55 protein-coding genes (2 of these 55 running past the window's edge) are annotated in these 56,035 nt (G+C 72.0%); 19 read left to right on the top strand and 36 right to left on the bottom strand.

The features are described from left to right. Positions 1-400, top strand: partial view of an AMP-binding protein gene (locus tag SRB17_RS45950; RefSeq protein ID WP_323374894.1) — the final stretch only. The gene continues 629 nt to the left of window position 1, outside the view; the window shows 400 of its 1,029 coding nt (coding positions 630-1,029); its start codon lies off the left edge, out of view; it ends in the stop codon at positions 398-400. A 243-nt stretch (positions 401-643) separates the two neighbouring features. On the opposite strand, the gene SRB17_RS47480 is transcribed toward SRB17_RS45950, so the two are convergent. Next, a complete protein-coding gene (locus SRB17_RS47480; protein ID WP_267133401.1) occupies positions 644-769 on the bottom strand; it encodes a hypothetical protein in 126 nt (41 codons plus the stop codon). Positions 770-816: 47 nt separating this feature from the next. Here SRB17_RS47480 and SRB17_RS45945 point away from each other — a divergent pair, with 47 nt between their 5' ends. From SRB17_RS45945 to SRB17_RS03075, 7 genes are all read left to right on the top strand, one after another. After that, a complete protein-coding gene (locus SRB17_RS45945; RefSeq protein WP_228395823.1) occupies positions 817-1,308 on the top strand; it encodes a hypothetical protein in 492 nt (163 codons plus the stop codon). Continuing rightward, positions 1,305-1,544 carry a hypothetical protein gene (locus SRB17_RS45290; protein WP_194293884.1) on the top strand — a complete coding sequence of 80 codons (240 nt, stop codon included), beginning with the start codon at positions 1,305-1,307 and terminating at the stop codon, positions 1,542-1,544. The genes SRB17_RS45945 and SRB17_RS45290 overlap by 4 nt, the downstream gene beginning before the upstream one ends. A 177-nt stretch (positions 1,545-1,721) precedes the next feature. Next, the gene (locus tag SRB17_RS03095) at positions 1,722-3,365 is read left to right on the top strand and encodes an ABC transporter substrate-binding protein (protein WP_323374893.1); all 1,644 of its coding nucleotides are present in this window, start codon (positions 1,722-1,724) and stop codon (positions 3,363-3,365) included. A 4-nt stretch (positions 3,366-3,369) separates the two neighbouring features. After that, the gene (locus SRB17_RS03090) at positions 3,370-4,326 is read left to right on the top strand and encodes an ABC transporter permease (protein ID WP_153534355.1); all 957 of its coding nucleotides are present in this window, start codon (positions 3,370-3,372) and stop codon (positions 4,324-4,326) included. Beyond that, entirely contained in the window at positions 4,326-6,290 is a 1,965-nt protein-coding gene (locus SRB17_RS03085; RefSeq protein ID WP_153534354.1) for a dipeptide/oligopeptide/nickel ABC transporter permease/ATP-binding protein, read from the top strand. Before SRB17_RS03090 ends, SRB17_RS03085 begins: the two co-directional genes overlap by 1 nt. Then, positions 6,287-7,300, top strand: a complete 1,014-nt coding sequence (locus SRB17_RS03080) for an ABC transporter ATP-binding protein (RefSeq protein WP_323374892.1) — start codon at positions 6,287-6,289, stop codon at positions 7,298-7,300. The genes SRB17_RS03085 and SRB17_RS03080 overlap by 4 nt, the downstream gene beginning before the upstream one ends. 1 nt (position 7,301) lies before the next feature. Next, positions 7,302-8,228 (top strand): dihydrodipicolinate synthase family protein, encoded by a 927-nt coding sequence (locus tag SRB17_RS03075; protein ID WP_153534352.1) that lies wholly within the window; start codon positions 7,302-7,304, stop codon positions 8,226-8,228. A 10-nt stretch (positions 8,229-8,238) separates the two neighbouring features. On the opposite strand, the gene SRB17_RS03070 is transcribed toward SRB17_RS03075, so the two are convergent. The 6 genes from SRB17_RS03070 to leuA form a co-directional block, all read right to left on the bottom strand. Beyond that, on the bottom strand, positions 8,239-9,426 hold the full coding sequence (locus SRB17_RS03070) for a sialidase family protein (RefSeq protein WP_323374891.1): 1,188 nt from the start codon (positions 9,424-9,426) through the stop codon (positions 8,239-8,241). Beyond that, on the bottom strand, positions 9,423-10,088 hold the full coding sequence (locus SRB17_RS03065) for a response regulator transcription factor (RefSeq protein ID WP_153534350.1): 666 nt from the start codon (positions 10,086-10,088) through the stop codon (positions 9,423-9,425). The genes SRB17_RS03070 and SRB17_RS03065 overlap by 4 nt, the downstream gene beginning before the upstream one ends. Next, entirely contained in the window at positions 10,085-11,299 is a 1,215-nt protein-coding gene (locus tag SRB17_RS03060) for a sensor histidine kinase (RefSeq protein WP_416237018.1), read from the bottom strand. Before SRB17_RS03060 ends, SRB17_RS03065 begins: the two co-directional genes overlap by 4 nt. 15 nt (positions 11,300-11,314) lie before the next feature. Beyond that, a complete protein-coding gene (locus tag SRB17_RS03055; RefSeq protein ID WP_153534346.1) occupies positions 11,315-13,393 on the bottom strand; it encodes an MMPL family transporter in 2,079 nt (692 codons plus the stop codon). A 170-nt stretch (positions 13,394-13,563) separates the two neighbouring features. Next, positions 13,564-14,259, bottom strand: a complete 696-nt coding sequence (locus SRB17_RS03050) for a TerB family tellurite resistance protein (protein ID WP_323374890.1) — start codon at positions 14,257-14,259, stop codon at positions 13,564-13,566. Between the two features lie 184 nt (positions 14,260-14,443). Then, complete coding sequence (leuA, locus tag SRB17_RS03045; RefSeq protein WP_153534344.1) at positions 14,444-16,165, bottom strand: 2-isopropylmalate synthase; 1,722 nt, start codon at positions 16,163-16,165, stop codon at positions 14,444-14,446. 361 nt (positions 16,166-16,526) lie between these two features. On the opposite strand from leuA, the gene SRB17_RS03040 reads away from it, so the two are divergent. From SRB17_RS03040 to SRB17_RS03025, 4 genes are read left to right on the top strand one after another with little or no spacing between them, the layout of a single operon-like run. After that, positions 16,527-17,597, top strand: coding sequence for a M4 family metallopeptidase (locus SRB17_RS03040; RefSeq protein WP_153534342.1), 1,071 nt, complete (start codon positions 16,527-16,529; stop codon positions 17,595-17,597). 18 nt (positions 17,598-17,615) lie between these two features. Further along, positions 17,616-17,882 carry a protealysin inhibitor emfourin gene (locus tag SRB17_RS03035; protein WP_153534340.1) on the top strand — a complete coding sequence of 89 codons (267 nt, stop codon included), beginning with the start codon at positions 17,616-17,618 and terminating at the stop codon, positions 17,880-17,882. A 57-nt stretch (positions 17,883-17,939) separates the two neighbouring features. Beyond that, the gene (locus SRB17_RS03030; RefSeq protein ID WP_153534338.1) at positions 17,940-19,253 is read left to right on the top strand and encodes a GH1 family beta-glucosidase; all 1,314 of its coding nucleotides are present in this window, start codon (positions 17,940-17,942) and stop codon (positions 19,251-19,253) included. A 10-nt stretch (positions 19,254-19,263) separates the two neighbouring features. Continuing rightward, on the top strand, positions 19,264-20,517 hold the full coding sequence (locus SRB17_RS03025; protein WP_153534336.1) for an MFS transporter: 1,254 nt from the start codon (positions 19,264-19,266) through the stop codon (positions 20,515-20,517). A gap of 5 nt (positions 20,518-20,522) precedes the next feature. Here the strand turns inward: SRB17_RS03025 and SRB17_RS03020 are convergent, their stop codons facing one another. Then, a complete protein-coding gene (locus tag SRB17_RS03020) occupies positions 20,523-21,377 on the bottom strand; it encodes an NAD-dependent epimerase/dehydratase family protein (protein WP_153534335.1) in 855 nt (284 codons plus the stop codon). Positions 21,378-21,500: 123 nt separating this feature from the next. Between SRB17_RS03020 and SRB17_RS03015 the strand changes: the two genes are divergently transcribed. Then, positions 21,501-22,355: a helix-turn-helix transcriptional regulator gene (locus tag SRB17_RS03015; RefSeq protein WP_323374889.1), complete on the top strand. Its 855-nt coding sequence runs from the start codon at positions 21,501-21,503 to the stop codon at positions 22,353-22,355. Here the strand turns inward: SRB17_RS03015 and era are convergent. After that, positions 22,352-23,305 carry a GTPase Era gene (gene era / locus SRB17_RS03010; protein WP_153534333.1) on the bottom strand — a complete coding sequence of 318 codons (954 nt, stop codon included), beginning with the start codon at positions 23,303-23,305 and terminating at the stop codon, positions 22,352-22,354. The genes SRB17_RS03015 and era overlap by 4 nt on opposite strands. A gap of 151 nt (positions 23,306-23,456) precedes the next feature. Between era and SRB17_RS03005 the strand changes: the two genes are divergently transcribed. Both SRB17_RS03005 and SRB17_RS03000 read left to right on the top strand, forming a co-directional pair. Next, positions 23,457-24,773, top strand: coding sequence for an ammonium transporter (locus tag SRB17_RS03005; RefSeq protein ID WP_323374888.1), 1,317 nt, complete (start codon positions 23,457-23,459; stop codon positions 24,771-24,773). Further along, positions 24,770-25,108: a P-II family nitrogen regulator gene (locus SRB17_RS03000; RefSeq protein WP_069780986.1), complete on the top strand. Its 339-nt coding sequence runs from the start codon at positions 24,770-24,772 to the stop codon at positions 25,106-25,108. The genes SRB17_RS03005 and SRB17_RS03000 overlap by 4 nt, the downstream gene beginning before the upstream one ends. Here the strand turns inward: SRB17_RS03000 and SRB17_RS02995 are convergent. From SRB17_RS02995 to SRB17_RS02975, 5 genes are all read right to left on the bottom strand, one after another. Then, entirely contained in the window at positions 25,002-26,012 is a 1,011-nt protein-coding gene (locus SRB17_RS02995) for a WxL protein peptidoglycan domain-containing protein (RefSeq protein WP_153534328.1), read from the bottom strand. The two genes, SRB17_RS03000 and SRB17_RS02995, sit on opposite strands and share 107 nt — an antisense overlap. A 69-nt stretch (positions 26,013-26,081) precedes the next feature. Next, the gene (locus tag SRB17_RS02990; RefSeq protein ID WP_153534326.1) at positions 26,082-27,419 is read right to left on the bottom strand and encodes a beta-xylosidase; all 1,338 of its coding nucleotides are present in this window, start codon (positions 27,417-27,419) and stop codon (positions 26,082-26,084) included. A gap of 175 nt (positions 27,420-27,594) precedes the next feature. After that, positions 27,595-28,071: a hypothetical protein gene (locus SRB17_RS02985; protein ID WP_153534325.1), complete on the bottom strand. Its 477-nt coding sequence runs from the start codon at positions 28,069-28,071 to the stop codon at positions 27,595-27,597. Between the two features lie 224 nt (positions 28,072-28,295). Then, positions 28,296-28,649: a cytidine deaminase gene (locus SRB17_RS02980; protein ID WP_153534323.1), complete on the bottom strand. Its 354-nt coding sequence runs from the start codon at positions 28,647-28,649 to the stop codon at positions 28,296-28,298. A gap of 28 nt (positions 28,650-28,677) precedes the next feature. Further along, positions 28,678-29,580 (bottom strand): helix-turn-helix transcriptional regulator, encoded by a 903-nt coding sequence (locus SRB17_RS02975; RefSeq protein WP_153534322.1) that lies wholly within the window; start codon positions 29,578-29,580, stop codon positions 28,678-28,680. Positions 29,581-29,680: 100 nt separating this feature from the next. Here SRB17_RS02975 and SRB17_RS02970 point away from each other — a divergent pair, with 100 nt between their 5' ends. Further along, positions 29,681-31,117: an MFS transporter gene (locus SRB17_RS02970; RefSeq protein ID WP_153534320.1), complete on the top strand. Its 1,437-nt coding sequence runs from the start codon at positions 29,681-29,683 to the stop codon at positions 31,115-31,117. Here the strand turns inward: SRB17_RS02970 and SRB17_RS02965 are convergent. From SRB17_RS02965 to SRB17_RS02925, 9 genes are all read right to left on the bottom strand, one after another. Then, a complete protein-coding gene (locus SRB17_RS02965; protein WP_416237017.1) occupies positions 31,102-31,740 on the bottom strand; it encodes a hypothetical protein in 639 nt (212 codons plus the stop codon). The genes SRB17_RS02970 and SRB17_RS02965 overlap by 16 nt on opposite strands. A 73-nt stretch (positions 31,741-31,813) precedes the next feature. Beyond that, complete coding sequence (locus SRB17_RS02960) at positions 31,814-31,966, bottom strand: hypothetical protein (RefSeq protein ID WP_153534317.1); 153 nt, start codon at positions 31,964-31,966, stop codon at positions 31,814-31,816. Between the two features lie 106 nt (positions 31,967-32,072). Further along, positions 32,073-32,432 carry an MmcQ/YjbR family DNA-binding protein gene (locus SRB17_RS02955; protein ID WP_323374887.1) on the bottom strand — a complete coding sequence of 120 codons (360 nt, stop codon included), beginning with the start codon at positions 32,430-32,432 and terminating at the stop codon, positions 32,073-32,075. Beyond that, positions 32,429-33,730: a hemolysin family protein gene (locus SRB17_RS02950; RefSeq protein WP_153534315.1), complete on the bottom strand. Its 1,302-nt coding sequence runs from the start codon at positions 33,728-33,730 to the stop codon at positions 32,429-32,431. The genes SRB17_RS02955 and SRB17_RS02950 overlap by 4 nt, the downstream gene beginning before the upstream one ends. Before the next feature lie 9 nt (positions 33,731-33,739). After that, positions 33,740-34,237 (bottom strand): rRNA maturation RNase YbeY, encoded by a 498-nt coding sequence (gene ybeY / locus SRB17_RS02945; RefSeq protein ID WP_076091713.1) that lies wholly within the window; start codon positions 34,235-34,237, stop codon positions 33,740-33,742. A gap of 12 nt (positions 34,238-34,249) precedes the next feature. Next, positions 34,250-35,332: a PhoH family protein gene (locus SRB17_RS02940; protein ID WP_153534313.1), complete on the bottom strand. Its 1,083-nt coding sequence runs from the start codon at positions 35,330-35,332 to the stop codon at positions 34,250-34,252. Between the two features lie 216 nt (positions 35,333-35,548). Beyond that, positions 35,549-36,706, bottom strand: coding sequence for a carbohydrate kinase family protein (locus SRB17_RS02935; RefSeq protein ID WP_416237016.1), 1,158 nt, complete (start codon positions 36,704-36,706; stop codon positions 35,549-35,551). 64 nt (positions 36,707-36,770) lie between these two features. Next, positions 36,771-38,057, bottom strand: coding sequence for a glucarate dehydratase family protein (locus SRB17_RS02930; RefSeq protein ID WP_323374886.1), 1,287 nt, complete (start codon positions 38,055-38,057; stop codon positions 36,771-36,773). Further along, entirely contained in the window at positions 38,054-39,010 is a 957-nt protein-coding gene (locus SRB17_RS02925) for a 5-dehydro-4-deoxyglucarate dehydratase (RefSeq protein WP_153534309.1), read from the bottom strand. Before SRB17_RS02925 ends, SRB17_RS02930 begins: the two co-directional genes overlap by 4 nt. A gap of 214 nt (positions 39,011-39,224) precedes the next feature. Here SRB17_RS02925 and SRB17_RS02920 point away from each other — a divergent pair, with 214 nt between their 5' ends. Then, positions 39,225-40,451: an MFS transporter gene (locus tag SRB17_RS02920; protein ID WP_323374885.1), complete on the top strand. Its 1,227-nt coding sequence runs from the start codon at positions 39,225-39,227 to the stop codon at positions 40,449-40,451. On the opposite strand, the gene SRB17_RS02915 is transcribed toward SRB17_RS02920, so the two are convergent. The 10 genes from SRB17_RS02915 to hrcA form a co-directional block, all read right to left on the bottom strand. Then, positions 40,403-41,407 carry an adenosine deaminase gene (locus SRB17_RS02915; protein ID WP_153534305.1) on the bottom strand — a complete coding sequence of 335 codons (1,005 nt, stop codon included), beginning with the start codon at positions 41,405-41,407 and terminating at the stop codon, positions 40,403-40,405. The genes SRB17_RS02920 and SRB17_RS02915 overlap by 49 nt on opposite strands. Before the next feature lie 20 nt (positions 41,408-41,427). Then, positions 41,428-42,333: a ribonuclease Z gene (locus SRB17_RS02910; protein ID WP_323374884.1), complete on the bottom strand. Its 906-nt coding sequence runs from the start codon at positions 42,331-42,333 to the stop codon at positions 41,428-41,430. A 6-nt stretch (positions 42,334-42,339) separates the two neighbouring features. Beyond that, entirely contained in the window at positions 42,340-42,693 is a 354-nt protein-coding gene (locus tag SRB17_RS02905; protein WP_153534303.1) for a histidine triad nucleotide-binding protein, read from the bottom strand. A gap of 49 nt (positions 42,694-42,742) precedes the next feature. Next, positions 42,743-45,961, bottom strand: a complete 3,219-nt coding sequence (locus SRB17_RS02900; protein WP_323374883.1) for a S41 family peptidase — start codon at positions 45,959-45,961, stop codon at positions 42,743-42,745. A gap of 50 nt (positions 45,962-46,011) precedes the next feature. Beyond that, positions 46,012-46,530 (bottom strand): hypothetical protein, encoded by a 519-nt coding sequence (locus SRB17_RS02895; RefSeq protein ID WP_153534301.1) that lies wholly within the window; start codon positions 46,528-46,530, stop codon positions 46,012-46,014. A gap of 494 nt (positions 46,531-47,024) precedes the next feature. Beyond that, positions 47,025-47,417, bottom strand: coding sequence for a VOC family protein (locus tag SRB17_RS02890; RefSeq protein WP_323374882.1), 393 nt, complete (start codon positions 47,415-47,417; stop codon positions 47,025-47,027). Positions 47,418-47,434: 17 nt separating this feature from the next. Further along, positions 47,435-48,181 carry a 16S rRNA (uracil(1498)-N(3))-methyltransferase gene (locus SRB17_RS02885; RefSeq protein ID WP_153534299.1) on the bottom strand — a complete coding sequence of 249 codons (747 nt, stop codon included), beginning with the start codon at positions 48,179-48,181 and terminating at the stop codon, positions 47,435-47,437. Beyond that, on the bottom strand, positions 48,178-49,254 hold the full coding sequence (locus SRB17_RS02880; protein WP_153534297.1) for a nitronate monooxygenase: 1,077 nt from the start codon (positions 49,252-49,254) through the stop codon (positions 48,178-48,180). The genes SRB17_RS02885 and SRB17_RS02880 overlap by 4 nt, the downstream gene beginning before the upstream one ends. A 111-nt stretch (positions 49,255-49,365) precedes the next feature. Continuing rightward, complete coding sequence (gene dnaJ, locus SRB17_RS02875; protein WP_323374881.1) at positions 49,366-50,502, bottom strand: molecular chaperone DnaJ; 1,137 nt, start codon at positions 50,500-50,502, stop codon at positions 49,366-49,368. Then, a complete protein-coding gene (gene hrcA, locus SRB17_RS02870) occupies positions 50,503-51,519 on the bottom strand; it encodes a heat-inducible transcriptional repressor HrcA (protein ID WP_153534295.1) in 1,017 nt (338 codons plus the stop codon). It lies immediately after the preceding gene. 171 nt (positions 51,520-51,690) lie between these two features. Here hrcA and SRB17_RS02865 point away from each other — a divergent pair, with 171 nt between their 5' ends. Both SRB17_RS02865 and SRB17_RS02860 read left to right on the top strand, forming a co-directional pair. Continuing rightward, complete coding sequence (locus tag SRB17_RS02865) at positions 51,691-52,413, top strand: MBL fold metallo-hydrolase (protein ID WP_153534293.1); 723 nt, start codon at positions 51,691-51,693, stop codon at positions 52,411-52,413. Positions 52,414-52,447: 34 nt separating this feature from the next. Then, complete coding sequence (locus SRB17_RS02860) at positions 52,448-53,266, top strand: DUF3097 domain-containing protein (RefSeq protein WP_153534291.1); 819 nt, start codon at positions 52,448-52,450, stop codon at positions 53,264-53,266. On the opposite strand, the gene SRB17_RS02855 is transcribed toward SRB17_RS02860, so the two are convergent. The 3 genes from SRB17_RS02855 to SRB17_RS02845 all read right to left on the bottom strand — a co-directional run. Continuing rightward, positions 53,244-53,822: a Uma2 family endonuclease gene (locus SRB17_RS02855; protein WP_153534289.1), complete on the bottom strand. Its 579-nt coding sequence runs from the start codon at positions 53,820-53,822 to the stop codon at positions 53,244-53,246. The genes SRB17_RS02860 and SRB17_RS02855 overlap by 23 nt on opposite strands. Positions 53,823-53,921: 99 nt before the next feature. Next, complete coding sequence (hemW, locus tag SRB17_RS02850) at positions 53,922-55,154, bottom strand: radical SAM family heme chaperone HemW (RefSeq protein ID WP_153534287.1); 1,233 nt, start codon at positions 55,152-55,154, stop codon at positions 53,922-53,924. A 27-nt stretch (positions 55,155-55,181) separates the two neighbouring features. Further along, positions 55,182-56,035, bottom strand: partial view of a SpoIIE family protein phosphatase gene (locus SRB17_RS02845; protein ID WP_194293926.1) — the end only. 976 nt of this gene lie beyond the right edge of the window; only the last 854 of its 1,830 coding nucleotides appear in the window; its start codon lies beyond the right edge, outside the window — the gene reads right to left on this strand; the stop codon is at positions 55,182-55,184.

Below are 56,035 nucleotides of genomic sequence, written 5' to 3'. Positions count from 1 at the left end.
ACGCCGCCAGCCACCAGCCGCGCGCCGCCAGCCACCAGCCGCGCGCCGCCGCCACCCCCGACCGCGCCCCACCCACCAGCCGCGATCCGCCCCCACCCACCAACCGGCCGCCGCTCAGCCCACCCGGCACGCCGCCACCCCCGACCGCGCCCCACCCACCAGCCGCAACCCGCCCCCACCCACCAACCGGCCGCCGCTCAGCCCACCCGGCACGCCGCCACCACCCCCGACCCCGCCCCCACCCACCAGCCGCAACCCGCCAACCCCACCCGGCGTGCAGGCGAGGCGCTGGGGCGTGCCTTCGCCGGCGGTGCGGACGCAGCCCGGCTCAGGGCCCGACCCCGGTAAGGCGGCCACTTTCTCCGGGCTGCCCGCTCGCTTCTCGCCCGTGCTGGAGTGAGCCGAGTCAAGGGTGGCCCGGAGGGCCATCGCCGAAGGCGACGCGCAGCGCCCTTTACTCGGCTCGCGGAAGCACGACACTGAGGGAGAAGCGGGCGGCCCCACGGCAACTGATCAGCTGGCCGGTGTCGGGAGTGCGTCAGGTACCCAACGCGCCGACCTGTCGGCCGAGTTGCGTGGCAGGATCGGCGTACGTGAGTGATCGCACCGCGTTCTGGACCATCGCCCGTGCAGCCGCGCCGCTCTACGCGACCACCCTGGCCGCGTCGGCCGGCTCGCTCGTCGACACCGCGCTGCTCGGCCGGTACGCCACCGTGTCACTCGCCGCCTTCGCGGTGACCGTGGCGGTGTTCAGTCCGGCGACGGCCACCGTGGCGGGCGCCCTGCGCGGTGTGATGCCGTTCGTCGCGCCGCACCGTGACGATCCCGGGCAGTTGGCTGCCGCTGGTGCGTGCCGGCATGTGGCTGGCGTTCACGGTGGGCGGGCTGTGCGCGGCCGCGGTGGCGGCGGTGCCGCTGATCGGTGGGGTGTGGGGCGTCCCACCGCGCATGCTGGACCAACTCGGCGTGTTCCCCTGGCTGTTGGCGGCGAGTGTGCTGCTGATCGCGGTCGGCCAGTCGGCCACCTCCGTGCTGGTGGCCCTCGGGCACTCCGCCCAGGTGATGAGGTCCGGGATGCTCGGCACCGCCGTGTCGGTCACGCTGTCGGTGCTGCTGGTCGGCGAGCCTGGGACACTGCCGAGCCACGGCCTGACCGGCGCGGGTGTCGCCATACTCACCTCCACCCTGACGCGCTGCGCCGCCGCACGGTGCTCGCCGGCCGCCGCATCCGTCCCGGGCGACCCGATCCACGCCAGGTACTGCGGCTCGCCCGAGTGGGGCTGCCGCTCGCCGGGACGGTGCTGGTGAAGTTCACCGTGCTGGGCGTGCTGACCTTCGCCGCCGCCCGGCTCGGTGCCGACGGCGCGGCCGCGCACAACGTCGGCGAGTCCCTGGTCAACGTCGTCTTCACCGCGGCGGTTGCGGTGGGCCAGCGCTCCCAGGGCCCCAACGCTCCCGAGACCCCTATGCCCCCAAGCCCCCGGACCCACATCGCCCCCAAAGACCCGCACTGCCGTCAACTCGCCGCTGACGCCCCCATTTGAGCCACGCCATTGGTGCCGACCTCTGGCGGCTAGCCCATTCGTGTGCGCCGTCTTGACCACCCCCACGCCCCCTCCTATGGTCGCGCTACCGACCGGACGTAGGACGTAGGACGTCGTATCTCCCCACTCCCCTCCTGCCACCCCTCCTCCCCTCCCCCAACGACTGCTGGAGGACCCGTGCGCGACGACGTGACCGACGTGAATCCCGACGTACCGGCACCGCGCCGCCGGTCGTTCCTGAAGTACACGGGGGCACTGGGCGCGGCCGCCGTACTGCCGCCCGTGCTGGCGGGCTGCTCCGCAGGGCCTCAGTCCACGAACGACACCGGGGGTGGTGGCAGCGGCAAGGACCGGACGCTGACCGCCGTCATCGGCTACGGAAACGACGGCAGCTGGGATCCGACACAGACGGCGTCGGCGTTCTGCATGGCCGCCAACAACCATGTCTACGAGGGGCTGCTGGACACCGACCCGATCACCCGGGTGCCGTATCCGGCGCTCGCCACCGAGGTGCCGAAGGACCGGAACGCCACCACCTGGCGGTTCACCCTGCGGTCGGGGGCGACCTTTCACGACGGCAAGCCCGTCACCGCCGACGACGTCGTGTTCGTCTTCGACCGGATCCTCGACCCGGGCACACAGACGCTCGCCAAGGGGTTCTTCGCCGGCTGGCTCAGCGGCGCCAGGAAGGTCGACCCGCGCACCGTCGAGCTCACGCTCAAGTTCCCCTTCCCCGACGGTCTTTCCCGGCTCACCCTCGCCAAGATCATGCCGAAGCACGTCTTCTCCAGGCCCGGCGCCTGGGACGACGCCATCAAGGGGCTGGCCGTCGGCTCGGGGCCGTACCGGCAGACCGCGCACCACCCGAAGTCCAACACCACCTTCGAGGCCTTCGCCGCCTACAACGGGCCCCGCCCGCCCGCCTTCAAACGCATGAACTGGCTGACCATCGTGGACGCCGCTCCGCGCGTCGCGAAGATCTCGGGCAGCGACGCCGGGGCGCAGATCGCCGACAACATCCCGTACGCCAACATCGCCCGGCTGGAACAAGGGGGCCTGAAGGTCGCGGGCGGCGCCGGGATGAACAACCTGTTCCTGATGTTCAACACCCAGCACAAGCCCTTCGACGACGTGCGGGTGCGGCAGGCGCTGCACTACGCCATCGACACCGAGAAAATGGTGCAGGTCGCCCTCAAGGGGCACGGGAAGCCCGCCTCGTCGTTCCTGAACGAGGGGAACCCGGCCTACCGGCGGGCCAAGACCGTCTACGACTACGACCCGCAGAAGGCCAAGGCCCTCCTCAAAGCCGCCGGCGTCAGCAACCTCAAGGTCAACATCCTCGCGGTGAACGTCAGTTGGATCGTGGACTGTCTGCCGACCATCAAGGCGTCGTGGGACGCGATCGGGGTGGAGACTTCCCTGGCGCCGCAGGAGACCACCGCCGTGTTCACCAAGATGGACCAGAAGCAGGACTACCAGGTCGTCGCCGCGGCCTCCAATCCCAATCAGTTCGGGCTCGATGCCGACCTGATCATGCATTACAACTACGGGCCGCAGAATCTGTGGATGGGGTACACCCGGTGGGCCGGCGACCCCGTCGCCCAGCAGCTGTTCAAGGACATGGACCGGGCCACCCGGGAGCCGGACCCACAGAAGAAGAAGGCGATCATCCAGGACTACATCGACGTCGTCGCCGAGCAGGCCGTGCTGTACCCGGTCGTTCACAACGAGCTGATGACCGCCTGGGATGCCCGGAAGCTCACGGGCATAAGGGCGCAGCCCTACCCGGGCATCAATCTCCTCCAGGCCAAGTGGGTCTGAGGGCATGACAGCCGTCGTACGGATCCTGCTCCGCCGTATCGCGCTGCTCGTGCCGCTGATGCTCGGGATCGTGCTGTTCGTGTTCCTGGTGATGCGGTTCTCGGACGTCGATCCGGCGTCCGCGTTCTTCCAGGGGGCGAATCCGACTCCGCAGCAGCTGCACGACTTCCGGGAACGGAACGGGCTGCTCGACCCGCTCCCGGTGCGGTACGTCCACTTCGTCGGCGCCCTGCTCCACGGCGACCTCGGCACCAGCGCCCTGACCCGGGCGCCGGTGGTCGACCAGGTCACCACCGCGCTGCCGCTCACCCTCCAGCTGACCTTCCTCGGCCTCGCCGTCGCGGTGGTGCTGGCGTTGGTGGGCGGGGTGACGGCCGCCGTGTACCGGGACCGGATCCCGGACCAGTTCATCCGGGTCGTGTCGCTGGTCGGGGTGGCCGCGCCCGGCTTCTGGCTGGCGCTGCTGATGATCCAGTACCTGGCGGTGGACCGGGGCTGGTTCCCGACCGGCGGTTACATCAACCCGGCCGACTCGGTCACCGGCTGGCTGAAGACCATGGCGCTGCCCGCCTTCGCCCTCTCGCTGCCGGTGGCCGCGCAGCTGACGAGGATCGTCCGCACCTCGGTCGTGGAGGAGCTGGACAAGGACTATGTGCGGACGGCGATCGGGAGCGGGTTGCCGCCCTGGGTCGTCGTCGGGCGGAATGTGCTCAGGAACGCCCTGGTCAATCCGCTGACCGTGCTCGGGCTTCGGGTCGGCTATCTCCTCGGCGGTGCGGTCGTCATCGAGACGATCTTCTCGCTGCCCGGCATGGGCAAGCTGATGATCGACGCCGTGCAGAACGGCGACCCGGCGGTGGTGCAGGGGGTGGTGCTGACGACCGCCACCGGGTTCGTCGTCGTCAATCTCGTTATCGACATCCTGTATCTGCTGGTCAACCCACGTCTGAGGGCGGGCTGATGGTCACGCGCGCGACTCTTGCCGAGCGGCTCTCCCGGCCCGGCGGCGTACGGCTGCGGGGCCGGCGTCGGCTGCCCCTGCTGTCGAAGGTCGCCGTCTGTTTCCTGGCCTTCGTCATCCTCGTCGCCGTACTGGCCCCGCTCCTCGCACCCGACGATCCCCTCGACCAGCAGGACCCGGTCGGCGGCAGCGGCCATCCGTCCGCCGCGCACTGGCTGGGGCAGGACAGCCTCGGCCGGGACATCCTGAGCCGGCTGATGTACGGCGCCCGGTGGTCGCTGGCGATCGGGCTGGGGGCCACGGCGCTCGCGCTGGTCGTGGGTGCCGTCATCGGGGCGGTCGCGGCCACCTCCCGCAAGGGCGTCGACGAGACGCTGATGCGCTGCCTCGACGTGGTGATGGCGTTCCCGGGGATCGCGCTCGCGGCCGTGCTGGTCGCGGTGTTCGGCGGCGGGATCGGCGTGCTGATCTGCGCCATCGCCTTCCTGTTCACGCCGCCCGTGGCGCGGGTGGTACGGGCCAATGTCCTCGATCAGTACGGCGAGGACTACGTCACGGCGGAACGGGTGATCGGCGCCCGTACGCCCCATGTCGTGGTGCGGCACGTGGCCGTCAACTGCGCCGCCCCGGTGCTGGTGTTCTGCACGGTGCAGGTCGCCGAGGCGATCGTGTTCGAGGCGTCGCTGTCCTTCATCGGCGCCGGGGTGCGGCCGCCGGACCCGTCCTGGGGCAGTGTCATCGCCGACGGCAAGAACATGGTGCTGACCGGCGGCTGGTGGGCGACCGTCTTCCCCGGGCTGCTGATCCTGCTGACCGTGCTGTCGCTGAACATCCTCTCCGAGGGCGTGTCCGACGCCTGGGCGGCACCCGCGGCACGCGAGGTCGAGACACCGGAGGACCGGCTGGAGGCGCCGGATCCGGGCAGCGGTGAGGTGCTGCAGCTGCCCGGGCTGACCGAGGCCGCGCGGCGGCTGCGGTCCCGGGCCCGGCCGCTGCCCGACCGGAGCGGGCAGCCGGTGCTCGCCGTGGAGAACCTGACCATCGGCTTCCCGGACCGGCACCGGGGCGTGGACATCGTCGCCGGGGTCAGCTTCGAGGTGTACCCGGGTGAGGTGCTCGGTCTGGTGGGCGAGTCGGGCTGCGGGAAGTCGCTGACCGCGCTCACCGTCATGGGGCTCCAGCCGAGGCAGGCGCGCATCGGCGGGCAGGTGCGGTTCCGGCAGCGGGACCTGCTCGCCGAGCCGATGCGGGTACGGCGGCGGCTGCTCGGGCACGAGATGGCGATGGTCTACCAGGACGCCCTGTCCTCGCTGAACCCGGCGATGACCATCCGCGCCCAGCTGAAACAGCTCGTCCGACGCGGGGGCAGCCGCGGTCCGCGCGAGCTCATGGAGCTGGTCGGGCTGGACCCCGAGCGCACCCTGCGCAGCTATCCGCACGAGCTGTCCGGCGGGCAGCGGCAGCGTGTGCTCATCGCCATGGCCCTCTCGCGCGACCCGCGGCTGATCGTCGCGGACGAGCCGACGACCGCCCTGGACGTCACCGTGCAGGCCCAGGTGATGGAGCTGCTGCTCAGGCTGCGCGAGGAGCTGGGGTTCGCGCTGATCCTGGTCTCGCACGATCTGGCGCTGGTCGCCGACATCACCGACCGGGTGGTGGTGATGTACGGCGGGCAGATCGTGGAGAGCGGGGTGACCGCCGACCTGGTGGCGGCGCCGGCCCACCACTACACGCGCGGCCTGCTCGGCAGCGTGCTCTCGCTGGAGTCGGCCGAGGAACGGATGACGCAGATCAAGGGGGTCGTACCGGCCCCGGCCGACTTCCCGGCGGGCTGCCGCTTCGCCGACCGCTGCCCGCTGGCGAGCGAGGTGTGCCATGCGCACGCCCCCGTCCTCGCCGGTACGGCCACCCACGCGGCCGCCTGCCATCATCCGGCCGTGCCCGTGGGGGAGGTTCTCCAGTGAACGCCGTCGTCGAGGTCCGGGACGCCCATGTCGTGCACAAGGCCCGCAGCGGCGGGTTGTTCCGCCGTGACCGGGTGTACGCCCTGACCGGTGCCGATCTCACCGTGGCCGCCGGGGAGACGGTGGGCGTGGTCGGCGAGTCGGGGTGCGGGAAGTCGACACTGGCGCGGGTGCTGGTGGGCATCCAGCGGCCGGTGTCGGGCTCGGTGGCGTTCCGGGGCCGTGACCTGTGGACGATGCCGCCCGCCGAGCGCCGGGCCACGGTCGGCGCGGGCGTCGGGCTGGTCTTCCAGGACCCGTCGACCGCGCTCAACCGGCGGCTGACCGTACGACGGATCCTGCGTGACCCGCTGGATGTGCACCAGCGTGGCGCCCGGGCCGAACGGGAGGAGCGGGTAAGGGAGTTGATGAGTCTGGTCGGGCTTCCCCGGGCGCTGGCCGACGCCCTGCCCGGGCAGCTCTCCGGCGGGCAGCGGCAGCGCGTCGCCATCGCCCGCGCGCTCGCGCTGGATCCGGCGCTGGTCGTCGCCGACGAGCCGACCAGCGCCCTGGACGTGTCGGTCCGCGCCCAGATCCTGAACCTCCTGCTGGACCTGAAGGAACGCCTCGCCCTGGCCCTGGTGTTCGTCTCGCACGACATCCAGACGGTACGGCGGATGAGCGACCGGGTGATCACCATGTACCTGGGCCGGATCGTGGAGGAGACCCCGGCCGACCGGGTCACCGACGCTGCCCGGCACCCGTACACCCGCGCCCTGTTCTCCGCCACGCCCGGCCTGCTGGACCCGATCGACCCGATCCCGCTGACCGGGCCGGTGCCCTCGGCGACCCGGCCGCCGAGCGGCTGTCCGTTCCGCACCCGCTGCTGGAAGGCGGACGGGTTGTGTGCCGAGGTGATGCCGGACTTCTCGGCCGCGTCGCGGCCCGGACACCGCTACCGGTGCCACCATCCTGTTGAGGAGGAGGAATCGACCCGAGACCTAGCAGACCTAGCACGCCAGGAGCCCTGACATGCCCTTCCCCACCCCGCTCACCGGTGTCGTCCCGCCCGTCTGTACGCCCCTGACACCGGAGCGCGAGGTGGATGTGCGCTCGCTGCTCCGACTGGTCGACCATCTGACGGAGGGCGGGGTGCACGGGCTGTTCCTGCTCGGGTCCACGTCCGAGGCGGCGTTCCTCACGGACCGGCAGCGCAGGCAGGTCGTGGAGGCGGTCGCCGCCCATGTGGGCGGCCGGCTGCCGATCCTCGCCGGCGCCATCGACATGACCACGCCACGCGTCCTGGACCATGTCACGGCGGTGACGGCGGCCGGAGCGGACGCGGTGGTCGTCACCGCTCCCTTCTACGCCCGCACCCACCGCGCCGAGATCGTCCACCACTACCGCCGGATCGCCGCCGCGTCCGAGGTGCCGGTCATCGCCTACGACATCCCCGTCGCCGTGCACACCAAGCTCCCCGCCGACGTGGTGCTGGGGCTCGCCGCCGACCGGGTGCTGGCCGGGGTCAAGGACTCCAGCGGGGACCTGGCCGCCTTCCGCGAGATCGTCACCGGCGCCCGCGTGCACCCCGGGTTCAGCGTGCTGACCGGCTCCGAGCTGATCGTCGACTCCGCGCTGGCACTGGGCGCCGACGGGGCGGTGCCGGGGCTGGCCAACGTCGACCCGCACGGGTACGTCCGGCTGTACCGGATGTGCCGCGCCGGCGACTGGGAGGGGGCGCGGGTGGAGCAGGAACGGCTGTGCGCGCTGTTCGGGATGGTCACGGTCGGGGATCCGGCGCGGATGGGGGGCAGCTCGTCGGCACTGGGCGCGTTCAAGGCTGCGCTGCATGTGCGGGGCGTCATCGACTGTGCCGTCACGGCGGAGCCGCAGGTGCCACTGTCGGGGGAAGAGACGGAGAGGGTGGGGAAGTTCTTGGCGGCGGCGGGGTTGTTGTAGCCCCGCGCCCCTATCGGGGCACGGCTAGTCTCCGGAACTCCACGGTGTCGTAGCTGTGTGCCGCGCCCGTCTCGAACAGGACGCCGACCGTGCTGGGGCCCAGCTGGACCAGGTCCGAGTAGGCGGCCGGGCGGTCCGAGAGGGTGATGAGCCTGGTGAAGGTGTGGCCGCAGTCCGGGCTGGACCAGAGTGCCAGGGCGCGGCGGGCGGTCGGTACGGACGGGGCGGAGAACAGCAACGGGGCTTTGCGGCCGTGGAGTTGGAGGACACTGCCCTGGACGACCGGGACGGCGTCGAGGGTGGGCTGGACGGCGTAGGGGCGGACGAGGGTGGTGCCGCCGTCGTCGGAGTAGGTGTCGAGGCGGTTGCCGGGGGCGGTGCCGTACTGGTCGCGGGCGTTGAAGTAGAGGCGGCCGTCGGGGAGTTGGGCGGCGGTCGTCTCGTTGACGTTGGTCACGCCGTCGTCGGCCCGGGTCACGAAGCCGAGCCGCCAGGTGCGGCCGCCGTCGTCGCTGTAGAGCGCGTGCCCGCCGTCGTACCGGGACCCGGGGCGCGAGGACGTGGCGGGCGAGGCGACGGAGTGGTTGGCGGGGACGAGCAGCCGGCCGGCGTGCGGGCCCCGGGTCAGGGCGACGGCGTGGCCGGGGCCGGTGGCGTACCAGCCCCAGCCGGGCCGCTTCACCTGTGCCGTGATGTCCTGCGGAGGTGTGAAGTGCCGGCCGTCGTCCCGGCTGCGCTGCACGAACACCCGGCGCTCCCCCGCACCGCGCCGGATCTGCTCCTCCGTCGCCTTCCCGCTGTTGGCGCAGGTCACCAGGACGACGGCACCGGTGCGCGGGTCCACGACCGGTGCCGGGTTGCCCCGGGTGTCCCCGTGTCCGGCGGTCACGACGGTCAGCGGGCCCCAGGTGCAGCCGCCGTCGGTGGAGCGGCGCAGGACGACGTCGATGTCACCGGTGTCGCCGACGCCGTTCCGCCGCCCCTCGGCGAAGGCCAGCAAGGTGCCGCGCCGGGTCTTCACGACCGCGGGGATGCGGTAGGCGGCGTAGCCGCCCCGGCCGGTGACGTACGGCACCGACGAGACGCAGCGGGCGACCGCCCGCGCCGACGCCGGTGCGGCGTGGGCGGGCAGGCGGGCGGTGAGTGTGGTGAGGAGCGCGAGGGCGGCGGTGAGCAGGGTGCGGCTCTTCGGTGTCACCCGCCCATGCTGCCAGGGATCACCAGCCCCGACTCGTAGCCGACGATCACCAGCTGGGCGCGGTCGCGGGCGCCGAGCTTGCCCATGATCCGGCTGACATGGGTCTTGGCGGTGAGCGGGCTGAGGCCCAACACCTCGGCGATCTCGGCGTTGTTGAGGCCGCGCGCGACCAGGGCGAGCACCTCACGCTCCCGGTCCGACAGGCACTCGGGGCCGCCGGTCACGGGCGCCGACGGGCTGCGCAGGAACCGCTCGATCAGGCGTGCCGTGGGACCCGGGGAGAGCAGTGCCTCGCCCGCCGCGACCGTGCGGATCGCGTCCAGGAGGTCGGCCGGACGGGTGTCCTTCACCAGGAAGCCGGAGGCGCCGGCCCGCAGCGCCTCCACCACGTGCTCGTCGGTGTCGTAGGTGGTGAGCACCAGGACCCTGACCCCGGCGAGGTCCTCGTCGGCGGCGATCAGCCGAGTCGCCTCGATGCCGTCCAGGCCGGGCATGCGGATGTCCATCAGGACGACGTCGGCGCGCTCGGCGCGGGCCAGGTCGACGGCCTCGCGGCCGGTGCCGGCCTGCCCGACGACCTCCATGTCCGGCGCCGACTCCACGAGCATCGCGAACGCGGCCCGCACCAGGGTCTGGTCGTCGGCGAGCAGTACCCGGATCATCTCTGCTCCCCCGGCTTCTCCCCGAGCGGCAGTACGGCGCTCACCTCGAAACCGGGTCCGTCGTCGCGCGGTCCGGCGTCGACCGTGCCGCCGACGCTGCGGGCCCGCTCCCGCATCCCGACGAGCCCGAAGCCGGGCGGGCCGTCACCGGGGCCGCCCACCCCGTCGTCGGTGACCCGGACGCGCAGGCCGTCCACCTCCTCGTGCACGCCCACCCGCACGGTCAGGTCGGCCCGGCCGCCGTGCCGTACCGCGTTGGTGAGTGCCTCCTGCACGATCCGGTAGGCGGCGGCGCCGACGGCCGGCGGCACCCCGTCGGCCCGCACGGCCAGCTCCACCCGGGCGCCCGCCGACTTCGCCAGTTCGGCGAGGCCCGCGAGGCCGGGCAGCGGGCCGCGGGCGTCCGGGGTGCCGGGGTCGCGCAGCACCTCCAGGGTCGTACGGAGTTCACCGCGGGCCGTGCGGCAGGTCTCGGCGATGTCGTCGAGGGCCTGCGCGACGGCCGTGCGGTCCAGGCGATCGGGGTCGGCCGCCAGGACGTGCGCGGCGACCGAGGTCTGCACGCCGATGAGGGTGATGGTGTGGGCGAGCAGGTCGTGCAGGTCGCGGGCGATGCGCAGGCGCTCCTCGGCGACCCGGCGCCGGGCCTCCTCCTCACGGGTGCGTTCGGCGCGTTCGGCGCGTTCCACGGCGGCGGCGGCGTTCTCCCGGTGGACGCGGATGTAGCCGCCGAGGACGAGCATGGAGACGATCCAGCCGGTGATCTGGAAGCTCACCTGGACCCCGGCCATGCCGTGGCGGATCTTCAGGAGCAGCATCAGCGAGACGACGGCGGCGCCGATGAGGGCCGTGCGCCGGGGGCCGTGGGTCACCGCGACCGTGTAGAGGACGACCATCGAGGCGGCGGTGGGCGCCGAGTGGTTGTAGTCCAGCTGGTGGTAGGTCGCGATCATGACGATCATGACCGCCAGCACGGTCAGCGGGGCCCGCCGGCGCCACAGCAGCGGCACGTGCAGCCCGAGCAGCAGGGCCCAGCCGAGCGCGTCCGGGTGCCGGCCGCTGCCGATGGTGACGGCGATGACGGAGGCGAGCGCGGCGAGCGCGGCGGCCAGGAGCGCGTCCTGCCGCAGGGGATCCAGGGACGCGAGGGTCCGGCCGGGCCGGGACGCGGTGATGGTTGCCTGCACGGGGTTCGTGACGGTTGCCTGCACGGGATTCATCTTCCGCTACGCGCTCACCGGCTCCGGCGTGCGGTCGGCGTCCGGTGCCGGGCGGGACAGCCGGCCCGGCCACCACACCCTGCGCCCGAGCGCGACGCTCGCGCTGGTCACCAGGTAGGTGCGGACGAGGAAGGTGTCCAGCAGGACGCCGACGGCGATGACGAAGCCCAGCTCGACCAGGGACACCAGGCCCATGTTCGTCAGCACGGCGAAGGTGGCCGCGAGGACCAGCCCGGCGGAGGCGATGACCCCGCCGGTGGTGCGCAGCGCGGTAAGGGCGGCTGCGACGGGTTCGGCACCTTGCAAGGCCTCCTCCCGCATCCGGTGCATCAGGAAGATGCCGTAGTCGACACCGAGGGCGACCAGGAAGACGAAGGACAGCAGGCCGAGGCCGGGATCGGTGCCGGGGAAGCCGAACAGCGGACCGAAGACGAGCCCGCCGAGGCCGAGGGCCGCGCCCCACACGGCGACCACGGCGGCGACGAGGAGCAGCGGGGCGGCCAGGGAGCGCAGCAGGACGATGAGGATCAGCAGCACGGACAGGAGCACGATCGGGACGACCACCAGGCGGTCGCGGGCGCTGGTGTCCTTCAGGTCGAGCTGCTGGGCGCTGGGCCCGCCGACGTGGGAGCCGGGCAGCCGGTGCCGGAGCGCCTCGATGGTGGCGGTCTCGGCGGCGGTCTGGGGCGGCGCGGACGCGGTCACGGTGATCTCGGTCCAGCCTCCGCCGGTACGGCCCTCCCGTGCATCGGCCACTCCCCGGGTGCCCTTGACCACGGCGAGGGTCGCGTCGGCACGCCCGGCCGGGGTCATGATCTCGATGGGCTGCGCGGACCGCTCCGGGTAGGCCTTGGCCACCGTCTCCATGGCGGTCACGGACTCGGGCCGGTCCACGAAGGTGTCCAGTTGCTTGATCGCGCCGGGCAGGTTGAGGGTGCCCAGCGCGAGCGCGCCGAGCAGGACGGCGCCGGAGGCGAGGACGGTCAGCGGGCGCCGCCCGGCCGAGGTGCCCATCGCGGCGAACAGGGACCGGCGGACCTTGGGCGTGCTGCCGTAGGCGGGGACGAGCGGCCAGAAGACCCGGCGGCCCAGCAGCACCAGGAGGCCCGGCAGCAGGGTCAGCATCGCGGCGAGCGCACACAGCACACCGACCGTGCCGAGGGGGCCCATGCCCCGGCTGGAGTTGAGGTCGGCGGCGAGCAGACAGAGCAGTCCGACGGCCACCGTGCCGGAGGAGGCGAGGACGGCGGGCCCGCAGCCGCGCAGGGCGGCGCGCATCGCGTCGTACGGGCGCTCGTGGCGCCGTAGCTCCTCGCGGTAGCGGGAGACGAGGAGCAGGGCGTAGTCGGTGCCGGCGCCGAAGACGAGGATGGTCATGATGCCGGCGCCCTGGCCGGAGACGGTGGTGCCGAAGGCCTGGTTGAGGCCGTAGGCGGCGGCGCGGGCGAGGAAGTCGCCGACGCCGGCGACGACGAGCGGGACCAGCCACAGCAGGGGGCTGCGGTAGATGAGGATGAGCAGGATCGCGACGACGGCGACGGTGGTGTAGAGCAGGGGCCCGCCGAGCGAGGCGTAGACGCCGGAGGCGTCGGTGGCGAGGGCGGCGGGCCCGCCGACCCGCACGCTCAACCCGCCATGGCCATGGGCGACTTGGCGGACGTCGTCGACGAAGGTGTTCCGCTTCTTCTCGTCGGTGCCGGGCTCGTTGCTGGTGACCGGGTACATGAGGGTGGTGCCGTCGGCGGACGGGATGCCGTGCGGGGTGCCCTGGGCCGGCCGGTGCCGCCGGCCGATCTCGGCGACCTGGGCCTGTGCCGTGGTCCGGTCGGCGGCGGTGAGACCGGTCGCCCGGTGGTAGACGAGGACGAGCTCGGTGGTCTCGCCGCCGGGCAGCCGGTCCTGCAGCTTGGCGACCTGGGTGGAGTCGGCGGACGCCGGCAGATAGTCGGTGGCCCGGTCGTGCTGGACGTCGCCCAGCTTGGCGGCGAACGGGGCGACGACGGCCAGCAGCACCGCCCACAGCCCGACCACCAGCCAGGGCAGCCCCCGGCTCCTCCGTGTTTTCGCGCCCCCCACGGATTCCATGGATCGGGCCTCCCCTCCGCTGCGGATGTCTGGATACGGCTTCCAGACTTCCGGCGAAGGGGACGCCGTTCGTCGGGCCCGGGAGCGAGTTCGCCGGTACTGCACAGGGTGACGGGACGGCCCGATTACTCCCAGGGGAGTACACACCCGCGCCTACGAGGTGGCCCCCCTCAGGACGGTGTCCGCGCCGCCGCCAGCAGGCGGGTCACGTCGTCGGCGCAGATGGTCAGGGCCGCGCCCACCGTGGTGAGGGCGTCGCGTTCGGCGGGGGTGTAGGGGCCGTCGGCCAGGGCGATGCGGGCGGCCTGGAGGAGGAGGGACTCGCGGCCGGCCGGGGCGAGGTGCGGGGCGAGCGGGTCCAGTGCCTCGTGGAGCTCTATCGTCAGGCTGGTGCCGCATTCGGCGCCGAGGACCCGGCCGGTGTCGGCGGCGAGGGCGTCGACCAGGGCGGCCAGCTGTTCCTCGGTGCAGCCGTCGAAGCCGGCGGCGCGCACGGCGGCGGCGGCCGTCTCCAGGGCCGTACGGGAGGACGTGCCGCCCGCGGCGAGGACGGCGAGGGCGACGGTGTGCACGGCGTCGCGGAGCATCGCGGAGAAGCGGCGGGTGGTGGGGTGGTCGAGGACGTCGGTGCCGTAGTGGTGGCGGCAGGCGGCACACTCCACGACCGGGCCCGCGGTGCCGCGCGGCAGCAGGGGAACGCCGAGCAGGGTGAGCCTGCGGCGCCCGGTGAGCCGTTGGTAGTTGCGGTCGCCGCCGCAGCCGGGGCAGTAGAACTCGCCGTCCCCGACGGGTGTCCACGCGGTGCGGACGCGCAGGATGTGCGCAGCCCTGGTGGCACGGCCGTCTCGTCCCCGTACTGGCAGCACGTCGCACCTCCGTAACGACGCCGCAACATCGCGGCGCTGGCGTGATGTTAGCCACATCACCAAGGCTGAGTCAGTACCCCGTAAGAGACCTTTCTGTGACCTGGCCGGCCCCATGGCCGAGAACAGCCGTGGCCCCGGCCGCCGTATACAGCGGCCGGGGCCACGAAACTCCCGGTCAGAAGGGTCAGCGAGCCGCGCGGTTGACCGCCGAGACGACCGCCTTCAGCGACGCACGCGTCGTGTTCGCGTCGATGCCGATTCCCCACAGAACCTTGCCGTCGATCGCGCATTCGATGTAGGAGGCGGCCTGCGCGGAGGCGCCCTCGCTCATCGTGTGCTCCTGGTAGTCCAGCAGGCGTACGTCGATGCCGATGGACTCCAGGGCGTCGAAGAAGGCCGAGATCGGACCGTTGCCGGTACCGGTCAGGACGGTGTCCTCGCCGTCGACCGTCGCCTCGACGGTCAGGGTGTCCACGCCGTCCGTGTCCGTCGTCGACTGCCCCGTCCTGACCTGGATGCGGCCCCAGGGGTTCTCCGGGTTCGGCAGGTACTCGTCCTGGAAGACCGCCCAGATCTCCTTCGGCGTGATCTCGCCGCCCTCGGCGTCCGTCTTCGCCTGGATCAGCCTGGAGAACTCGATCTGCATCCGGCGCGGCAGGTCCAGCTTGTGGTCGTTCTTCAGGACGTAGGAGATACCGCCCTTGCCGGACTGCGAGTTGACGCGGATGACGGCCTCGTAGGAGCGGCCGACGTCCTTCGGGTCGATGGGCAGGTACGGCACCGCCCACTCGATGTCGTCGACCGTGACCCCGCGAGCCGCCGCGTCGGCCTCCATCGCGTCGAAGCCCTTCTTGATGGCGTCCTGGTGGGAGCCGGAGAAGGACGTGTAGACCAGGTCGCCCACGTACGGGTGGCGCGGGTGGACCTCCATCTGGTTGCAGTACTCCCACGTACGACGGATCTCGTCGATGTCGGAGAAGTCGATCTGCGGGTCGACGCCCTGGGAGAACAGGTTCATGCCCAGGGTGACCAGGTCGACGTTGCCGGTGCGCTCGCCCTGCCCGAACAGACAGCCCTCGACGCGGTCGGCGCCGGCCATCAGCGCCAGCTCGGCCGCCGCCACGGCCGTACCGCGGTCGTTGTGCGGGTGGATGGACAGGCAGACGTGCTCGCGGCGCGACAGGTTGCGGTGCATCCACTCGAAGCGGTCCGCGTGCGTGGACGGGGTCGAACGCTCCACGGTGGCGGGCAGGTTGAGGATGATCTCGCGGCCCGGGCCGGGCTGCCAGACGTCCATGACCGCCTCGCAGACCTCCAGGGCGAAGTCCAGCTCGGTGTCGGTGAAGATCTCGGGGCTGTACTGGTAGCCGAACTCCGTCTCCGGGCCCAGCAGCTTCTCGGCGTACTCCATCACCAGGCGGGTGCCGTCGACGGCGATCTGCTTGATGTCGTCCTTGGAGCCGCGGAAGACGACCCGGCGGAAGACCGGGGCGGTGGCGTTGTACAGGTGGACGGTGGCCCGCTTGGCGCCCTTCAGGGACTCCACGGTCCGCTCGATCAGGTCCTCGCGGGCCTGGGTCAGTACGGAGATCGTGACGTCGTCGGGGATCGCGCCCTCTTCCTCGATGATCGAGCGCACGAAGTCGAAGTCGGTCTGGCCGGAGGCGGGGAAGCCGACCTCGATCTCCTTGTAGCCCATCTTGACCAGCTGGTCGAACATCCGGCGCTTGCGCTCGGGCGACATCGGGTCGATCAGGGCCTGGTTGCCGTCGCGCAGGTCGGTGGAGAGCCAGCGCGGGGCGACGGTGATCCGCTGGTCCGGCCAGGTGCGGTCCGGGATGTCCACCTGCTCGTAGCGGCCGTACTTGTGGATCGGCATGGAAGTGGGCTGCTGGCGGTTGGCCATGATGGCGTGGGCTCCTCAGGGTGTCCGGATGGTCGAGGGATCCGGATGTCCGGGGTGGACGGCCGACGACGCAACGCCAGAGCTCCGCGGGGAGGGAGTCGGCCTTGTGACTACAGGCCCTCGCCGCGGCAGCTAAGAAGAAGCAGCCCGAAACGCATGATGCGTGGCAGCCTATCCGAGCCGCCCCGGACTCGGGGACGTGTATCAGTATGCGGGACCGCCACCCCAAAAGGGACAAACAGTGCGCAGCACCACATTGCCCTAGCACATCGTCACGGAGCGTCGCCCTCCTGTCCCGGTATTTCACCAATCACGGTGGCCTCTAGTGACATCAGTGTCACGGAGTGCAATGGTGCGGGGCATGACGACCAACGGGGGCTTCGAGCCCGTCTTCTGCACGATCGTGCCGCCGCACGTCCTCGACAAGCTCGCGCAGGCCGAGGACTCCGCGCTCTCCGGGCCGGCCCGGAGGTCCCTGGAGCACGACGCCTACCAGCGCACCAAGCGCCGCCTGACCACGGTCATCGGTGCGCCCTCCGTCGCCGCGCCCAAGGACACCGCCGCCGACCAGCCGCACCGCACGATCTACGACGCCCACCACACCCAGGACCTGCCCGGCACCCAGGTCCGCGCGGAGGGTGCCGACGCGGTCCCGGACGCCACCGTCAACCGCGCCTACGCGGGCCTCGGCGCCACCTTCGAGCTGTATCTGAAGGCGTACGGCCGGCACTCCATCGACGGCAACGGGCTGCCGCTGGACGCCAGCGTCCACTACGACCAGAACTACGACAACGCGTTCTGGAACGGCGAGCAGATGGTGTTCGGCGACGGCGACGGCGAGATCTTCCTCGACTTCACCATCCCGGTCGACGTCATCGGCCACGAGCTGACCCACGGCGTCACCCAGCACACCGCGAACCTGGAGTACTTCGGTCAGTCCGGCGCGCTCAACGAGTCGGTCTCGGATGTCTTCGGCTCGCTGATCAAGCAGTACACCCTCGGCCAGACCGCCGCCGAGGCCGACTGGCTGATCGGCGCGGGCCTGCTCGCCCCGCACGTCCACGGCACCGCGCTGCGCTCGATGAAGGCCCCGGGCACCGCGTACGACGACCCGAACCTGGGCAAGGACCCGCAGCCGGCGAGCATGGACCACTATGTCCGCACCGGCCGCGACAACGGCGGCGTGCACATCAACTCGGGCATCCCCAACCACGCCTTCTACCTGGTCGCCACGGCCATCGGCGGCAACGCCTGGGAGAAGGCCGGGCAGATCTGGTACGACGTGCTCACCGGCGGCGAGCTCAAGACGGACGCGCAGTTCACCGACTTCGCCACGCTGACGGTGAAGGCCGCCCGGGAGCGGTACGGCGCCGGGGACGAGCTCCAGGCCGCGCAGAAGGCGTGGGAACAGGTCGGGGTGCGGACGCTGTAGCGCTGCGACACTGAGCCCATGCGTATTCGAGTACGGCGCACGGGCGGTTTCGCGGGCATCGAACGCCGGGCCGAGGTGGACACCTCGGGCCGGCCCGACGCTCTCGCGTGGCACGCCCTGGCCGAGCGCGTCCTCGCGTCCGGCCGGAGCACCCCACCCGCCGGCGTCCCGGACGGCTTCCGGTACGAGATCACCGTGGACGGCCGCACGGTGTACGCGGCGGATCCCCGACTCACCGAGGAACAGCGGGAGTTGATCACGAAGGTGCTGAAGGAAGGTGCGTGACAACGGGTTTCCGCCGGGGCGTTGACTTACGTTACCGGGGGTAAGGATGATCCGGCCATGGCGACTGACGCAGGCAATCCGATACCTCGGTTCCCGGCCGGCTTCCTGTGGGGTGTGTCGACCTCCGCCCATCAGATCGAGGGGGCGGCGGACGAGCGCGAGGCGTCCGTGTGGGACGTGTTCACCGCCGAGCCGGGGCGGGTGAAGGACGGGTCGACGGCGGCGGTGGCCTGTGACCACTACCACCGCCATCAGGAGGACGTGGACCTCCTCGCCGGCCTCGGCGTGGACGCGTACCGGTTCTCCGTCTCCTGGCCCCGGGTGAACTCCCCCGGGGGCCTTGACTTCTACGACCGCCTCGTGGACGAGCTGTGCGCGGCGGGCGTACGGCCCGTACCCACCCTCTTCCACTGGGACCTGCCCGCCTCCCTGGACTGGCTCCGGCGGGACACGGCGGACCGGTTCGCCGAGTACGTCTCCGTCGTGGCCGAACGGCTCGGCGACCGCGTAACCAAGTGGATCACCCTCAACGAGCCCGCCGAGCACACCCTCCTCGGCCACGCCCTCGGCGCCCACGCCCCGGGCGAACAGCTCCTCTTCGACGCGCTCCCGGTCGCCCACCACCAGCTCCTCGCCCACGGCCTCGCGGTACGGGCCCTGCGCGCGGCCGGGGCGGCGGACATCGGCATCGCCAACTCCCACGGCCCCACCTGGCCCGCCTCCGCCGAACCGGCCGACGTGGAGGCGGCCGGCTTCTACGACGTCCTGCTCAACCGCCTCTTCGCCGAGCCGGTCATCCTCGGCCAGTACCCCGAGGGAATGGCCGAGTTGATGCCCGGAGACGTCGCGGCCGACCTCGAGATCATCGGCGAACCGGTCGACTGGTACGGGATCAACTACTACGCGCCGACGCGGGTGGGTGCCCCGAGCGGCACCGACAGCGAGTACGGCGGACTGGCGCTGCCCGCCGAACTCCCCTTCTCGGTACGGGAGATCGAGGGCCGGCCGGTGACCGACTTCGGCTGGCCGGTCGTCCCGGAGGGCCTCACCGAGCTGCTGTGCGGCTTCCGCGAGACCTACGGCGACAAGCTCCCGCCGGTCGTCATCACCGAGAACGGCTGCTCCTACGACGGCCTCGACGACCAGGACCGCATCGCCTACCTGGACGCCCACGTCCGCGCCCTGCACGCCGCCATGGAGGCCGGCGTGGACGTGCGCGGGTACTTCGTGTGGTCCCTGATGGACAACTTCGAGTGGGCCGAGGGGTATCAGCGGCGCTTCGGGCTCGTGCACATGGACTACGACACGCTGAAGCGCACTCCCAAGGCCTCCTACCACTGGTTCCGGGACATGCTCCGGGCCCAGAGATGACGGCACACGGATGACCACGGTCCGCGTCTCGGGCGCGCTCGCCGAGCCAGTCGAACCGGTCGGCCGGGGCTGGACGGCGGCCCTCTCGCTGGCCAACGGGGCGATCTGGGTCGGCTGGTTCGGCCCGCTGCAGATCCTGCTCGCCTCCCAGGCGGGGGACTTCGCGCCCGGCTCCGGGATGTCCAAGGAGACGATGCTGGCCTGGGTGACCGGCGCCGGCGCGGTGGTCTCCCTGCTCGCCAACCCGCTCTTCGGCGCCCTGTCCGACCGTACGACGGCCCGCCCCGGCCGCCGTACGCCGTGGATCGTCGCCGGGGCGGCGGGCGGCGCGCTGTCCCTGCTGCTGCTCGCGAGGGCGGGCGGGATGTGGACCATGGCGGTGGGCTGGTGCCTGGTGCAGCTCACGCTGAACGCGGCGTTCGCGGCGGTGACCGCGGCCGTGCCGGACCGGGTGCCCCGGCTCCAACGGGGTGCGGTGGGCGGCTGGCTGGGCGCGGCGCAGATCCTGGGCGTGGTCGGCGGCACGGGGCTCGCGACCGTGGCGGGCGGAGTGGGGGCCGGGTATGCGGCGTGCGCGGTGTTCACGGCGGTGGGGGTGCTGCCGTACGTGCTGCGGTATCCGGATCTGCAGCTGACGGCCGACGACCGGCCGCCGTGGTCCTGGCGCGGCTTCCTCGCGGGCTTCTGGCTGAGCCCGAGCCGATATCCCGACCTGGGCTGGGCCTGGCTGACCCGGTTCCTGATCAACCTCAGCAACTCGCTGGTGCTGTTGTACCTCCTCTACTACCTGCGGGACCGTCTGCACTACGCCGACCCCGGCCAGGGCGTGCTCATCCTGACGGCCGTCAACAGTCTGACGCTGATGGCGACGGTCGTGGCGGGCGGCGTCTGGTCGGACCGGACGGGCCGGCGCAAGCCGTTCGTCGTCTGGTCGGGCGTGCTGATGGCGGTGGCCACGGCGGCCCTGGCCGGCTGGCAGACCTGGCCCGGCGCGATCGTGGCGGCGGCCGTCCTCGGCGTCGGCTTCGGCGTGTTCACCTCTGTCGACTTCGCGCTGATGACGGACGTCCTGCCGAGGGCGCTGGACCGGGGCAAGGACCTCGGCGTGATCAACGTGGCCAACGCCCTGCCCCAGGTGGCGGCCCCCGCGCTGGCGGCCCCGATCGTGACCTACCTGGGCGGCTACACGGTGCTGTACCTGGTCGCGGCGGTGATCGGGCTGGCGGGAGCGGTGCTGGTGGGGCGGATCAGGGGCGTGGACTAGGCGGCTCAGAGAACTCCGGCGTCACGGGCCGACCAGACTGTGGGGTGGAGGGGCCGGTAACCGAGGTCCCGGCGGATCCGCTCGGTGGACATGATGCCCAGCCACGGGTCGGGGTCGGTCCGGGTGTGCATGTCGGCGGGCGGCTCGGCGCCGTTGAGCCGGTGCAGGTCGACCGCCGTGACCGGGGCGTCGTCGGCGATGTTGTAGACCGGGCCGCTCACCGCCGGTGCGTACAGCAGGCGCAGCAGGCCCTGGGCGACGTCGGCGTGGTGGCCCATGTGCAGCCGCTGGGTGGACGCCCAGTGCGCGGCCCAGCGCAGGGACTGGGCGAGGTGCGGGTCGCCGTCGCCGTAGACGAAGGGCAGCCGGCCGACCCGCACCTCCATGCCCTCCAGCGCGAGCAGTTCCCGTTCGGCCGCCGCCTTGGACTCGGGGTAGGCGCCCCACATCGCGCCGCCGGGCCGGGTCTCGTCGTCCTCGGTCAGCGGGCGGCCCCGCCCGACGCCGTACACGAGTCCGGTGCTGACCTGCACGAAGCGTCGTACGCCCGAGGCGAGCGCGGCGCGGCCCAGGGCCACGGCCGCGTCCCGGTTGACGGCCCACGCCTCCTCGTCCGGCACCCCGCGGAAGGACGCCGCGATGTTCACGACCGCGTCCACTCCGGTGAGCGCCTTGCCGAGCGTCTCGTCGTCCCGCAGATCGCCGACGGCGACCTGGGCGCCCAGGTCCGCGAAGGCATCGCCGCGCGCCGCGTCCCGCACCAGGACCCGTACCTGCTCGCCCGGCTGTCGCTGCGCCAGCAGCCTGGGTACGAAGCGCCGGCCGACCTGTCCCGTCGTGCCCGTCACCAGTGTCAGCATGTTCTGCTCCTCTCGGTCCGGTGCCACCACTGTCGGACGGGGCCGCGAGGTGCGGGAGAGACCTCCCGATCAGGGGATCGGCACTCCCTGGATAACCCCTGCCTTCTGCTCCACCCTGAAGAGGTGAACCGAGCCGAACTCGCCGACTTCCTGCGCCGTGGCCGTGCCCGGCTGGACCCGACCGACGTGGGGCTCGCGCCCGGCGCCCGCCGCCGTACCCCGGGCCTGCGGCGGGAGGAGGTGGCGTCGCTGGCCGGCATGTCGGTCGACTACTACACCCGGCTGGAACAGTGCCGGGGCCCGCGCCCGTCCCGCCAGATGCTCACGGCACTGGCCCGGGCGCTGCGTCTGACCGACGACGAGCGGGACCACCTCTTCCATCTGTCGGGCGAGGAGCCGCCGCGCCGCGACAGGGTGTCGGCCCATGTCTGTCCCGGGCTGCTGCTGGTCCTGGACCGGCTGTACGACGCGCCGGCGCTGGTGGTGACGGACTGCGGCGAGGTGCTGGCGCAGAACGCGCTGTCGCGGGCGCTGTCAGGAGACGTGCTGGCCCGCCCGGCGCGAGAGCGCAATCTGGTCCGGCGCTACTTCCTGGACCCGGCGGCGCGCGAGATCTTCCCGCCGGAGGACCGGCCGGAACACGCGCGCCAGCACGTGGCGAACCTGCGCGCGGTGGCCGCCGCCCGCCCCGACGACCCCGAGCCGACCGCCCTGGTCGCCGAACTCCGCGCCGCCAGCGAGGAGTTCAGCTGCCTGTGGGAGACCCACGAGGTGGCGGTACGCCGCAGCTCGACCAAACGCTTCCGGCACCCGGTGGTGGGCCTCCTGGAACTCGACTGCGAGGTCCTGCTGTCCGCCGACCACCGCCACCACCTCGTCCTCCACACGGCCCGCCCGGGCACGGAGTCGTACGAGCGGCTGCAGTTGCTCAGGGTGGTGGGGTTGCAGGACATGGCCCCACAGGGCGCTGTCGGTTAGAAGCCGAGCTTCCTCAGCTGCTTGGGATCCCGCTGCCAGTCCTTCGCCACCTTGACATGCAGATCCAGGAAGACCGGCGTCCCCAGCAGTGCCTCGATGTGCTTGCGGGACTTGATGCCGACCTCCTTCAGGCGCTTGCCCTTGGGGCCGATGATGATGCCCTTCTGGCTGGGGCGCTCGATGTAGACGTTGGCGTGGATGTCCAGCAGGGGACGGTCCGCGGGGCGGTCCTCGCGCGGGAGCATCTCCTCCACGACCACGGCGATGGAGTGCGGCAGTTCGTCCCGCACGCCCTCCAGCGCGGCCTCGCGGATCAGTTCCGCGATCATGACCTGCTCGGGCTCGTCCGTGAGGTCACCCTCGGGGTAGAGCGCCGGGCCCTCGGGCAGCAGCGGGATCAGCAGGTCGGCCAGGAGGTCCACCTGCTTGGCGCCCACCGCCGACACCGGCACGATCTCCGCCCACTCGATGCCCAGGTCCTTGCCGAGCTGGTCGATGGCGATCAGCTGCTCGGCGAGGGTCTTGGAGTCGACCAGGTCGGTCTTGGTGACGATGGCGACCTTCGGGGTCTTCCGGATCCCGGCCAGCTCCTTGGCGATGAAGCGGTCACCGGGACCGATCTTCTCGTTCGCCGGCAGACAGAAGCCGATCACGTCGACCTCGGCCCACGTCGTCCGTACGACGTCGTTGAGCCGCTCGCCGAGCAGCGTGCGCGGCTTGTGGAGCCCCGGGGTGTCCACCAGGATCAGCTGGGCGTCCGGACGGTGCACGATCCCGCGCACCGTATGCCGCGTCGTCTGCGGCTGGTTGGCGGTGATCGCCACCTTCTGCCCGACCAGAGCGTTCGTGAGGGTGGACTTGCCCGCGTTGGGACGGCCCACGAAGCAGGCGAAGCCGGCGCGGTGGACGGTCTCGGCCGGCTCTTCGGATGACGGGGTACGAACGCTCATGCCGTTCATTGTCCCTGATCCTCGAGCCCCGCCGTACCGTGAGGTTTCGGTAACCCTCAGGCAATGAAACGTCACGGAAACACACCTGTACGCATCCGGAAACGCTCACCGGTGACCCTCTGACGAGCCCGCCCACCCGTTGGAGACGCCCGTGACCTTCGCCGCCGCGCACGTGAACACCGGCGACACCGCCTGGCTGCTCGCCGCGACCGCCCTCGTCCTGCTGATGACGCCGGGTCTGGCCCTGTTCTACGGCGGCATGGTCCGCACGAAGAGCGTCCTCAACATGCTGATGATGAGCTTCGTGTCGATCGCCCTGGTCACGGTGGTGTGGCTGGCGGCCGGCTACTCCCTCGCCTTCGGCGACGACGCGTTCGGCGGGCTCATCGGCGGACTCGACCAGGCCGGAATGGCGCACCTCGGCCCCGGCAGCGTGCACGGCACGGTCCCCACCCTCCTCTTCGCCACCTTCCAGCTCACCTTCGCGATCATCACGGCCGCGCTGATCAGCGGTGCGGTCGCCGACCGGACGAACTTCTCGGCGTGGCTGGTCTTCGTCCCCGTCTGGACCCTCCTCGTATACGTTCCGATCACGCACTGGGTGTGGGGACCGGGCGGCTGGATCGCGAACGCGCTCGGCGCGCTCGACTTCGCGGGCGGTCTGCCCGTCGAGATCACCTCCGGCGCCTCCGGTCTCGCCCTGTGCCTGGTCCTCGGGCCCCGGCTCGGCTTCAAGAAGGACGCCATGCGGCCGCACAACCTGCCCATGGTGATCCTCGGCGCCGGTCTGCTCTGGTTCGGCTGGTTCGGCTTCAACGCGGGCAGCGCGCTCGGCGCGAACGGCCTCGCCGCGGCCGCCTTCCTCAACACCCTGGCCGCCGGCTGCACCGGCCTGCTGGGCTGGCTGTTCGTCGAGCAGAAGCGGGACGGCCACCCCACCACCCTGGGCGCCGCCTCCGGCGCGGTCGCCGGCCTGGTCGCGATCACCCCGTCCTGCGGCACGGTGTCCCTGCTCGGCGCACTGGTCGTCGGCCTCGCCGCCGGTGTCGTCTGCTCCTACGCGGTGAGCTGGAAGTTCAGGCTGAACTACGACGACTCCCTGGACGTCGTCGGCGTCCACCTGGTCGGCGGCGTCATCGGCACCCTGCTGATCGGCCTGTTCGCCGAGAAGGCGATGACCGGCGGCACCGAGGGCCTTTTCTACGGCGGCGGGCTCGCCCCGCTCGGCAAGCAGGCGCTCGCCGTGGTGGTCGTGGCCGTGTACGCCTTCGCGGTGACGTACGGCCTCGGCAAGCTGCTCGACAAGGCGCTGGGCTTCCGCGCGAGCGAGGAGCAGGAGCACACCGGCCTGGACCTTACGGTGCACGCCGAGACGGCTTACGATCACGGGGTCCTGGGCCACGGCGCCCCGGTCTCCCACTCCGTCCTCACCGGCATCAGCACGCAGAAGGTCGACACCCAGGCATGAAGCTCATCACCGCGATCGTCAAGCCGTACCGTCTGGACGAGGTCAAGACCGCCCTGCAGGAGCTGGGTGTGCACGGTCTGACCGTGACCGAGGCGAGCGGCTACGGCCGGCAGCGCGGCCACACCGAGGTGTACCGGGGCGCCGAGTACCGGGTCGACCTGGTGCCGAAGGTGCGCATCGAGGTCGTCGTGGAGGACGCGGACGCCGAACCCGTGATCGATGCGATCGTCAGGGCCGCACAGACGGGAAAGATCGGGGACGGGAAGGTGTGGGCCGTACCCGTGGAGACGGTCGTCCGCGTGCGGACCGGCGAACGCGGCCCCGACGCGCTCTGACCAGCAGCATCCCGGCCGCCAGGCCCGCGGCGAACACCAGCGCCGCGACCAGCCAGGGCAGTGCGAGGAAGGCGGCGCTCGCCGACTGCCGGGTGCCGGGCGCGCTCGCACTCAACGTCACGTCCGTCCGGTCGAGTTGGGGCGCTCCGCGCCAGGTCTCGGTGAGCCGTACCGACTGCCCCGGCAGCAGCTCGGACGGCACCCGGGTCAGCTCGCGGTCGAGCAGTGTACGGCCGAACAGCCCGCGTGCCTTCAGCTCCACCTTGGGATCGAGAGTGACGTTCCCGGTGTTGCGCAGGGTGTAGGAGACGGTCGCCGTGCCGGTGCCGAACCCCGGGATCGGGGGCTGGTGGTGGCTGATGTGCAGCTGTCCGACGGAGAGCGCGGGCAGCGTGGGCCCGCTGACCCGGAGGTAGACACGGGCGCCGACGGCCCGCTGCACGCCGAGGGCCAAGGAGCCGCCGCCGGGATCGACACGTTCGTCCAGGGCGACGATCGCACCGGGGTGGTCGCCGGGTTCGGCCCCGTCGGGCACGCGCAGGGTGAAGGGCACGGTGACGGTCTTGTGGCCGGGCACGGTGATCCGGGACTTCGCGAGCCGCGCCCAGGCACCCACCCCGAGCATCCGCTCCTTCAGCGTGCGTACGGCGAAACCGCCGTCCCGGGCGGTGTTGTAGGCGTCGGCCGCGTAGAGGCGGAAGGTGAGCGGCCCGCCCGTCCTGTTCTGGACGGCGACCTTGTCGGTGAGGGTCTGGCCGGGGTCGGCGGAGAGGTAGAAGTAGGGCCGCGCGGCGATCTTCGAGGCGACCGGGTAGACGGACCAGCTGCCGTTGTCGGCGGCGTGGGCGGGTGTGGCCTGCCATGCCAGCAACAGGCCCAGGAGGAGGACGTACAGCTTGCGCATGGGTGCGGACCCCCACGGACGGGCACGGATGGGAGACGGGGGAACGGGCGGGTGCGGACGCCCGCACGCTCAGGTGAGCGTCAGCGTGAGCACGCCGGAGTACGCGCCCGGAGGCGTGAACGCCGGCACGTCCAGGGAGAGCCCGGCGTCGACGGTGAACTCGCCGCCGGTGAGCGTGCCGTCGGAGGTGGACGCCAGGGTCGCGCCCGAGGAGCTCACGGCGCCCGCCGAGCCGGCCTTGCAGGTGCTGGGGCTGCCCGCCTTGGTCGCGCACGCGGGTGTCCAGCTCAGCTTCCCGGCGCCGATCGTGCCGCCGGGACCGGTGAAGTCGGTGACCTTGCCGGTCAGGGACCAGCCCGCGGGCCCGCCGCGGAAGTCCTGGACGGTCACCGTCTGCAGCTTGCCCGTCGAGGCCCCGCCCTTGCCGAAGTCGACCGCCGACAGCGCGACGGAGTCCCCGGCCTGGGACATGGACAGCGTGCCCGCCTTGACCGTGGTGGTCAGCTTCTGGCTGCCGGGCGGGGCGGGGGTGTTGTCGTCGACGGCGTAGGCCGCGGGCCCGGCGCCCTTGTCCGCACTCCAGGAACCGTCTTCGTAGGCCACGATCCCGGTCGTCGTCTTGTCATTGACGACCAGCGAACCGCTGAAGGAACCCTGGGCGTTCGCGGTCACGGTGGCCGTGTCGGCCGTCTGCCGGTCCCCGGAGCGCCCGGCCAGGGTGACGGTGGCGCCCGGCGTGAAGTTCGTCCCGTTCACCGTGACACTGGCGCCGGGGTCACCGGAGGCCGAACTCAGCGAGATGGCCCGGGTGTTGGCCGGAGTGCCGTCGGTCGCGGTGACGGTCTGCGACACCGGGGCGGGCGGGTTGGTGACCGTGCACGGGGTGTCCAGCTCGAGGATGTAGCTGGTGTGGATGTTGTAGTCGCCGGGCGAGAGGGTGATCTGCCCGGCCTTGGTGACGGTGAACGTGCCGGTCATGGAGAAGGACGGGAACGCGGCCTTCCCCGGCACCGGCGGGTTCTTCTTCGGCCCGGCGACGGTCACGTCCCCCGTCTGGGCGCCACCGAGGGTGACCTTCCCGGTCGGGGTCATGATGTCGGCGGGCAGGGCGAGGTCGGTGGGGTTGCTCGCGGCGGCCGTCACCACGGTGTAGGTCACGGTGACGGTGTCGCCGACCTTGGGATCGGCGTTGTCCACCGACACGTTGGCGGTCGTGGTGCCGTCGATCGGCGGGATGCCCGCGACGGCGGGCGGGATGCAGTGCGTGGCGAAGTCCACGTTCGTGCCGGCGGCACCGGCCGGACAGGCCAGCGGGCCGCCCGCGGCGACCGCGAGCGCGGTCGCCCCGAACAGGGACGCCCAGCGCCACCGTCGGGATCTTCGTGGTCTTGGGGGTGTGGAACCCATGGGGCCCCCTCCTGAGGGTTGCGGGCGCAGCGGATCGTCTGCGCCGACAGGGGGCATTGATGTGGAGCGGAAGTGAGAAGTCAATGGAGATGCCGCAGAAACCTGACGGATCATCAGTTCTCGTCGGTTTCTGCGGCATCCGGAACAGATCGCTCAGTTCGGCAGGCCGGCGGGATCAGTCGAAGACGAAGGGGCCGGGCGACTGCGGGCCGTTCGCCGTGCAGGTCACGGTGACCCCGAAGATCACCATCTTCAGCGAGCCGCCGTAGGCGTCCAGGCTGTCACCGGAGGCGACGGTGCCGGGGAGCGGGCCGACGCTGACGGAGTCGCCGGTGTTCATGGCGGGGTTCTTGGTCCCGCTGAACACCACCGATCCGCCACCGGCCTTGGCCAGGGTGAGGGTGGAGGAGATGGAGTCCTGCGCGACCGCGACCGGCGCGGTGATCGCGGAGGAGGTGAGGGTGATGGTGGCCGAGGTACCGCTCTGGGTGGCGGTGAGCGTGGCCGCGCCGCCGCCGAAGACGCCGCAGCTCGCGGTGATGGTCGCCGACTGTGGGGTGACGGCGGCCGCGGAGGGTGCGAAGGCGAGACCGGTGACCGCGAGGGCCCCGGCGGCCAGTGCCGCACCCGTGGTCGTGCGCTTGCCTCTCATGGGGATCCGCTTCCCTTCCCTGTGGGGAGTGCGATGTGGGGGGACACCGACGGGCGGGTGCGGATCTGACGACCCGTCGGAAAGGTACGGCTTTATTGATGCGCGAGTGCAAGACGGCGACAAGGTTGAAATCCGGCCGACCTTTCGGTCGGTGCGCTCTCGGCCGAGCGAGACGGGTGGGCGGGTGGCAAACGGGGGCCCAGGGGGCGGGGCCCCCTGGTACGTCAGCCTGCGGAGACGGTCACCCGCACAGCACCGTCGGCCCCGGCCAGCAACACCGGCGTCCCCGCACCCCCGAGGTCGGCAACAGCAGCCAGGTCCTCGGCCGCCACAGACTCCGCCTCCGTCACAAGCGCCGCCGCCTCCAACGACGTAGCCCCCGAGGCCACCGCCATGGCCACGGCAGTACGGAGCGCGCTCAGCTTCAGCGAGGGCAGCGCGACCGACCCGGCGGCATACGTGCGCCCGGTCTCGTCCCGTACGGCCGCCCCCTCCGGCACACCGTTACGGACCCGCACGGAACGGGCCAGGGTCACGATCTTGCGGTCCTCGGGGTCAAGCGCGTTGCTCTCGGTCATGCCCCGAGCATACGAAGCCCGAGCCCCGTCACCCCGCCACGGGGTACATCGCGCCCCGCCGCCCCTCCGGAGAGGCCAGCCACTCCAGCTTCGCCGCGGTGTTCGCCTCCTCCAGCGGAGTGTGCAGCACGATCATCAGATCGGGCCGGGCCGGCACCTTCATCACGGTCGACTCCACCACCAGCAGCCCGGCCAGCGGATGCTCCAGCTCCTTGCGGATCTGCCCCTGGTCCTCGATGTCCCGCTCGGCCCACATCTCCCGGAACTCGGCACTGGCCTCGCTCACCTCGTCGAGCACCGCACGGAAGCCCTCGTCGTCCGGCCGTGCCGCACACGCCGCGCGGAACTGTGCCACGACCGTCCGCGCGTTCTGCTCCCAGCTGTGGCTGCGCGCGCGGTACAGCGGGTCGGCGAAGAAGTCGACGAGACAGTTCTGCGTGTTGTCCGGCCGCATGCCGAGCACGATCGCGGCCGCGTCGTTGTACATCACGCAGTTGTAGTACGCATCCATGATGTGCGCCGGATACGGCATCCAGGTGTCGATCAGCCGCCGCAGCCCGTCGCAGTTCGCCCGCTTCCGCTCGGGCGCCACTTCGGGCGCCGGCGGGTTCATCCCGGCCAGCAGGTACAGATGCCGGCGCTCGGCGTCGCTCAGCCGCAGCACGCGGGCGACGGCGTCGAGCACCTGCGGGGAGACGGAGATCTCCCGCCCCTGCTCCAGCCACTGGTACCAGGAGGCGCCCACACCGGCGAGCACCGCGACCTCCTCCCGGCGCAGTCCGGGCGTACGGCGCCGGCCGCCGCCGACGGGCAGCCCGGCCTCCTCGGGGCTGACCCGGGCCCGTCGGCTGATCAGGAACTCGCGCAGCTCCTCGCGCCGGTGACTCCTCGTCGCCTCAACAGCAGGCACGTACCGTTCCTCCCCCGTCATGATGGGCCCCGTCGTGATGGGCCCCGTCGTGTCTGGTGGTGCCACCACCACCATAAGTTCCGACTCCCCACCGGTGTTCCGCGCGCCCGAAGCTCAGGACATGGCGATCGACACCACCACCCAGTCCACCCCCACCGCGGGCTCGACACTCGACACCTCCCGGCCGCCCCGGTTGTCGACGCGTGACAAGCTCGTCCTGTTCGTCCTGTGCGCCGCCCAGTTCATGGTCGCGCTGGACTTCTCCGTCCTGAACGTGGCCCTGCCGGCACTCGGCACCGACCTCGGCATGAGCCGCTCGGCCCTGCAGTGGGCGGTCACCGCGTTCGCGCTCCCGTCCGGCGGCTTCCTGCTCCTCTTCGGCCGTATCGGCGACCTGTACGGCCGCCGCAGACTGTTCCTGACCGGCCTGGCCCTGTTCGGCGCGGCCTCGCTGCTGGCGACCCTGGCCTGGGACCCGGCGTCCTTCCTCACCGGACGCGCGCTGCAGGGCCTCGGCGCGGCGGCGATCGTCCCGACGGGCATGTCCCTGCTGACCACCACCTTCCCGGAGGGCCCGGCCCGCGACCGCGCCCTCGGCATCTCCGGCACGCTGCTATCACTGGGCTTCACCGTCGGCATGATCGCGGGCGGCGTGCTGACGGACGCGCTCGGCTGGCGCTCCACGATGGCCCTGCTGTCGGTGTTCGCGCTGATCGTGCTGCCGCTGGCGCCGGGCCTGCTGCCGGAGTCGCGCACCCCGGAGCGGCCGCGCCTGGACGTGCCCGGCGCGCTCACCGTCACCGCAGGTCTGCTGTCCCTGATCTACGCCCTGTCCACGGCCGCCGACCACGGCTTCGGCCGCCCCGACGTCGTCACGGGGCTGATCGCCGGCGTGCTCCTGCTGGCCACGTTCACGGTCGTCGAGTCCCGTACGGCCGCCCCGCTCGTCTCCCTGCCGATGCTGCGCCGCCGCACGGTGGCCTGGGGGAACGTGGGCGGTCTGGTCACCTTCTCGATGATGTCCACCGTCATCTTCGTCCTGACCCTGTACCTCCAGGAGATACTGCACCTGTCGGCCTTCGAGACGGGCCTGGTCTTCGGCGTCCAGGGCGTGCTGTCGGCCGTCGCCGGCACCCTCGCCCCGAAGGTCATCGGCCGCTTCGGCGCCCGCCGCACCCTGGTCGGCTCGCTGACCGGCCAGGGCGCGCTGATCGCGACGCTGCTCCTGCTGAACGCCCACACCTGGTCGGTCTGGCTCGCCACGGCCGCCGTGTCCCTGGCCAGCATGTTCCACCTGGGCGCGATCATCTCGTACGGCCTGACCGTCACCTCCGGCGTCCCGGACGAGGAGCAGGGCCTGGCCACCGGCCTGGTGACCTCCACCCAGCAGGTCGGCATCACGGTCGGCATCCCGCTGCTGGGCGTCCTGGCCACCACGTCCCACGACCTGCTGACCGGCGTCCACACGGTCCTCGTCCTGGACGCGGCGATCGTCCTGGCCGCCGCCGTACTGGTCGGCCTGGGCCTGCGCCAGGGCCGGCGTCAGTCCAGGGTCTGAACGATCTCGCTCCGCGCGGCCGTGTGCACCACACGGCCGCGCGCGCCGTTGACCAGGGGAAGGCAGGGGGCGACATGCCCGCACTCGACATCGGCGACGATCGGCGCCCCGAGCGGGCCGAGCGCGTCGAGCACGGCCTCGTGCTGGGTGAGGGTGCGGCCTGCGGGGGCGCGGGTGCGGCCGACCAGGACGGCGGCGGCGCGGTCGAAGAAGCCGGCGAGGCGCATGCCGTGCAGATGACGGCAGATGGTGTACGCGTTGTCCTCGCACGCCTCGACGTAGACGAGCAGCGGCTCGTCCCCGGCGAACCGCGAGGTGTCGAGGTACGGCGTCCCCGCGAGAGGGGCGAGGGTCTCGACGCACCCTCCGATCAGCCGACCCTCGACGTCGACGTCACCGTCCCCGTCGAGCCGGGTCCAGGCGCCCTCGGCGTCCAGAGTGAGGTCGCGGATCTCCGGGTGGCGCCGCCAGTCGTCGTGCCCCCGGACCGGTATCGCCCGGGCGGCGGCTGCGAGAACGGCTCCCCCTGCGGCGCGGCCACGTTGTTCAGCCCGGACTTGAGGCCATCGGGCGCCCGATACGGGGTGTCCGCCAACTTCCCCGATCTGGTGGGGTCTTGGCACCCCGCACGAGGTCGGTTCGGGCTGGACCGCAACCTTCGGGTTGGAAGCCCTCTCTTTCAGGTGGGGAGCGGAGTCACGAGGTTGTTGCCGTGCACGCGACCCGCATCGCCGCGTCGGTCAGCTCAACCACACAGGCGATGGTCCGGGCGCTCATGTGCCCGGAACTGTCCATGCACCGGCCGACGACCCCCTCGTACCCCCGCGCCTCGATCTCCCGCAGCGACATCGAGCCGCCCCTGCAGCTCCTTGCCACTCCAGCGGAGGGAGAGGTCACACCGCCACGCTCACGGGGGCGCAGGGGCGACCCCTCACCACCCGCCCCGGCAACGGAATTACGCCCGGTCCAGCCGCAGCCGCTCCGCCCGGGGCAGGCCGGCGGCGACGAGGTCGTACGAGTCCTCGATCAGCTCTTTCACCAGCCGGTCCGGCAGCTGGCCGTCGACGGTCACGGTGTTCCAGTGCCGCTTGTTCATGTGGTACCCGGGGATGATCAGCCCCTCGTGCTCCTCGCGCAGCCTGACCGCGTCCTCCGGGTCGCACTTGAGGTTGACCGTGAGAGGCCGCGCGCCCAGGTTCGTCAGGGCGAACATCTTGCCCAGCACCTTGAAGACCGAGGTCTCCGGGTTGAACGGGAAGTCCTCCACCGCCGCGTTGAAGGACAGGCAGAAGGCGCGCAGCTTCTCGGGCGTCACTCGGGTTTCGCCTCCTCGGCGGCCGGCACGGGTACGGGTTCCACCAGGACCGTGACGATCTTGTTCCGGCGTCCGGCCGCGGCCTCGGCGGTCAGTTTCAGCCGGCGCTCGTCGGGCAGCTCGACCTCGGCGGACGCGCCCGCGATGGGGACGCGGCCGAGGGCCTTGGCGAGCAGTCCGCCGACGGTCTCCACGTCCTCGTCGTCGTACTCCTCCAGGCCGTACAGCTCGCCGAGGTCGGTGATGTCCAGGCGGGCGGTGACCCGGAAGCGGTCGTCGCCGAGGTCCTCGACCGGGGGGAGTTCACGGTCGTACTCGTCGGTGATCTCGCCGACGATCTCCTCGAGGATGTCCTCGATGGTGACGATGCCGGCGGTGCCGCCGTACTCGTCGATGACGACGGCGACGTGGTTGCGTTCCTTCTGCATCTCGCGCAGCAGGTCACCGGCGTTCTTGGTGTCCGGCACGAAGGCGGCCGGCCGCATGGCGGTGGAGACCAGGTCGCCCTCCGCCTCCCGGCTGATGTGCGTCTTGCGGACCAGGTCCTTCAGATACACGATCCCGACGATGTCGTCCTCGCTCTCACCGGTGACCGGGATCCGGGAGAACCCGGAGCGCAGGGCGAGGGTGAGGGCCTGCCGGATGGTCTTGAAGCGCTCGATGGTGACCAGGTCGGTGCGCGGCACCATGACCTCGCGGACGAGGGTGTCGCCCAGCTCGAAGACCGAGTGCACCATGCGGCGCTCCTCGTCCTCGATCAGTGACTCCTTCTCGGCGAGGTCGACCAGCGCGCGCAGCTCCGCCTCGGAGGCGAACGGGCCGCGGCGGAAGCCCTTGCCGGGGGTGAGGGCGTTACCGATGAGGATGAGCAGGGACGGGATCGGTCCCATGATCCGGGCCAGCGGCAGCAGCACGTACGCCGCCGCGGTCGCGGTGTTCAGCGGATGCTGGCGGCCGATGGTGCGCGGCGAGACACCCACGGCGACGTACGACACCAGGACCATGACGCCGATGGCGATCAGCAGGGCCTGCCAGGTGGCGGTGAACTCCTCCAGGCAGGCGTAGGTCACGAGGGCCGCGGCCGCCATCTCGCAGGCGACGCGGACCAGCAGGGCCACGTTCAGATAGCGGGTGGGGTCGGCGGCGATCTGGGCGAGCCTGGCGCTGCCGCGGCGGCCGGACTTGACGGCCTCCTCGGCGCGGAAGCTGGACATCCGGGCGATGCCCGCCTCCGCGCAGGCGGCGAGCCAGGCGACGACGACCAGCGCGATCGCGCCGATCACGATCTGCGGAGACATGCGGGCCGCTTACGAGACGGTCGGCGCCGGGGACGGCCCGGTCAGCCCGCGCTCGGCCCGCCAGCCGTCCACGATGGCGGCCTGGAGCCCGAACATCTCGGCCTTCTCGTCGGGCTCCTCGTGGTCGTATCCCAGCAGGTGCAGCACCCCATGGACGGTGAGCAGCTGAAGCTCCTCGTCCATGGAGTGCTGCGTCGGGGCTTCGGTCCCCTGCTTGGCGGCGACCTCCGGGCACAGCACGATGTCGCCGAGCAGCCCCTGCGGCGGCTCGTCGTCGTCCTTGGACGGCGGCCTGAGCTCGTCCATCGGGAACGACATGACATCGGTCGGCCCGGGCAGGTCCATCCACTGGATGTGCAGCTGCTCCATGGCGTCGGCGTCCACGACGATCACCGAGAGCTCGGAGAGCGGGTGGATGCGCATCCGCGCGAGTGCGTAGCGGGCGATGTCGAGGATCGCCTGCTCGTCGACCTCGGTTCCGGACTCGTTGTTGACGTCGATCGACATGGTCGTGCTGGTCTACTTCCCCTTGGAGCCCTTGGCGCCGGACTTGCCCCGGCCGCCCTTGTGGGTGCCGTTCTCGGTGCCGTACTTGCTGTCGTATAGCTCGTACGCGTCGACGATACGGCCCACCAGCTTGTGCCGTACGACATCGTGGGACGACAACCGGGAGAAGTGGACGTCCTCGACGCCCTCCAGGATCTCCTGCACCTGCCGCAGACCGCTCTTGGTGCCGTTCGGCAGGTCGACCTGGGTCACGTCACCGGTGATGACGATCTTCGAGTCGAAGCCGAGGCGGGTGAGGAACATCTTCATCTGCTCGGGGCTCGTGTTCTGGGCCTCGTCCAGGATGATGAAGGCGTCGTTGAGGGTCCGGCCACGCATGTACGCGAGCGGCGCGACCTCGATCGTCCCCGCCGCCATGAGCCGCGGGATGGAATCGGGGTCGAGCATGTCGTGCAGCGCGTCGTACAGCGGGCGCAGGTAGGGGTCGATCTTCTCGTACAGCGTGCCCGGCAGGAATCCGAGCCGCTCCCCCGCCTCCACGGCCGGCCGGGTCAGGATGATCCGGTTGACCTGCTTGGACTGCAGGGCCTGTACGGCCTTGGCCATGGCCAGGTAGGTCTTGCCGGTACCGGCCGGTCCGATGCCGAACACGATGGTGTGCTTGTCGATCGCGTCGACGTACCGCTTCTGGTTGAGGGTCTTGGGGCGGATGGTCCGGCCCCGCGAGGACAGGATGTTCTGCGTCAGTACCTGCGCCGGGGTCTCAGGCCCGTCGCTCGTCCCGTTCTCGCTCGCCTTGAGCATGGCGATCGAGCGTTCCACTGCGTCCTCCGTCATCGGCTGCCCGGTGCGGAGCACCAGCATCATCTCGTCGAACACGCGCGAAATGAGGGCGACGTCGGCAGGGTCGCCGACCGCGCTGATCTCATTGCCCCGGACGTGTATGTCGGCCCCCGGGAAGGCCCTCTCGATCACACGCAGGAGGGAGTCGCCGGAACCCAGCACGGTCACCATGGGGTGCTGGGCGGGGACGGTGAACTGCGCTCTCGCCTGCTCCTGCGCGGGGGTGGTGTGAGCTGTGGGTGTCTGTGTCATGGGCCGGCGCTGAAGGCCTGCGCTTCCTCCTCGTCACGGCCGCGTAGCTGAGGGCGGCCTCGCGATTCCAGGGTACGACGGTGCACAGACAAGCCCGTAGGGCTTTTCGAACGGGTGACTTCTCGGCCGACCGAGCGGCGACCCCCCGAGGGCCACCTCTCAGCCGCCCGAGACGGGTGGGCGAACGGGGGTCCAGGGGGCGAAGCCCCCTGGACGTCAGCTGGACCGACGGAACCCGATGGTCGGCACGGCACGGCGCAAGGGCCACGGCCGGTCCAGCTCCTCCGGCACCAGCCCCTCGAGAAACGCATACCTCTGCAACGCCGCCGGATCCTGCCCGGGAAGGGCCTGAACGCGACGCCACCACGCCCCGATCTCCGACCACCCCGGCGCCGACAGGGACCCCCCGAACTCCTGCACCGACAGCGCCGCCGTGAGCCCGGCGAAGGCCAGCCGGTCCGCCAGCGGCCACCCCGCCAGCGACCCCGTCACGAACCCGGCGACGAAGACGTCCCCCGCCCCCGTCGGATCCAGCGCCTCCACGGCGATCGCCGGCACCTCCGCCGCCTCCCCCGTCCGCCGGTCCACGGCGTACGCCCCCTCCGGCCCCAGCGTCACCACGGCCACCGGCACGTACTCGGTCAACGCATGCGCGGCGAGCCGCGGACAGTCGGCCCCGGTGTACCGCTTCGCCTCCTCCGCGTTCGGCAGAAACGCCTCGCAGTGCTCCAGATCGGCGAGCCCGGCCAGATCCCACGCCCCCGTGTCGTCCCACCCCACGTCGGCGAAGATCCGCGTCCCCGCCCGCGCGGCCTGCGCGATCCACGGCGCGTGCGTACCGGGCGTCAGAGAGGCCACGGCCGCACGCGCGCGTGGCGGGCACTGCGCGGCCCCCTCCTGGATGAGCACGGCCTCCGGCGGCGGCTCGTGCCCGTGGGACACCATCGTCCGCTCACCCTCGTACGCCATCGACACCGTCACCGGCGAGTGCCAGCCGGGCACGGTCCGCGACCGCGACAGATCGATGCCCTCGCCCCGGTCGAGCGCGTCCCAGCAGTACTCGCCGTAGTGGTCGTCCCCGAAGGCAGCCGCCAGGGAGGTCCGCAGCCCGAGCCGGGCCAGCGCCGTGGCCATGTTGGCGACCCCGCCGGGGCTGGAGCCCATGCCCCGGGCCCAGGACTCGGTGCCACGCACGGGTGCCGAATCCAGCCCGGTGAAGATGATGTCGAGGAAGACCGTGCCCGTCAGATAGACGTCCCAGGGCGGGTCCCCGGGCCGGCGCAGCGCGGCGAGCGGGTCGACCTGGGCCTGACAGCGCGCGGCGGGGGTGAGGTGTTCCGGTTCCTCTCCGAGGATCGTGTGCGACGGGGTCACGGTGCGCTCCCTGGCGTGGTGCGGATCTGGCCAGTGTGCACCAATCACCCCGCCGCACAGGGCGTTACCAGCGGGGCATCACCGGCTGCCGCCAGCCCGGTTCGGCCACCCGCATCGCGGCCGCGTCGTCACGGTCGCGCAGCGAACCGTCGTCGTCCCACCGCCGGTGCAGCCGGGCCAGTTCGTCCCGGTCGAGCTCGACCCCGAGGCCGGGGGCGTCCGAGACCTCGGCCTTCCCGCCCCGGAACTCCAGCCGCTCGGTGAGGACGTCCTCGGACTGCCAGGGATAGTGGGAGTCGCACGCGTAGTGAAGCCCGGGGACCGTGGCCGCGACCTGGGTCATCGCCGCCAGGCTGATGCCCAGATGCGTGTTGGAGTGCATCGACACCCCGACCCCGAAGGCGGCGCAGACCGCGGCGAGCCGCTGGGTGTTGCGCAGCCCGCCCCAGTAGTGGTGGTCGGAGAGCACGACCTGCACGGCGTCACGCGTGAACGCCTCCTTGATCTCCCCGAAGGTGGTCACGCACATGTTGGTCGCGAGCGGCACCTCCGTCCCCGCCGACACCTCGGCCATGGCCGCCGTACTCAGCGTCGGGTCCTCCAGGTACTCCAGGACGTCCCCGAGTTCCTTCGCCACCTTCAGCGAGGTCTCGACCGACCAGGCGCCGTTGGGGTCCAGGCGCAACGGATGCCCGGGGAAGGCCTCGGCGAGGGCCCGTACGGCCGCGATCTCCTCCTCGGGCGGGAAGACACCGCCCTTGAGCTTGAACGACGTGAAGCCGTGCCGCTCCTTGAACTTCCGCGCCTGTTCCACGACTCCGGCCGGATCGAGGGCGGCGCCCCAGTCGTCCTCCTCGCAGACCACACCCTCCGGGTGGCCGGCCCACTTGTAGAACAGGTAGGCGCTGTACTCGACGGCGTCCCGCACCTTGCCGCCGAGCAGCGCGTGCACGGGCAGCCCGAGCGCCTTGCCCTGGGCGTCCAGGCAGGCGACCTCGAAGGCGGACAGCACCGACAGCCGGAGCTTGTCGGCGCTCTGCACCCCGCGCAGCCCGCCGGCGTCGACCTGTCCCTCGACCCGGGACGCGTCCACGCCGAGGTCGATCGCGAACAGTCCGTTCACGTCCATGACCGAGCGACCGGTGAGCCGTTCGGCCAGCGGGCGGGCGAGTTCCAGGTACTTGGTGTCGCCGTAGGTCTCGCCGAGCCCGGTGATCCCGTCGGCGGTGACGATCTCCACGATCAGCCGCGGGGTGTACGGCTGGTGCACGCCCTGGGTGTTGAGCAGCGGCGGGTCGGCGACCAGGATCGGCGTCAGCCGCACCTCGGCGATGGTCAGGTCACGGGTCACAGGGAGGCTCCTACGAGGTCGAGTCCGGCGGTGAGCAGGGCCTTGAGGTCGGTGAGGTCGGCGGGCCCGGGGCCGGTGAGCGGGGCGCGCACGGGGCCGACGCGCTGTCCGCGCAGCCGGGCCGCCGCCTTCACCAGGGACACGGCGTATCCGGGGGCGCGGTCACGGAGTTCCACGAACGGCACGTAGAAGTCCCGCAGCAGCTTGTCGACGGTCCCGTTGTCGGCGTCCCGCAGGGCGGCGAAGAAGGCGCCGGCGATCTCGGGGGCGAAGGCATGCACGGCGGAGGAGTAGGCGGGGACGCCGACGGTGGCGTAGGCGCGGGCCTGGATCTCGGCGGTGGCGGCGCCGTTGAAGAAGAGGAAGCCGTCGGGGGCGGCGAGGGTGAGGCGCTGGAGCCGGTCGAGGTCGCTGTGGCCGTCCTTGAGCCCGATGACGTTCGGGATGCGCGCGATGCGCCGCAAGGAGTCCGCCGTATAGGCGACTTGGCCGCGCTGGTAGGCGATCAGCGGCAGCCGGGTGCGCTCGGCGAGCCGCTCCAGCTGGGCGGCGAGGCCGTCCTGCGGGGCGTCGACCAGGTAGTGCGGCAGCACGAGCAGGGCGTCGGCACCGGCCTCCTCGGCGATCCGCGCGAACCGGGCGGCCTGCGCCCAGCCGTACCCGGTCCCGGCCACGACCGGCACGCGTCCGGCCGCCTCCTCGACCGTGACCCGGACGACCGTCCGGTACTCCTCCTCGTCCAGCGAGAAGAACTCCCCGGTGCCGCAGGCCGGGAAGACGGCGCCGGGCCCGGCGGCGAGCCGGCCGGCGACATGGGTGCGGAAGCCGTCGGGATCGAGGGAGCCGTCGTCATGGAACGCGGTGAGCGGGAAGGACAGCACCCCGCGCGCCATCCCCTCCCGCAGCCGCCGCGCCACTGCCTCGGGACTCGGATCGCCGCCCACCTTGACCATCTCCCCTTATGAATGACGTCCACATATGAGAACGAGCCTAGCGGCTCCTACCCGACCCCATCCCACACAAACCGAAAAGTGACGCAGATCGCACCCGCCGCCCTTCTTCCCGGAACCGCGTGCTTGGTACAACTTTTTCGCGGGTTCCTGTCCGTCGACAGGCGTCGCCCTTCCCCTTCTGCAATCCCTTCCTTTCGCCTGCCCTGGAACGCCCGTGTCCGCGCCCCGCCCCCTGCCCTGGCCCCTCGTCGCCCTCTTCACGGCCGGGTATCTCGCGCCCTATCTGCTGCCGACCACCGTCGGGCGGCTCGATTCCGCGCTTCCGCTCAACCCCACCCAGGCCGGGGCGATCGGCAGTGCGCTGCTGCTGAGTTCGGCGGCGGCCGGCTTCCTGCTGGCCTCCCGGGTCGACCGCATCGGCCCCCGCACGCTCGCCCGGCTCGGCCTCGCGCTCGCCGTCCTCGGCTACGGCGGCGCCGCCCTCACCGCCTTCGTGCCGGCCGTCGTCGCGGGCGCGGTCGTCGGCGGATTCGGCTCCGGCACGGTCACGGCGGTCGCCGCGAGCGGCATCGCGGCACACCGCGATCCGCACCGGGTCACCACACTGGGTCTGCTCGGCGTCTCCGCCCTGGCCGGCGCCCTGTACCTGACGATCCCCCACCTCGGCCCCGGCCACGGCCTGCCGCTGGCCGCCATCGCGCTCACGGCACTCGCCGTCCTCCCGGTCACCGGCCGCCTGTCCGGTCGTACCGCACCGGCCCGTACGACCGTCGCGCACGGCCGGCTCCCCCGCCCCCGCACCGGGCTGCTGCTGGCCGCCGCCATGCCCTGCTGGTCGCTCGCCCAGAACTCCCTCTGGGGCGTCAGCGGCCGGATCGGACTCGCCCAGGCCCACCTCACCGAGGTCACCGTCGGCGCGGTGTTCGCGGTCGCGCTCGGCGCCGGACTCGTCGGGGTCGTCGGCGCGGGCGCGCTCGGCCCCCGGCTGGGCCGGGCGGTGCCCATCGGCGCCGGTACGGCACTGATCGCGGGCTGCATCGCGCTCAGCGCGTCCGCGACCGATCTGACGGCCTTCGCAGCGGGCGAGATCTCCTGGAACCTGCTCTACCCGGTCGTCCTGTCATACGTCATCGGCCTCGCCGCCTCCCTCGACCCGCGCGGCCGCTGGGCGGTCCTGGTCGGCTCGGCGGCCTCACTGGGTACGGCGGCGGGACCGCTCACGGGGAACATGCTGGCGGCGGGCGCGGGCTTCCCGGTGATGGGACGGGTGCTCGGCGCCGGGCTGCTGCTGATCGCCGTACCGATGACGGCGGTGGCGCTGCGGGCGGGCAGGCGGCCCCTGCCGGTCGTGGAAGTCCCGGTGGAGTCGCCCGCCGTACCCGCGCAGCGTGCCTACGACACGGCGTCCCCGAACTCGTACGCGTCGACCTCGGCGATGTAGCGGGCCCGCCGTTCCTCGTCGTCCTCCAGGAAGGAGGCGAGGAAGGAGTTGCGGGCCAGCTCGCGCAGCCGGTCTTCACCGAGCCCCAGGGTCCGCTGAACGGCGTCGAAGTTGTCGCCGGCGTACCCGCCGAAGTACGCCGGGTCGTCGGAGTTGACCGTGCACAGCAGGCCGGCGTCCAGCATGGCCGGCAGCGGGTGGTCGGCCAGCGTGTCGACGGTGCGCAGGCGGACGTTGGACAGCGGGCACAGGGTGAGCGGGATCCGCTCCCGCACCAGCCGCTCGACCAGTGCCGGATCCTCCATGCAGCGCAGCCCGTGGTCGACGCGCTCGACGCCGAGCACGTCCAGGGCCTCGGTGATGTACTCCGGCGGCCCCTCCTCACCGGCGTGCGCGACGCGCCGCAGGCCGAGCCCGGCGGCGGCCTCGTACACCTCCCGGAACTTCACCGGCGGATGCCCGACCTCGGCGGAGTCCAGGCCGACGCCGGTGATCCGGTCCAGGTACGGCCGGGCTGCCTGGAGGATCTCCAGGGCCGACTCGGCGGACTCGTCCCGCAGGAAACACAGGATCAGCCCGGTGGAGACGCCGTGGTTCCGCTCGCTGCTACCCAGCGCCCGCCACAGCCCCTCCACGACCGTGCCCAGGGGAACGCCCCGCACCACATGGGCCTGCGGATCGAAGAAGATCTCCGCGTGCCGCACGCCCTGCGCGGCGGCCCGGGCGAGGTAGGCGTTCGCCAGGTCGGCGAAGTCCTGCTCGGTGCGCAGGACGGCCATCAGCTCGTAGTACAGGTTCAGGAAGGACTGGAGGTCCTCGAACCGGTAGGCCTTGCGGAGCTCGTCCGTGTCCGCGTACGGCAGGGTCACGCCGTTGCGGGCGGCCAGCTCGAACGCCAGCTCCGGCTCCAGGGTGCCTTCGATGTGGAGGTGCAGTTCTGCTTTCGGGAGGGGCATCAGAGCATCGTACGGATCTTTTACCGCCGTTTCGGAACCGGCACCCGCAGCAGGTCGTGCGCCACGGTCAGCTCGCCCTCGAAACCGGCGGCCCGCGCCTGCCGCTCGAACTCCTCGGGTTCGGTGTAGCGCTGGCTGAAGTGGGTGAGGACGAGATGCCGTACGCCCGCCTCCCGGGCGACGGCGGCGGCCTGCCCTGCGGTCAGGTGCCCGTGCTCCACGGCCAGTTCGACGTCCTCGTCCAGGAACGTCGACTCGATGACGAGCAGGTCGCAGCCCTCCGCGAGGGCGTGCACGCCGTCGCACAGCCGGGTGTCCATGACGAACGCGAACCGCTGGCCGCGCCGCACCTCGCTGACGTCCTCCAGCGTGACCTCCCCCAGCCGTCCCTCGCGCTGCAGCCGGCCGACGTCCGGGCCCTTGATCCCGTGCGCGGCGAGCCGGTCGGGCAGCATGCGGCGGCCGTCGGGTTCGATCAGCCGGTAGCCGTAGGACTCGACCGGGTGCGACAGCCTGCGGGCCTCCAGGGTGTACGACGGGGTCACCGCGAGGATGCCGTCGGCGGCCACCGGCGCCTCGGTGACGCCGACGGTCTCCCGGTAGGCCGTGGCATACCGCAGCCGGTCGAAGAAGCGTTGCCCGGAGCGCGGGTAGTGCGCGGTGATCTCGTGCGGCACCTGGTCGAGGTTGATCCGCTGGATGACGCCGGCCAGGCCGAGGGAGTGGTCGCCGTGGAAGTGGGTGACGCAGATCCGGTTCAGGTCGTGGGCGGCGACCCCGGCGCGCACCATCTGCCGCTGTGTGCCCTCGCCGGGGTCGAACAGGATGCCCTCGCCGTCCCACCTCAGCAGATAGCCGTTGTGGTTGCGGTGCCGGGTCGGAACCTGGCTGGCGGTGCCGAGGACCACCAGTTCACGTACGGACACGGTGTCTTACCCGGGGGGCCACTGCATGCCACGGCCGCCGAGGACGTGCGCGTGGGCGTGCCAGACGGTCTGGCCCGCGCCGCTGCCGGTGTTGAAGACCGTGCGGTAGCTTTCGAGCTTTTCCTCGTCGGCCACGGCCTGGGTCTCGGCGAGGACGTCGGCGGCGAGTTGCGGCGCTTCGGCGCCGAGGACGGCGGCGTTCTTGTAGTGGGCCTTGGGGATCACCAGGATGTGGGTCGGGGCCTGGGGGTTTATGTCCCGGAAGGCGACGGTGGTGTCTGTCTCGCGGACGATCGTCGCCGGGATCGTGCCCGCGACGATCTTGCAGAACAGGCAGTCGTCCTGCGCTTCTCCCGCCATGCGTGTGCCTCCTCACGCTGGTGATCGATACCGGTGCATCGTAGTCGTATCAGGTCGGCATTCCCGGCGGGGTTTTCGCGGGCCGTTCCTCCAGTGCCTCCAGGGCGAGCCGGATCGCCTCGTCGAGTTGGGCGTCCCTGCCCTCCGCCCAGTCCTGAGGCCTCTGCACGACCTCCACATCCGGGTCCACCCCGTGGTTCTCCACGTCCCAGCCCACCCCCTCCAGCCACATCGCGTACTTCGGCTGGGTGACCAGGGTGCCGTCGACCAGGTGGTAGCGGCTGTCGATGCCGATGACGCCGCCCCACGTGCGGGTGCCGACGACCGGGCCGATGCCGAGGGCCCTGATCGCCGCGTTGACGATGTCGCCGTCGGAGCCGGAGAACTCATTGGCGACGGCGACGACCGGGCCGCGCGGGGCATCGAGGGGATAGCTGGTGGGGCGCATGCCGCGCGGAAGGTCCCAGCCGATGACGCGGCGGGCCAGCTTCTCGACGACCAGCTGGGAGGTGTGGCCCCCGCGGTTCTCGCGGACGTCGACCACGAGCCCTTCGCGGGCCACCTCCACGCGCAGGTCCCGGTGGATCTGCGCCCAGCCGGGGGCCTGCATGTCGGGGATGTGGAGGTAGCCGAGCCGGCCGTCGGAGGCGGCGTGGACGTGGGCGCGGCGACCTGCGACCCAGGCGTGGTAGCGCAGGGGCTCCTCGTCGGCGATCGGGATGACGACGGTGTGGCGGGGTTCGCCGCCGCCCGCCGGGGAGACGGTCAGCTCCACCGGGTGGCCCGCGGTGCCGACGAGCAGCGGACCGGGGCCCGTCACCGGCTCGACCTGGTGGCCGGCGACCGCGATGATCGCGTCTCCGGGGCGGACGGCGACGCCGGGTGCGGCGAGCGGCGAGCGGGCGTCCGGGTCGGAGGTCTCCGAGGGCAGGATGCGGTCGATGCGCCAACTGCCGTCCGGATGGCGGGAGATGTCGGCGCCGAGCAGGCCGTGCCGGGGGCCGCCGCCACGGCCGCCGGAGGGGAGGACGTAGGCGTGCGAGGTGCCGAGTTCGCCGTGCAGCTCCCACAGCAGGTCGACGAGGTCGCTGTGGGTGGCGAGGCGGGACAGGAGCGGGCGGTAGCGGGCGAGGACGCCGGTCCAGTCGACGCCGCCGAGGTCGGGCCGCCAGAAGTGGTCGCGCATCAGGCGGCCGGTCTCGTCGTACATCTGCCGCCACTCGGCGGCCGGGTCGAGGGTCTGCCGGATGCGGGCGAGGTCGACGGTGACGCTGGTGTCGCCGTCGTCGTCGGTGCCGGCGCGGCGGTCGCTGGGGACGACCCGGAGCCGGTCGTCGCTCCACAGCAGGACGCGTTTGCCGTCGCCGCTGACCTCGAAGTGGTCGGCGTCGGAGGCGAGGTGTTCCAGGCGTCGCTGGGCGAGGTCGTAGCGCTCCAGCTCGGTGTGCGGGCCGGGGTCCTCGGGGTGGGCGCGGGCGGTGCCGAGGACGCCGTGCACGGGGTGGCGCAGCCAGAGCACGCCGTCCTTGGCGGCGCGCAGGGTGGAGTAGCGGCCGGCCTCGACCGGGAACGGGACGATCCGGTCGGCGAGGCCCTCGAGGTCGATGCGGGTGGCGGGGGTGCCCTCGCTGTCGGGGGTCTCGTCCTTGTCGGGCGTCTCGAAGGGGCGGCCGTGGCGCTGCGGGCCGAAGGGCGAGGGTGTGGTGGCGGCGAGGGTGATCAGGTGCGGGCGGGCGCCGACCACGAAGGCGAGGTCGAAGACATGCTCGTCGTAGACCGGGTCGAAGGCGCGGTTGGAGAGGAAGGCGAGGTGTTTGCCGTCGAGGGTGAAGGCGGGGGCATAGTCCTGGAAGCGGAGCGGGGTCGCCTCGGTGACCGACAGGTCGGTGGTGTGGGCGATGCGCAGCTGGGAGAGCGGGCGGGGGCCGGGGTGGGCCCAGGCGAGCCAGGCGGAGTCGGGTGAGAAGGCGAGGCCGGAGACCTCGCCGTCGTCGCTGCTGTCGACCACGCGGACCTCTCCGGTCTCCCGCTCGACGAGCAGCAGGCGTCCGTCGTGCGCGGCCACGGCGGCCCGGCTGCCGTCGGGGGCCATGGCCAGCTCCAGGACCCGGCCGAGCTGTCCGGCGGCGAGCCGGCGCGGGGTGGCACCGGGCACGGTGCCGGTGGCCGGGGCGAACTCCAGGGCGTCGTCGCCCTCCGCGTCCGTCACCCACACCACCCACTCCTCGCCCTCGGCGCGGAAGGCGCGCGGCATCCGGGCGCGGACCCCGGGGTTCGCGGCGAGGGCGCGGGCGGGCCCGGAGCGGTGGGTGATCCAGTGGATCCCGCCGCGCACGCAGACGGCGCTGCCGCGCGCGGTGTGGTCCGGGGCCGCCTCGCCGAACCAGCGGGCGGCGTTCACCGGACGGGGCCGCAGATCGATCCGGGGCCCGCCGAGGCGCACGTCCAGCCGGCGCGGCTCGGCACCCTCCAGGTCGTCCAGCAGCCACAGTTCACCGGCACTGCTGTAGACGACCCGGGTGCCGTCGCCGGAGGCGTGCCGGGCGTAGAAGCCGTCCAGGGGCGTGTGGCGGCGCAGGTCGGAGCCGTCGGCGAGGGAGGAGTACAGGGCGCCGGTGCCCTCGTGGTCGGAGAGGAAGGCGATCCGCTCCCCCGCCCACACCGGGCACTCGATGTTCCCGTCGACGTCCTCGTGCAGCCGGACGAACTCCCCGTTCCCCTCCCGGTCGATCCACAACTTGCCCGCCGTGCCGCCCCGGTAGCGCTTCCAGTGGGCGGCCTCGCGGCCCATGGGTGCGGACAGCAGCACGGTGGCCGGGCCGAAGGTCACATCGCCGACCGGGCCGTAGGGGAGGGTCTCGGCGGGTCCGCCGTCCAGCGGGACGGCGTGCGCCCAGCTGTGGCGGAAGCTGTGCCGGCCGTGCGCGCCGAGCGCGAGCACCCGCCCGTCGGCGGTCCAGCCGAGCACCTCGGTACGGCGGTTGCCCCAGTGGGTCAGCCGGTCGGCGGGGCCGCCGTCGACGGGGGCGACATGCACCTCGGGCGCGCCGTCCCGGGTGGAGGTCCAGGCGAGGAGGCGTCCGTCGGGGGACATCCGGGGTTTGGTGACCGGCATGTTGTCGGCGCTGACCCGCCAGGCCCGGCCGCCGTCGAGAGGCGCGAGCCAGACGTCGTCCTCGGCGACGAAGGCCACCAAGTCGCCATGCACATGGGGGAATCGGAGATAGGCGGCGGACGTCGTGGTCACCGTCGAAGCACCCTGGGTCACCCCGTCACTGTACGCAGCGCCGGGCACACCCCGCTCCCCTTCCGATCACTTCACTTGCCTTCGGCGGGCCAGCAGGTGGGGTCGCCCTTGCACCAGACGGTGCGGGTGACGGTGACCGTCACGGTGGGCCGGCCACCGCCGGGCCGGTAGGTGGGCGGCCTGAACGTCGGTCCGTGCGTGGCGCCGCAGTCGCCGAGCCCGCTGACGTGGAACACCTGTCTGCCCGCGACCCTGGAGGTCAGATCCCCGCGTACACAGGCGCCGTCGACGGCCTTGGTCACCTTCCCGGTGACGGTGATCTTCCGCCCGTCCTTGGTCTCGCCCTGGCAGTCGACGGAGACCACGGTGGTCTCGGACGGCGAGGGCCGCCGCCCCGCCGCGCTGCCGCCGTTGCCGTCGTTGCCGGTACAGGTGAGCCAACTGACGTCGACACGATGCTGCCGGAGCTCGGCCGTCGCGGTGGTGTCGGTGGTGTAGGCGACGGTCGCGCTGCTGAGATCGTCGGGCTGACAGGCCACCAGGGCCGCGCCGGCTCCCATGACGACACCCGCTGCGGCCACCACGCGCATCCCACGCCGATTCCCTCTCAAAACCCCCATGCAGGGCAGCGTGCCACCGACACAGGCACCGGGGAAGGCCGCATACGGCCACTCACCCGTACGGGGCGCGGGACGCGCTCGCGAAGGGGCGCGCGGCCGTATCGGATATGCGGCTACCGCCGCTCGGGCGCGGGCAACCACGACGCCGCACCCGCCCGACGACACATCCCGGCACTTCCCATCGCCGCCGAACCAACGGGCGGCCCAGGCTGGGCCGATGCGCGATCATCACAGGCTCAGGCGGCTTGTCCTGCCGGACGGAACGGTGTACCGGTGGACCGTCCGACACAAGCACGCCGACGGCGACAGCTGCCGCGAGGTGCTGGGCCTCTACCGCGACGGCGGCTACACCCGGATCGTTTTCCGAGAGGGCGAGGCCGGCTCCGGCCGATATGTCGCCGGCGGCTACTGGTACGCGGGGTGTGTGGCGGACGGCCGCGGGGGCCTCCTTGAAGCCGCCGCCGTCACCCTCGCAGCAGCAGCCACTCCTGGAGTTCCACCAGGTTGCCCTCCGGGTCCTTGAGGTGGGCGACGCGCATACGGTCGGTCATGGGGGCCGGGCCGTGGAGCAGCTGCGCGCCGCGGGCGGTGATCTGCGACACGTAGGCGTCCAGGTCGTCGACGCGCAGGACGACGAGGGAGCGGTGACCGGTGGCCGTCTCGCCCAGCTCGTTCAGGACCTCGGCCATCATCGCGCGGTCCTGCAGGGCGATCCCCGCCGAGCCGGTGTGCGGGCTGAACTTCTCGTACGGGCCCCCGGTCGCCCCGGACTGCGGCTTGAGGCCGAGGACGTCGGCGTAGAAGCGGTAGCAGGCGGCGAAGTCGGTGACGAGGAGCCGGACTTGGGCGAGTTCCACGGTGTCCCCCGGGTGGGTCAGGACCAGCGGCCGGTGCGGCCCAGCAGCAGGGCCACGGCGGCGGTGCCGGCGGTTGATGTACGCAACACGGTAGGACCGAGTACGTACGCCTTCGCACCCGCCTCCTCGAACAGCGCCAACTCGTCCCGCGCGACGCCTCCTTCGGGCCCGACGACCAGCACGATCTCGCCCTCGGCGGGGAGTTCGGCGGTCGCCAGCCGCCCGCTCTCGTGCTCGAAGTCGGAGTGCAGCACGGCGGCGAAGTCGGCCTTGGCGAGAAGTGCGGCAACCTGCTTGGTGGTTGCGGCGTCCGCGACCTGAGGGAAGCGGACCCGGCGGGACTGCTTGCCGGCCTCCCGTGCGGTGGCCCGCCACTTGCCGAGGGACTTCAGCCCCCGGTCGCCCTTCCACTGGGTGATGCAGCGGGCCGCCTGCCACGGCACGACGGCGTCGACACCGACCTCCGTCATCGTCTCGACGGCGAGTTCGCCCCGGTCGCCCTTGGGCAGGGCCTGCACGACGGTGATCCGGGGGCTGGGCGCCGGCTCCTCGGAGATCCCGCCCATGTGAACGATCAGCCGGTCCTTGCCCTCGCTGCCGATCACCTCGCACACCGCGTAGCGCCCGGCGCCGTCGGTGAGGACGACCTCCTCGCCGGGCTGCAGCCGCTTGACCGAGACCGCGTGCCGGCCCTCGGGGCCGTCCAGCACATAGCGGTAACGGTCCGAGCCGAAGTCCTCGACGACGAACACCGGCGCGGTCATCGCAGGCCCCCCTTGGCCGACAACGCTGTCCGGGCGGCGTCGAGTTCGGCGGCCAGCACCTCCACGAGCTCCCCGGCGGGCAGCTCGCGGGCCAGCCGGTGCCCCTGCCCGGCCCACAGCGCCATGCCCTGCGCGTCCCCGGCCTTGCCGGCGGCCTTGCGCAGCGGCGCGGTGAGGTGGTGGATCTCCGGGTAGGCGGCGGGGGCGTACGGGCCGTGCTCGCGCAGGAAGCGGTTGACCAGTCCGCGCGCCGGGCGGCCGGAGAAGGCGCGGGTCAACTCGGTGCGCGCGAACAGGGGGTTGGTCAGCGCCTGCTTGTGCACGTCCTGGGCCCCGGACTCGGGGGTGGCGAGGAAGGCGGTGCCCAGCTGCGCCGCGCTCGCGCCGGCCGCGAGGACGGCGGCGATCTGGCTGCCGCGCATGATGCCGCCGGCGGCGACGACCGGGATGCTCACGGCCTCCCGGATCTGCGCGACCAGCGACAGCAGCCCGATGCCGGCCCCGTCGTTCTCGGGGAGGTCCCGGTGGGTCCCCTGGTGGCCGCCCGCCTCCACGCCCTGCGCGATCACCGCGTCCGCCCCGGCCCGCTCGACGGCGCGGGCCTCCTCGGCGGTGGTGGCGGTGACCAGGGTGCGGGTGCCGACGCGGCGCAGGTTGTCGAATACCTCGCGGCTCGGCACGCCGAAGTGGAAGGAGACCACCGGCACCGGGTTGTCGAGGAGGACGGCGAGCTTGGCGTCGTAGCCGTCGTCCCGGCCGCTGTCCGGGTCGCCCAGCTCGGTCTCGTACCAGGCGGCCTCACCGGCCAGCTGATGGGCGTAGACCTCTACCGCGCCGGACTCGGCATACTCGGACTGGGGCATGAACACGTTCACGCCGAACGGGCGGCTCGTGAGCCCCCGCAGCTGCTTGATCTCCTGGTACATGCCGTCGGCGGTCTTGTACCCGGCGGCGAGAAACCCGAGGCCACCGGCCTCGGAGACCGCGGCGGCGAGCTGCGGTACGGAGACGCCGCCCGCCATGGGGGCCTGCACGATCGGGTAGGGGAAGAGATCGGTCAGCGCGGAGGACATGACCGCATGTTGTCACGTCCTCTGAAAGAGTCCGAATCGGGGCTTCCCGCGGCATAGGACAACGGCATACGGGGTGCCGAAGCACCCCGTACGCGCCTGGTCCGGCGAGGCTCAGCGCCCGTTGAAGGCATCCTTCAGCCGCGAGAACAACCCCTGCTGCCCCGGCTGGAACTGCCCCTGCGGTCGCTCCTCGCCGCGCAGTTTGGCCAGCTCGCGCAGCAACCGCTCCTGCTCGGGGTCCAGCTTGCTCGGCGTCTGCACCTCGACGTGCACGACCAGGTCACCCCGGCCGCCGCCGCGCAGGTGCGTGACTCCCCGGTTGTGCAGCGGGATCGACTGGCCGGACTGGGTGCCGGGCCGGATGTCGACCTCCTCCATGCCGTCCAGCGTCTCCAGCGGCACCTTGGTGCCGAGCGCCGCCGCCGTCATCGGGATCGTCACCGTGCAGTGCAGATCGTCACCGCGCCGCTGGAAGGTCGAGTGCGGCAGCTCGTGGATCTCGACGTACAGGTCACCCGCCGGACCGCCGCCCGGCCCGACCTCGCCCTCACCGGCGAGCTGGATCCGCGTGCCGTTGTCGACACCGGCCGGGATCTTCACGGTCAGCGTGCGGCGCGAGCGCACGCGGCCGTCGCCGGCGCACTCCGGGCACGGCGTCGGCACGACAGTCCCGAAGCCCTGGCACTGCGGGCACGGACGCGAGGTCATGACCTGGCCCAGGAAGGACCGGGTGACCTGCGAGACCTCACCGCGGCCCCGGCACATGTCACACGTCTGAGCGGTCGTACCGGGCGCCGCGCCCTCACCGTTGCAGGTGTTGCAGACGACCGCGGTGTCGACCTGGATGTCCTTGGTGGTCCCGAAGGCCGCCTCGTCCAGCTCGACGTCGATGCGGATCATCGCGTCCTGGCCGCGCCGGGTGCGCGAGCGCGGGCCGCGCTGGGACGCCGTACCGAAGAACGCGTCCATGATGTCGGAGAAGTTGCCGAAGCCGCCGGCCCCGAAGCCGCCCGCGCCGGCGCCGCCGGCCTGCGAGAGGGGGTCGCCGCCGAGGTCGTAGACCTGCTTCTTCTGCGGGTCCGACAGCACCTCGTAAGCGGCGTTGATCTCCTTGAACCGCTCCTGGGTCTTCGGATCCGGGTTGACGTCCGGGTGCAGCTCGCGCGCGAGCCGGCGGAACGCCTTCTTGATCTCATCCTGCGAAGCGTCGCGGCGCACGCCGAGAACGGCGTAGTAGTCCGTGGCCACTTACGACTCCGCCAGGATCTGTCCGACGTACCGTGCCACTGCGCGTACCGCTCCCATCGTTCCCGGATAGTCCATGCGGGTCGGTCCGACCACGCCGAGCTTGGCAACCGCCTCGCCGCCCGAACCGTAGCCGACCGACACCACGGAGGTGGAGTTGAGTCCCTCGTAGGCGTTCTCGTGCCCGATGCGCACGGTCACGCCCGGATCCTTCGCCTCGCCGAGGAGCTTGAGGAGCACGACCTGCTCCTCCAAGGCCTCCAGGACGGGCCGGATCGTGAGGGGAAAGTCATGCGGGAAGCGGGTGAGATTGGCGGTACCGCCGATCATCAGCCGCTCCTCGTTCTCCTCGACGAGTGTCTCCAGGAGAGTGGAGAGCACTGTCGAGACCGTACCGCGGTCCTCGGCCTCGAAGGCCTCCGGCAGGTCCTCGACCAGCCTCGGCACGTCCGCGAACCGGCGGCCGGCGACCCGGCTGTTCAGCCGCGCGCGCAGATCGGCGAGGGAGGTCTCGCCGAAGGGCGCCGGGCAGTCGACCATCCGCTGCTCGACCCGGCCGGTGTCCGTGATCAGCACGAGCATCACGCGCGCGGGGGCGAGCGAGAGCAGCTCCACGTGCCGCACGGTGGACCGGGTCAGGGACGGGTACTGCACGACGGCGACCTGCCGGGTGAGCTGCGCGAGCAGCCGCACGGTCCGCGCCACCACGTCGTCGAGGTCGACGGCGCCCTCCAGGAAGTTCTGGATGGCACGCCGCTCGGGCGCGGTCATGGGCTTGACGCCCGCCAGCTTGTCGACGAACAGCCGGTAGCCCTTGTCCGTGGGGATCCGCCCGGCGCTGGTGTGCGGCTGTGCGATGTACCCCTCGTCCTCCAGGGCCGCCATGTCGTTACGGACCGTCGCGGGGGACACGCCGAGGCTGTGCCGCTCGGTCAGGGCCTTCGACCCGACCGGCTCCTCGGTGCCGACGTAGTCCTGGACGATGGCGCGCAGCACCTGCAGCCTGCGTTCACTCAGCATCCGCGCGCACCTCCAGCACGTGTCCCCTCGGTTCCACTCGGGCCTGCGATTCACCCGCCTGGCACTCTTCGCATGGGAGTGCCAGCGTTCCCCGGCCCAGTGTACGGCTGTCGGGTACACCGAGGGCAAGGTCGGTGCGGTCCCGGCGGCTCGTGCGGCTAGCGTCGCGGTATGACGGTGACTTGGGAAGAGCTGGGGTGGGAACGGCTCGCCGCGGGGGTCGGCCGGTGCCGGCTGCCCGGCTGGGACTGCACGGCCGGTCTGGTCCTCGGGGAGGGTACGGCGCTGATGGTGGACGCCGGCTCCAGCCTGGCCGAGGGCGCGCGGCTGCGGGCACGGGCCGAGGAACTGGCCGGTGGCCGTGTGACCCATCTCGCGCTGACCCATCCGCACTTCGATCACGTCTTCGGGGCGGCGGCGTTCGCCGGGGCGGAGGTGTACGGGGCGGTGGGCGTCGACGCGGTGTTCGCGTACGAGCGCGAGGAGCTGCGCCTGGACGCCGTACGCAACGGACTGCCGGTCGCCGACGCCGACGCGGCGGTGGACGCGCTGGCGCCGCCCCGGCATCCGGTCTCCGGCGAGTGGACGCTGGACCTGGGAGGCGGCCGCCAGGTCCTGCTGGCGAACGTGGGTCCGGGCCACACGGGCCACGACCTGGCGGTACTGATCCCCGGTTCACCGGAGGTGGTCTTCTGCGGCGACCTGGTCGAGGAGTCCGGGGAACCGCAGGCGGGCCCGGACGCCGTACCGTCGCGATGGCCGTCCGCACTGGACCGGCTGCTGGCGCTCGGCGGCGAGGACGCTGCGTACGTGCCCGGTCACGGAGCGGTGGTGGACGCGGCGTTCGTCCGACGGCAACGGGACGCCTTGGCAGCCCGTTTCGGCGTGTCGTGAGCGGGGGTCCGCCGGTTCTCCTATCGTCATCCGAATGCGCCAGTACTCCGCCGATCTGACCCCACCGTGGAAGAAGCCGAAGCCGGCGCCGGAGATACCGGCGGAGCCGGGCCTGGTGGTGGAGGAGCCCGGCACCGGGTTCTGCGGGGCGGTGATCCGCTGCGAGGCGGGCACGGTGACACTGGAGGACCGCTTCGGCAAGCACCGGGTGTTCCCGCTGGAGCCGCGGGGCTTTCTGCTGGAGGGCCGGGTGGTGACGCTCGTACGGCCGTCTTCGTCCTCGGCTCCCGTACGGCCCACCCGTACCGCCTCCGGTTCGGTCGCCGTCCCCGCCGCCCGCGCCCGTGTGGCCCGCGCCGGCCGCATCTACGTCGAGGGCCGGCACGACGCCGAGCTGGTCGAGAAGGTGTGGGGCGACGACCTGCGCATCGAGGGCGTGGTGGTGGAGTACCTGGAGGGCGTGGACGACCTGCCGTCGATCGTGTCCTCCTTCGCACCGGGTCCGGACGCGCGGCTCGGGGTCCTGGTGGACCACCTGCTGCCGGGCACGAAGGAGTGGCGGATCGCGGAGTCGGTGACCTGCGAGCACGCGCTGGTGGTCGGCCACCCGTACATCGACATCTGGCAGGCGGTGAAGCCGGCCGCGCTGGGAATCGAGGCCTGGCCCACGGTCCCACGCGGTCAGGACTGGAAGACGGGGGTGTGCCGGGCGCTGGGCTGGCCGTCGGAGAACACCGGGGCGGTGTGGCAGGCGATCCTGAAGCGGGTGGGGTCCTACCGGGACCTGGAGCCGGAGTTGCTGGGGCGGGTGGAGGAGCTGATCGACTTCGTCACGGGTAGCGGTGGGGCCTGACGTTCTTGTAGGTACCGAATTCGGTGGTGTCCAGTTCCAGTCCCAGATCCTCCAGTGGCAGGGGCGCCCCGAACTTGGTGATCTGTTGCCTCTGATAGTCGGCGTTCTCCCCTTTCCCGACTGGCCGCGTCAGCAGGACACACTGCGCCATGATCGGGTCCACGATGAGGTAGGCAGGCACCTCGCCGGCGGCGTAGATCGACCGCTTGACTTCGTAGTCCCGCTGGACGCTGGTCTTGGAGACCACTTCGACCACCATCGTGACCAACTGGGACGGCAGCAGACGGCCTGAGTCCGGGGCAACACCACGTTCCAACACCACCAAGTCCGGAATGGGCTCGCTGGTCTCATCGATGATGTCCACGTCCGTCACCTGGAGTCGTTCCCAGCGCTTACGCGGGATCTGGTCCACCACGTCCGCCACGATCCGGTTGTGCACCAGATCGGGAGTGGCCATCATCACGATTTCCCCCCGGAGAAGCTCGGCCTTGATGCCCTCGGGAGGCTCGAACTCCTCGAAGAACTTGGCAATCCCACGCTCGTCCACAGCGGTCATCTCCGTGGCCTCCACATCCGCCGCGTCCTGTCGGCGGCAGCCTACGAACCAGGTTAGGGACCGAACCGGCGTTCCGCGGCGATTCACCCGCCGGAGTGATCAGTCCACCAGGTCCCGCACCACCGCGTCCGCCAGCAACCGCCCCCGCAGCGTCAGCACGGCCCGCCCCTCCTCGTACGGCCCTTCCTGGAGGAGCCCCTCCGCCAGCGCCCGGCGCGAAGCCGCACACCCCTCCTCCTTCAGCAGCGACAGCGGTACCCCTTCCCGCAGCCGCAGCTCAAGCAGGATCCGCTCCACCCGCCGGTCCTCGTCGGACAGCAGCTCCCGGCCCGCCCCCGGTGAGCGGCCGGAGGCCAGCGCCGCCGCGTACGCCCCCGGATGCTTGACGTTCCACCAGCGCACCCCGCCCACGTGCGAGTGCGCCCCGGGACCCGCGCCCCACCAGTCGGCGCCGCGCCAGTACAGCTCGTTGTGCAGGCAGCGGCCCGCCCGAGAGGTGGCCCAGTTGGAGACCTCGTACCAGTCGAAGCCCGCCCCGGACAGCACCTCCTCGGCGATCAGGTAGCGGTCGGCGTGCACGTCGTCGTCGGTCATCGGGACCTCGCCCCGGCGGATCCGGCGGGCCAGCTGCGTGCCCTCCTCGACGATGAGCGCGTAGGCGCTGACGTGATCCGGGCCCGCCCCGATCGCCGCCTCCAGCGAGGCCCGCCAGTCGTCGTCGCTCTCGCCCGGGGTGCCGTAGATCAGGTCCAGGTTCACGTGCTCGAAGCCCGCCGCCCGCGCCTCCGCGACGCACGCCTCGGGGCGGCCCGGGGTGTGGGTGCGGTCGAGCACGCGCAGCACATGCTGCTTCGCGCTCTGCATGCCGAAGGAGATCCGGTTGAAGCCGCCCTCCCGGAGGGTGGCGAGGTACGCGGGGTCGACCGACTCCGGGTTCGCCTCCGTCGTGATCTCGGCGTCCGGAGCCAGGCCGAACTCGTCGCGGATGGCCCCCAGCATCCGTACGAGATCGTCCGCCGCCAGCAGCGTGGGCGTACCGCCGCCGACGAACACCGTGCGGACCTGGCGCGGGTCGTCGCCGAGCACTTTCCGGGCGAGCCGGATCTCGTCCGTCAGCGTGTCCGCGTAGTTGTCGCGGGAGGCCAGCACGCCGCCGGTGCCGCGCAGCTCGGTCGCGGTGTAGGTGTTGAAGTCGCAGTAGCCGCAGCGGGTCGCGCAGTACGGCACGTGCAGGTAGAAGCCGAGCGGTCGGGCGGCGGCCCCGGCGAGCGCGTGCGCGGGCAGTGCGCCGTCGGCGGGGACGGGCTCGCCGTCGGGGAGTGCGGAAGGCATGCCTTCCATTGTCCAGCACGGGGGCCGTTACTCCGCCTGGAGCACCAGCAGGGCGAGGTCGTCCTCGGGCAGGCCCCCGCCGAAGTCGTGGACGAGGCGGCGGATCCTTTCCGCGATCAGTTCGGCGCTGAGCCCGGCGCAGCCGGACAGGGCGCTGGCGAGGCCGTCGCCGTCGTCGAACTGGCGGGAGCCCGAGCGCCGCTCGGTCACGCCGTCGGTGACGCACAGCAGGCTGTCGCCGGGCCGCAGGTCGATGGTCTCGCTGGTGTAGGTCTCGTCCTCGACCACGCCGAGCAGGGTCTGCGGGCCGGCGGCGGTGCGCACGGTGCCGTCGGGGCTCAGGACCAGCGGGAGCGGGTGGCCGGCGGAGGCGAGGGTGCAGCGGACCCCGCCGTCGTACGGGGTCAGCTCGCCGTAGAGCAGGGACAGGAAACGGGTCTGCGGGCCGTCCCCGGTGGCCACCGGCCGGCCTCCGGCGGCGACGAGGGCGCGGGCGGCGGCGTCGGCGGCCTCGGTGGCGTCGTCCAGGAGGAGCTGGTTGAGGCGGTCCAGGACGTCGGCGACCCGGTAGCCCTCGCGGGCGAGCAGGCGCAGCCAGGGGCGGGCGAGGCCGATCACGACCGCCGCCTCGGGCCCCTTGCCCTGGACGTCGCCGACGGCGAAGCACCAGCGGCCGTCGCCGGCCGGGAACAGGTCGTAGAAGTCGCCGCTGGGGCCGCCCTTGTCGCAGGGCTCGTAGACGAGCGCGCTGCTCACGCCGGGGATCTCGGCGACCGCGCCGGGCAGCAGGCCGCGCTGCAGGACGGCGCTGATGGTGGCCTGGCGGGCGTACTGGCGGGCCGCGCCGATGGCGAGGGCCACCCGGCGGCTGAGGTCCTCCA

Origin of the sequence: Streptomyces sp. RB17, from assembly GCF_009604455.1 — a bacterium.
Classification (GTDB): domain Bacteria; phylum Actinomycetota; class Actinomycetes; order Streptomycetales; family Streptomycetaceae; genus Streptomyces.
The sequence above is the reverse complement of the archived record's forward strand: the minus strand, read 5'-3'. Positions and strand labels throughout refer to the sequence as shown.

Bases quoted from the DNA above. Each gene is read 5' to 3' on its own strand.
- SRB17_RS03000 (WP_069780986.1), top strand. From the start codon at position 24,770: ATGAAGCTCATCACCGCGATCGTCAAGCCGTACCGTCTGGACGAGGTC.
- SRB17_RS03035 (WP_153534340.1), top strand. From the start codon at position 17,616: ATGCGTATTCGAGTACGGCGCACGGGCGGTTTCGCGGGCATCGAACGC.
- SRB17_RS02925 (WP_153534309.1), bottom strand. From the start codon at position 39,010: ATGGTCAAGGTGGGCGGCGATCCGAGTCCCGAGGCAGTGGCGCGGCGG.
- SRB17_RS02865 (WP_153534293.1), top strand. From the start codon at position 51,691: ATGACGGTGACTTGGGAAGAGCTGGGGTGGGAACGGCTCGCCGCGGGG.
- leuA (WP_153534344.1), bottom strand. From the start codon at position 16,165: ATGGCCAACCGCCAGCAGCCCACTTCCATGCCGATCCACAAGTACGGC.
- SRB17_RS02970 (WP_153534320.1), top strand. From the start codon at position 29,681: ATGGCGATCGACACCACCACCCAGTCCACCCCCACCGCGGGCTCGACA.
- SRB17_RS02940 (WP_153534313.1), bottom strand. From the start codon at position 35,332: ATGACACAGACACCCACAGCTCACACCACCCCCGCGCAGGAGCAGGCG.
- SRB17_RS03075 (WP_153534352.1), top strand. From the start codon at position 7,302: ATGCCCTTCCCCACCCCGCTCACCGGTGTCGTCCCGCCCGTCTGTACG.
- SRB17_RS02975 (WP_153534322.1), bottom strand. From the start codon at position 29,580: ATGACGGGGGAGGAACGGTACGTGCCTGCTGTTGAGGCGACGAGGAGT.
- SRB17_RS02990 (WP_153534326.1), bottom strand. From the start codon at position 27,419: ATGGGTTCCACACCCCCAAGACCACGAAGATCCCGACGGTGGCGCTGG.
- hrcA (WP_153534295.1), bottom strand. From the start codon at position 51,519: ATGCTGAGTGAACGCAGGCTGCAGGTGCTGCGCGCCATCGTCCAGGAC.
- SRB17_RS03055 (WP_153534346.1), bottom strand. From the start codon at position 13,393: ATGGAATCCGTGGGGGGCGCGAAAACACGGAGGAGCCGGGGGCTGCCC.
- SRB17_RS03065 (WP_153534350.1), bottom strand. From the start codon at position 10,088: ATGATCCGGGTACTGCTCGCCGACGACCAGACCCTGGTGCGGGCCGCG.
- hemW (WP_153534287.1), bottom strand. From the start codon at position 55,154: ATGCCTTCCGCACTCCCCGACGGCGAGCCCGTCCCCGCCGACGGCGCA.
- SRB17_RS02895 (WP_153534301.1), bottom strand. From the start codon at position 46,530: ATGCGCGTGGTGGCCGCAGCGGGTGTCGTCATGGGAGCCGGCGCGGCC.
- SRB17_RS02905 (WP_153534303.1), bottom strand. From the start codon at position 42,693: ATGGCGGGAGAAGCGCAGGACGACTGCCTGTTCTGCAAGATCGTCGCG.
- SRB17_RS03025 (WP_153534336.1), top strand. From the start codon at position 19,264: ATGACCACGGTCCGCGTCTCGGGCGCGCTCGCCGAGCCAGTCGAACCG.
- SRB17_RS03020 (WP_153534335.1), bottom strand. From the start codon at position 21,377: ATGCTGACACTGGTGACGGGCACGACGGGACAGGTCGGCCGGCGCTTC.
- SRB17_RS03030 (WP_153534338.1), top strand. From the start codon at position 17,940: ATGGCGACTGACGCAGGCAATCCGATACCTCGGTTCCCGGCCGGCTTC.
- SRB17_RS02980 (WP_153534323.1), bottom strand. From the start codon at position 28,649: ATGACCGAGAGCAACGCGCTTGACCCCGAGGACCGCAAGATCGTGACC.
- era (WP_153534333.1), bottom strand. From the start codon at position 23,305: ATGAGCGTTCGTACCCCGTCATCCGAAGAGCCGGCCGAGACCGTCCAC.
- SRB17_RS02855 (WP_153534289.1), bottom strand. From the start codon at position 53,822: ATGACCGCTGTGGACGAGCGTGGGATTGCCAAGTTCTTCGAGGAGTTC.
- SRB17_RS03040 (WP_153534342.1), top strand. From the start codon at position 16,527: ATGACGACCAACGGGGGCTTCGAGCCCGTCTTCTGCACGATCGTGCCG.
- SRB17_RS03085 (WP_153534354.1), top strand. From the start codon at position 4,326: ATGGTCACGCGCGCGACTCTTGCCGAGCGGCTCTCCCGGCCCGGCGGC.
- SRB17_RS02860 (WP_153534291.1), top strand. From the start codon at position 52,448: ATGCGCCAGTACTCCGCCGATCTGACCCCACCGTGGAAGAAGCCGAAG.
- SRB17_RS02915 (WP_153534305.1), bottom strand. From the start codon at position 41,407: ATGCCCCTCCCGAAAGCAGAACTGCACCTCCACATCGAAGGCACCCTG.
- SRB17_RS02960 (WP_153534317.1), bottom strand. From the start codon at position 31,966: ATGTCGCTGCGGGAGATCGAGGCGCGGGGGTACGAGGGGGTCGTCGGC.
- SRB17_RS02995 (WP_153534328.1), bottom strand. From the start codon at position 26,012: ATGCGCAAGCTGTACGTCCTCCTCCTGGGCCTGTTGCTGGCATGGCAG.
- SRB17_RS02985 (WP_153534325.1), bottom strand. From the start codon at position 28,071: ATGAGAGGCAAGCGCACGACCACGGGTGCGGCACTGGCCGCCGGGGCC.
- SRB17_RS02885 (WP_153534299.1), bottom strand. From the start codon at position 48,181: ATGACCGCGCCGGTGTTCGTCGTCGAGGACTTCGGCTCGGACCGTTAC.
- SRB17_RS03090 (WP_153534355.1), top strand. From the start codon at position 3,370: ATGACAGCCGTCGTACGGATCCTGCTCCGCCGTATCGCGCTGCTCGTG.
- SRB17_RS02950 (WP_153534315.1), bottom strand. From the start codon at position 33,730: ATGTCTCCGCAGATCGTGATCGGCGCGATCGCGCTGGTCGTCGTCGCC.
- SRB17_RS02880 (WP_153534297.1), bottom strand. From the start codon at position 49,254: ATGTCCTCCGCGCTGACCGATCTCTTCCCCTACCCGATCGTGCAGGCC.
- ybeY (WP_076091713.1), bottom strand. From the start codon at position 34,237: ATGTCGATCGACGTCAACAACGAGTCCGGAACCGAGGTCGACGAGCAG.